The 57,671-nt window shown below is 46.6% G+C and carries 59 protein-coding genes and 1 tRNA gene (2 of these 60 running past the window's edge); 50 read left to right on the forward strand and 10 right to left on the reverse strand.

Annotated features, from left to right (window positions below; translation table 11 throughout):
• A protein-coding gene (locus tag GJB61_RS02050; RefSeq protein ID WP_154116620.1) for an XRE family transcriptional regulator crosses the window boundary here: on the reverse strand, positions 1 to 6 show its 5' end (the start). 192 nt of this gene lie to the left of the window's left edge; the window shows 6 of its 198 coding nt (coding positions 1-6); it begins with the start codon at positions 4 to 6; its stop codon lies beyond the left edge, outside the window.
• Positions 7 to 151: 145 nt separating this feature from the next.
• On the opposite strand from GJB61_RS02050, the gene GJB61_RS02055 reads away from it, so the two are divergent.
• From GJB61_RS02055 to GJB61_RS02065, 3 genes are all read left to right on the forward strand, one after another.
• On the forward strand, positions 152 to 517 hold the full coding sequence (locus GJB61_RS02055; RefSeq protein ID WP_154116622.1) for a helix-turn-helix domain-containing protein: 366 nt from the start codon (positions 152 to 154) through the stop codon (positions 515 to 517).
• Positions 518 to 599: 82 nt separating this feature from the next.
• Positions 600 to 682 (forward strand) — tRNA-Leu (locus GJB61_RS02060).
• 126 nt (positions 683 to 808) lie between these two features.
• Complete coding sequence (locus tag GJB61_RS02065) at positions 809 to 1,171, forward strand: DUF1304 domain-containing protein (RefSeq protein ID WP_154116624.1); 363 nt, start codon at positions 809 to 811, stop codon at positions 1,169 to 1,171.
• Positions 1,172 to 1,267: 96 nt separating this feature from the next.
• Here the strand turns inward: GJB61_RS02065 and GJB61_RS02070 are convergent, their stop codons facing one another.
• Positions 1,268 to 1,750: a glutathione peroxidase gene (locus GJB61_RS02070; RefSeq protein ID WP_154116626.1), complete on the reverse strand. Its 483-nt coding sequence runs from the start codon at positions 1,748 to 1,750 to the stop codon at positions 1,268 to 1,270.
• 175 nt (positions 1,751 to 1,925) lie between these two features.
• On the opposite strand from GJB61_RS02070, the gene GJB61_RS02075 reads away from it, so the two are divergent.
• The 14 genes from GJB61_RS02075 to GJB61_RS02140 all read left to right on the forward strand — a co-directional run bounded on the left by GJB61_RS02075 (position 1,926) and on the right by GJB61_RS02140 (position 14,506).
• Positions 1,926 to 2,348: an organic hydroperoxide resistance protein gene (locus GJB61_RS02075; protein ID WP_154116628.1), complete on the forward strand. Its 423-nt coding sequence runs from the start codon at positions 1,926 to 1,928 to the stop codon at positions 2,346 to 2,348.
• A 260-nt stretch (positions 2,349 to 2,608) separates the two neighbouring features.
• Positions 2,609 to 2,887 (forward strand): hypothetical protein, encoded by a 279-nt coding sequence (locus tag GJB61_RS02080; protein ID WP_154116630.1) that lies wholly within the window; start codon positions 2,609 to 2,611, stop codon positions 2,885 to 2,887.
• 93 nt (positions 2,888 to 2,980) lie between these two features.
• A complete protein-coding gene (locus tag GJB61_RS02085) occupies positions 2,981 to 3,394 on the forward strand; it encodes a thiol-disulfide oxidoreductase DCC family protein (RefSeq protein ID WP_154116632.1) in 414 nt (137 codons plus the stop codon).
• Between the two features lie 18 nt (positions 3,395 to 3,412).
• Positions 3,413 to 3,847 carry a DUF6526 family protein gene (locus GJB61_RS02090; RefSeq protein WP_154116634.1) on the forward strand — a complete coding sequence of 145 codons (435 nt, stop codon included), beginning with the start codon at positions 3,413 to 3,415 and terminating at the stop codon, positions 3,845 to 3,847.
• A 153-nt stretch (positions 3,848 to 4,000) separates the two neighbouring features.
• Positions 4,001 to 5,161 carry a CpaE/TadZ family protein gene (locus tag GJB61_RS02095; protein ID WP_154116636.1) on the forward strand — a complete coding sequence of 387 codons (1,161 nt, stop codon included), beginning with the start codon at positions 4,001 to 4,003 and terminating at the stop codon, positions 5,159 to 5,161.
• Entirely contained in the window at positions 5,154 to 6,422 is a 1,269-nt protein-coding gene (locus GJB61_RS02100; RefSeq protein WP_154116638.1) for a TadA family conjugal transfer-associated ATPase, read from the forward strand. Before GJB61_RS02095 ends, GJB61_RS02100 begins: the two co-directional genes overlap by 8 nt.
• 23 nt (positions 6,423 to 6,445) lie before the next feature.
• Positions 6,446 to 7,252, forward strand: coding sequence for a type II secretion system F family protein (locus GJB61_RS02105; RefSeq protein WP_154116640.1), 807 nt, complete (start codon positions 6,446 to 6,448; stop codon positions 7,250 to 7,252).
• An 11-nt stretch (positions 7,253 to 7,263) separates the two neighbouring features.
• Positions 7,264 to 8,139: a type II secretion system F family protein gene (locus tag GJB61_RS02110; RefSeq protein WP_338115668.1), complete on the forward strand. Its 876-nt coding sequence runs from the start codon at positions 7,264 to 7,266 to the stop codon at positions 8,137 to 8,139.
• A gap of 12 nt (positions 8,140 to 8,151) precedes the next feature.
• Entirely contained in the window at positions 8,152 to 8,340 is a 189-nt protein-coding gene (locus tag GJB61_RS02115; RefSeq protein ID WP_154116644.1) for a Flp1 family type IVb pilin, read from the forward strand.
• Positions 8,337 to 9,008 (forward strand): TadE family protein, encoded by a 672-nt coding sequence (locus GJB61_RS02120; protein ID WP_154116646.1) that lies wholly within the window; start codon positions 8,337 to 8,339, stop codon positions 9,006 to 9,008. Before GJB61_RS02115 ends, GJB61_RS02120 begins: the two co-directional genes overlap by 4 nt.
• Positions 8,998 to 11,283: a hypothetical protein gene (locus tag GJB61_RS02125; RefSeq protein WP_195724196.1), complete on the forward strand. Its 2,286-nt coding sequence runs from the start codon at positions 8,998 to 9,000 to the stop codon at positions 11,281 to 11,283. The genes GJB61_RS02120 and GJB61_RS02125 overlap by 11 nt, the downstream gene beginning before the upstream one ends.
• A gap of 18 nt (positions 11,284 to 11,301) precedes the next feature.
• Positions 11,302 to 12,312 carry a TadE/TadG family type IV pilus assembly protein gene (locus GJB61_RS02130; protein ID WP_229521413.1) on the forward strand — a complete coding sequence of 337 codons (1,011 nt, stop codon included), beginning with the start codon at positions 11,302 to 11,304 and terminating at the stop codon, positions 12,310 to 12,312.
• A 33-nt stretch (positions 12,313 to 12,345) separates the two neighbouring features.
• Positions 12,346 to 12,855, forward strand: a complete 510-nt coding sequence (locus tag GJB61_RS02135) for an A24 family peptidase (protein WP_154116650.1) — start codon at positions 12,346 to 12,348, stop codon at positions 12,853 to 12,855.
• A 19-nt stretch (positions 12,856 to 12,874) separates the two neighbouring features.
• Positions 12,875 to 14,506 carry a DUF6382 domain-containing protein gene (locus tag GJB61_RS02140; protein WP_229521414.1) on the forward strand — a complete coding sequence of 544 codons (1,632 nt, stop codon included), beginning with the start codon at positions 12,875 to 12,877 and terminating at the stop codon, positions 14,504 to 14,506.
• A 40-nt stretch (positions 14,507 to 14,546) separates the two neighbouring features.
• On the opposite strand, the gene GJB61_RS02145 is transcribed toward GJB61_RS02140, so the two are convergent.
• Both GJB61_RS02145 and GJB61_RS02150 read right to left on the reverse strand, forming a co-directional pair.
• Positions 14,547 to 15,449, reverse strand: a complete 903-nt coding sequence (locus GJB61_RS02145) for a TIGR01777 family oxidoreductase (protein WP_338115642.1) — start codon at positions 15,447 to 15,449, stop codon at positions 14,547 to 14,549.
• A gap of 20 nt (positions 15,450 to 15,469) precedes the next feature.
• A complete protein-coding gene (locus GJB61_RS02150) occupies positions 15,470 to 15,934 on the reverse strand; it encodes a DUF2621 domain-containing protein (RefSeq protein WP_195724197.1) in 465 nt (154 codons plus the stop codon).
• Between the two features lie 170 nt (positions 15,935 to 16,104).
• On the opposite strand from GJB61_RS02150, the gene GJB61_RS02155 reads away from it, so the two are divergent.
• The 20 genes from GJB61_RS02155 (at position 16,105) to GJB61_RS02250 (ending at position 38,625) form a co-directional block, all read left to right on the forward strand.
• On the forward strand, positions 16,105 to 17,232 hold the full coding sequence (locus tag GJB61_RS02155) for a deoxyribonuclease IV (RefSeq protein WP_154116654.1): 1,128 nt from the start codon (positions 16,105 to 16,107) through the stop codon (positions 17,230 to 17,232).
• Between the two features lie 48 nt (positions 17,233 to 17,280).
• The gene (gene purU / locus GJB61_RS02160) at positions 17,281 to 18,180 is read left to right on the forward strand and encodes a formyltetrahydrofolate deformylase (protein ID WP_154116656.1); all 900 of its coding nucleotides are present in this window, start codon (positions 17,281 to 17,283) and stop codon (positions 18,178 to 18,180) included.
• A gap of 236 nt (positions 18,181 to 18,416) precedes the next feature.
• The gene (locus tag GJB61_RS02165) at positions 18,417 to 19,112 is read left to right on the forward strand and encodes an SAF domain-containing protein (RefSeq protein ID WP_154116658.1); all 696 of its coding nucleotides are present in this window, start codon (positions 18,417 to 18,419) and stop codon (positions 19,110 to 19,112) included.
• Between the two features lie 13 nt (positions 19,113 to 19,125).
• A complete protein-coding gene (locus GJB61_RS02170) occupies positions 19,126 to 20,190 on the forward strand; it encodes a CpaE/TadZ family protein (protein WP_154116660.1) in 1,065 nt (354 codons plus the stop codon).
• Complete coding sequence (locus tag GJB61_RS02175; RefSeq protein WP_154116662.1) at positions 20,187 to 21,674, forward strand: P-loop NTPase family protein; 1,488 nt, start codon at positions 20,187 to 20,189, stop codon at positions 21,672 to 21,674. The genes GJB61_RS02170 and GJB61_RS02175 overlap by 4 nt, the downstream gene beginning before the upstream one ends.
• Positions 21,675 to 21,687: 13 nt before the next feature.
• On the forward strand, positions 21,688 to 22,737 hold the full coding sequence (locus GJB61_RS02180; RefSeq protein ID WP_154116664.1) for a hypothetical protein: 1,050 nt from the start codon (positions 21,688 to 21,690) through the stop codon (positions 22,735 to 22,737).
• Between the two features lie 12 nt (positions 22,738 to 22,749).
• A complete protein-coding gene (locus GJB61_RS02185) occupies positions 22,750 to 23,619 on the forward strand; it encodes a hypothetical protein (protein WP_154116666.1) in 870 nt (289 codons plus the stop codon).
• A 56-nt stretch (positions 23,620 to 23,675) separates the two neighbouring features.
• Positions 23,676 to 23,885, forward strand: a complete 210-nt coding sequence (locus GJB61_RS02190; RefSeq protein ID WP_154116668.1) for a hypothetical protein — start codon at positions 23,676 to 23,678, stop codon at positions 23,883 to 23,885.
• Positions 23,886 to 23,891: 6 nt separating this feature from the next.
• Positions 23,892 to 24,035, forward strand: coding sequence for a hypothetical protein (locus GJB61_RS02195; protein WP_154116669.1), 144 nt, complete (start codon positions 23,892 to 23,894; stop codon positions 24,033 to 24,035).
• Between the two features lie 15 nt (positions 24,036 to 24,050).
• Complete coding sequence (locus GJB61_RS02200) at positions 24,051 to 24,431, forward strand: hypothetical protein (protein WP_154116671.1); 381 nt, start codon at positions 24,051 to 24,053, stop codon at positions 24,429 to 24,431.
• A 19-nt stretch (positions 24,432 to 24,450) separates the two neighbouring features.
• On the forward strand, positions 24,451 to 24,948 hold the full coding sequence (locus GJB61_RS02205; protein WP_154116674.1) for a hypothetical protein: 498 nt from the start codon (positions 24,451 to 24,453) through the stop codon (positions 24,946 to 24,948).
• Positions 24,941 to 25,081, forward strand: coding sequence for a hypothetical protein (locus GJB61_RS02210; protein WP_154116676.1), 141 nt, complete (start codon positions 24,941 to 24,943; stop codon positions 25,079 to 25,081). Before GJB61_RS02205 ends, GJB61_RS02210 begins: the two co-directional genes overlap by 8 nt.
• Positions 25,082 to 25,200: 119 nt before the next feature.
• Positions 25,201 to 25,803, forward strand: coding sequence for a hypothetical protein (locus GJB61_RS02215; RefSeq protein WP_154116678.1), 603 nt, complete (start codon positions 25,201 to 25,203; stop codon positions 25,801 to 25,803).
• Positions 25,800 to 28,082 carry a hypothetical protein gene (locus GJB61_RS02220; protein ID WP_154116680.1) on the forward strand — a complete coding sequence of 761 codons (2,283 nt, stop codon included), beginning with the start codon at positions 25,800 to 25,802 and terminating at the stop codon, positions 28,080 to 28,082. Before GJB61_RS02215 ends, GJB61_RS02220 begins: the two co-directional genes overlap by 4 nt.
• A gap of 17 nt (positions 28,083 to 28,099) precedes the next feature.
• Positions 28,100 to 32,005, forward strand: coding sequence for a hypothetical protein (locus tag GJB61_RS02225; RefSeq protein WP_154116682.1), 3,906 nt, complete (start codon positions 28,100 to 28,102; stop codon positions 32,003 to 32,005).
• 277 nt (positions 32,006 to 32,282) lie between these two features.
• Positions 32,283 to 33,323, forward strand: a complete 1,041-nt coding sequence (locus GJB61_RS02230) for a zinc-dependent alcohol dehydrogenase (protein ID WP_154116683.1) — start codon at positions 32,283 to 32,285, stop codon at positions 33,321 to 33,323.
• Between the two features lie 35 nt (positions 33,324 to 33,358).
• A complete protein-coding gene (locus tag GJB61_RS02235) occupies positions 33,359 to 35,287 on the forward strand; it encodes an alpha-amylase family protein (RefSeq protein ID WP_154116685.1) in 1,929 nt (642 codons plus the stop codon).
• Between the two features lie 28 nt (positions 35,288 to 35,315).
• Positions 35,316 to 36,446: a sugar ABC transporter substrate-binding protein gene (locus GJB61_RS02240; RefSeq protein ID WP_154116687.1), complete on the forward strand. Its 1,131-nt coding sequence runs from the start codon at positions 35,316 to 35,318 to the stop codon at positions 36,444 to 36,446.
• A gap of 28 nt (positions 36,447 to 36,474) precedes the next feature.
• Positions 36,475 to 37,251 carry a dihydrofolate reductase family protein gene (locus GJB61_RS02245; protein ID WP_154116689.1) on the forward strand — a complete coding sequence of 259 codons (777 nt, stop codon included), beginning with the start codon at positions 36,475 to 36,477 and terminating at the stop codon, positions 37,249 to 37,251.
• An 18-nt stretch (positions 37,252 to 37,269) separates the two neighbouring features.
• On the forward strand, positions 37,270 to 38,625 hold the full coding sequence (locus tag GJB61_RS02250; protein ID WP_154116691.1) for an MATE family efflux transporter: 1,356 nt from the start codon (positions 37,270 to 37,272) through the stop codon (positions 38,623 to 38,625).
• A 115-nt stretch (positions 38,626 to 38,740) separates the two neighbouring features.
• Here GJB61_RS02250 and GJB61_RS02255 read toward each other — a convergent pair whose 3' ends face one another.
• A complete protein-coding gene (locus GJB61_RS02255; RefSeq protein ID WP_195724198.1) occupies positions 38,741 to 39,349 on the reverse strand; it encodes a hypothetical protein in 609 nt (202 codons plus the stop codon).
• 308 nt (positions 39,350 to 39,657) lie between these two features.
• On the opposite strand from GJB61_RS02255, the gene tkt reads away from it, so the two are divergent.
• From tkt to GJB61_RS02270, 3 genes are all read left to right on the forward strand, one after another.
• Positions 39,658 to 41,700, forward strand: coding sequence for a transketolase (gene tkt, locus GJB61_RS02260; protein WP_154116693.1), 2,043 nt, complete (start codon positions 39,658 to 39,660; stop codon positions 41,698 to 41,700).
• Positions 41,701 to 41,736: 36 nt separating this feature from the next.
• Positions 41,737 to 42,054: a pyrimidine/purine nucleoside phosphorylase gene (gene ppnP / locus GJB61_RS02265; protein WP_154116695.1), complete on the forward strand. Its 318-nt coding sequence runs from the start codon at positions 41,737 to 41,739 to the stop codon at positions 42,052 to 42,054.
• A gap of 155 nt (positions 42,055 to 42,209) precedes the next feature.
• Entirely contained in the window at positions 42,210 to 43,727 is a 1,518-nt protein-coding gene (locus GJB61_RS02270; RefSeq protein WP_195724199.1) for a methyl-accepting chemotaxis protein, read from the forward strand.
• Positions 43,728 to 43,801: 74 nt separating this feature from the next.
• Here GJB61_RS02270 and GJB61_RS02275 read toward each other — a convergent pair whose 3' ends face one another.
• A complete protein-coding gene (locus GJB61_RS02275; RefSeq protein WP_154116699.1) occupies positions 43,802 to 44,704 on the reverse strand; it encodes an NAD(P)-dependent oxidoreductase in 903 nt (300 codons plus the stop codon).
• A gap of 244 nt (positions 44,705 to 44,948) precedes the next feature.
• Here GJB61_RS02275 and GJB61_RS02280 point away from each other — a divergent pair, with 244 nt between their 5' ends.
• From GJB61_RS02280 to GJB61_RS02290, 3 genes are all read left to right on the forward strand, one after another.
• On the forward strand, positions 44,949 to 46,304 hold the full coding sequence (locus GJB61_RS02280; RefSeq protein WP_154116701.1) for a glucose-6-phosphate isomerase: 1,356 nt from the start codon (positions 44,949 to 44,951) through the stop codon (positions 46,302 to 46,304).
• A 130-nt stretch (positions 46,305 to 46,434) separates the two neighbouring features.
• The gene (locus GJB61_RS02285; RefSeq protein ID WP_154117283.1) at positions 46,435 to 47,067 is read left to right on the forward strand and encodes a YigZ family protein; all 633 of its coding nucleotides are present in this window, start codon (positions 46,435 to 46,437) and stop codon (positions 47,065 to 47,067) included.
• 4 nt (positions 47,068 to 47,071) lie between these two features.
• Positions 47,072 to 47,653: a TetR/AcrR family transcriptional regulator gene (locus GJB61_RS02290; protein WP_154116702.1), complete on the forward strand. Its 582-nt coding sequence runs from the start codon at positions 47,072 to 47,074 to the stop codon at positions 47,651 to 47,653.
• 137 nt (positions 47,654 to 47,790) lie between these two features.
• Here GJB61_RS02290 and GJB61_RS02295 read toward each other — a convergent pair whose 3' ends face one another.
• Positions 47,791 to 48,192, reverse strand: coding sequence for a secondary thiamine-phosphate synthase enzyme YjbQ (locus GJB61_RS02295; RefSeq protein WP_154116703.1), 402 nt, complete (start codon positions 48,190 to 48,192; stop codon positions 47,791 to 47,793).
• Between the two features lie 180 nt (positions 48,193 to 48,372).
• Here GJB61_RS02295 and cysT point away from each other — a divergent pair, with 180 nt between their 5' ends.
• The 4 genes from cysT to GJB61_RS02315 are packed head-to-tail and all read left to right on the forward strand — an operon-like array spanning position 48,373 to position 52,146.
• Complete coding sequence (gene cysT, locus GJB61_RS02300) at positions 48,373 to 49,188, forward strand: sulfate ABC transporter permease subunit CysT (protein ID WP_154116705.1); 816 nt, start codon at positions 48,373 to 48,375, stop codon at positions 49,186 to 49,188.
• Positions 49,185 to 49,982 carry a sulfate ABC transporter permease subunit gene (locus GJB61_RS02305; protein ID WP_154116707.1) on the forward strand — a complete coding sequence of 266 codons (798 nt, stop codon included), beginning with the start codon at positions 49,185 to 49,187 and terminating at the stop codon, positions 49,980 to 49,982. Before cysT ends, GJB61_RS02305 begins: the two co-directional genes overlap by 4 nt.
• Position 49,983: 1 nt before the next feature.
• Positions 49,984 to 51,048, forward strand: coding sequence for a sulfate/molybdate ABC transporter ATP-binding protein (locus tag GJB61_RS02310; RefSeq protein WP_154116709.1), 1,065 nt, complete (start codon positions 49,984 to 49,986; stop codon positions 51,046 to 51,048).
• Between the two features lie 30 nt (positions 51,049 to 51,078).
• Positions 51,079 to 52,146, forward strand: a complete 1,068-nt coding sequence (locus tag GJB61_RS02315; RefSeq protein WP_195724200.1) for a sulfate ABC transporter substrate-binding protein — start codon at positions 51,079 to 51,081, stop codon at positions 52,144 to 52,146.
• 57 nt (positions 52,147 to 52,203) lie between these two features.
• Here the strand turns inward: GJB61_RS02315 and GJB61_RS02320 are convergent, their stop codons facing one another.
• Positions 52,204 to 52,941, reverse strand: coding sequence for a class I SAM-dependent methyltransferase (locus GJB61_RS02320; RefSeq protein ID WP_154116710.1), 738 nt, complete (start codon positions 52,939 to 52,941; stop codon positions 52,204 to 52,206).
• A gap of 152 nt (positions 52,942 to 53,093) precedes the next feature.
• Here GJB61_RS02320 and GJB61_RS02325 point away from each other — a divergent pair, with 152 nt between their 5' ends.
• Entirely contained in the window at positions 53,094 to 53,873 is a 780-nt protein-coding gene (locus GJB61_RS02325) for an MBL fold metallo-hydrolase (protein ID WP_154116712.1), read from the forward strand.
• A 259-nt stretch (positions 53,874 to 54,132) separates the two neighbouring features.
• The gene (locus GJB61_RS02330; protein ID WP_154117285.1) at positions 54,133 to 54,690 is read left to right on the forward strand and encodes a GNAT family N-acetyltransferase; all 558 of its coding nucleotides are present in this window, start codon (positions 54,133 to 54,135) and stop codon (positions 54,688 to 54,690) included.
• Between the two features lie 313 nt (positions 54,691 to 55,003).
• Here GJB61_RS02330 and GJB61_RS02335 read toward each other — a convergent pair whose 3' ends face one another.
• Together GJB61_RS02335 and GJB61_RS02340 are read right to left on the reverse strand one after the other, a co-directional pair.
• The gene (locus GJB61_RS02335) at positions 55,004 to 55,816 is read right to left on the reverse strand and encodes a Cof-type HAD-IIB family hydrolase (protein ID WP_154116714.1); all 813 of its coding nucleotides are present in this window, start codon (positions 55,814 to 55,816) and stop codon (positions 55,004 to 55,006) included.
• Positions 55,817 to 55,851: 35 nt separating this feature from the next.
• Positions 55,852 to 56,793 (reverse strand): DMT family transporter, encoded by a 942-nt coding sequence (locus GJB61_RS02340; protein WP_338115669.1) that lies wholly within the window; start codon positions 56,791 to 56,793, stop codon positions 55,852 to 55,854.
• A 201-nt stretch (positions 56,794 to 56,994) separates the two neighbouring features.
• Here GJB61_RS02340 and GJB61_RS02345 point away from each other — a divergent pair, with 201 nt between their 5' ends.
• On the forward strand, positions 56,995 to 57,671 hold the 5' portion of the coding sequence (locus GJB61_RS02345) for a metal-dependent hydrolase (protein ID WP_154116718.1). The gene runs 34 nt beyond the window's last position; 677 of the gene's 711 nt are visible here — the first part of the coding sequence; it begins with the start codon at positions 56,995 to 56,997; its stop codon lies beyond the right edge, outside the window.

Below are 57,671 nucleotides of genomic sequence, written 5' to 3' on the forward strand. Positions count from 1 at the left end.
GTTCAACAGTTTCACCTCTTATCGACATTCCAGGCATATGATATAATGGAATAAGACCTAATATTAGTTAATTATATACTTTTTTAAGTCATATTTCAACAATAAATGGCTTAAATAAGATTTTTTTATTATGGTGAAAGGCGGTTTATGAATGCAATCCATATACGAGCGTATAGAGTACTTGATTAAACAAAAAGGGTTAACCAAGAAGTCATTTTGTGAGCAGTTAAATATTAGTACAGGTAACATGGGAGATTGGAAACGAGGAAAGTCTACTCCGGGTACACATAAGTTGATTGAGATTAGTGCCTTTTTCAATGCTAGCCTTGACTGGATTATTCTCGGTAAGAATACGACGGAAATTTTGCGTGAAGGCAGGGAGGATTATTTTTTTGAACACATAGGGCAATTGAATTGCCAAAATGCAGAACTACTTCCCAAGGAGAAGGAATTCATTAAGGAGTACCTAGCTTTTACCGAATACCGTAAGCGTAAACCAACTGATGAGAATTCCTGAATATGCGTCTTTACATTTAAGATGAAGGGATTTATAATGATAAATGTTGGCCTCAAACAAAGTATCAAGTTATACTCACCGCGCGGTAGTGGTGGAATGGCAGACACGCTATCTTGAGGGGGTAGTGGGTGTATACCCGTGGAGGTTCGAGTCCTCTCTACCGCATATTTTAAAGGAGGCCTTGCGCTGCAAGGCTTTTTTTGTTTTTTATTTTTTACAGCAAATGGTGTGACAAGCTCCCTGGATCAAATGATGTTATAATCACAATAAAAAGAGACCGGAGGTAAGCTAATGTTAATAAGCATTATCTTAGTTAGCATTGTTGCAGCTATACATATCTACATTCTATATTTGGAGATGTTTACATGGACTACACCCAAAGGGATGAAGGCTTTTGGGACTACTGCACAGGTAGCCAAAGATTCGAAGTCGCTTGCTTTTAACCAAGGGTTGTACAATGGATTTCTAGCAGCGGGATTAATCTGGGGTTTGTTGTATCCTGAAGCTGTTGCCGGAAGACACATTCAATTATTTTTCCTTGTTTGTGTACTGATTGCTGGTATTGTGGGCAGTCTGACTGCCAAGAAATCGATCATTTACGTGCAGGCATTACCTGCTTTAGTTGCGATAATTGCTGTCCTCTTTCAATGGTAAGTTTTGTAGTCGTGTAAAAGTGTTCGCCACAAAAAAAGGATACTCTCTCGTACAGTATAGTAACTGTACGGGCGGGGTATCCTTTTTTTAAAAAATTTACTTATTCAGTAGTTTGGCGATATCGGCTTCGATCTGATCGGGTGTTGTTTTGGGAGCAAAACGTTTCAGAACGTGACCTTCCTGATCAACCAAGAATTTAGTGAAGTTCCATTTGACACTCTTCGAACCCAGGATTCCAGGGGCTTCTGTAGATAAATATTGGAACAGGGGATGTGCCTCATCGCCCTTCACATCAATCTTCTCATACATAGGAAAGGTTACGCCGTAATTAATTTCGCAGAATTCCGCAATATCTTCACTTTCGCCCGGCTCCTGACCAGCAAATTGGTTGCTCGGAAAGCCAAGAACTTCGAACCCGCGGTCTTTGAATTTTTCGTACACTTCTTGGAGACCCTTGTATTGAGGGGTGAATCCACATTTACTGGCGGTGTTCACAACGAGCAATACTTTGCCTTTGTACTTGGACAACGATTCTTCTTCGCCACGCAGAGTGTTGGCTTCAAAATCATAAATACTCATGGATTATGCCTCCGATCAATAATTTATCACAATTTAATTGTACGCCACTTAATGTGTGGAGTCAATTATTAACATTGTGGCATTTTTCAAATGTAATCGTTTCAAAATCTCCCTATTGTTTAAGGTTATGGGGAGTGCTTACAAAAATACTGTTCAATGAAGGAGAGAATTATTTATGAAAGCCTTGTATACAGCAGTAGCAACCGTTCACGGTGGACGCGAAGGTTCAGTGGAATCTTCAGATGGCGCTTTGAAGCATGATCTAAAAATGCCTAAAGAACTGGGTGGTCCCGGTGGTTTGGGTACTAATCCAGAGCAGTTGTTCGCTGCAGGATATGGAGCTTGTTATGAAAGTGCCTTGGCGAATATCGCCCGCAAAGAGGGTGTAAAGCTGCAGGATGTAGAAGTGACTGCAAATGTGTCCATTGGTAAGGATGATAGTGATGGAGGTTTTATGCTATCTGTAAGATTGGACGTGAAGTTGCCTGGTATTGAACGAGCACAAGCTGAGGATCTGGCGAAAAAGGCGCATGATTTCTGCCCCTATTCTAAAGCCACAAGAGGTAATATTGAGGTTGAATTAAACATCGTGGAATAGTGTGATCGTTACAGGATGAATAGTATACTGCTCGATGAGATCAGGCAATAATTGTCTGGTCTTTTCAGGCGGGTATAGATGAACATTCTTGGCAATAATGACTAAAATAGAGACAACGACAGCAAGAAGAGTAATAATAAGACAACAACAGAGTGTACATTGGTTGACATCATCCCTAAAATTCTTTAATATGTCTAAGTATCTGTATATGTCGCGTGTGCTATAAACAAACAAAAAAATTTAAATAATGGGTGATGAAGATGTCCTACAAACCGAGTATTACGAATGTGACTAAAGCCAGCAGCAATGATAAGGAAGGATTGTTCGAATTCATTATCAAGCTTGCTGATGGAACGGAGTGCCGCGTGTTTTATAATCGGTTTCCGGAATGGAAAATGACGAACATCAGCCGCCTGCTAAAAACACCATGTCCTATTTGCCGCAAGGATTTCATCTGCAAATGTATGGAAGCATTCACTCCTGATCTCGAAGGACAAATGATTGGGAACCAATGGATTGAGAAGGCAATTGCCGAATAAATAAATGGACGGAACATGTTGGCGCGGGAGTTTATCCCGCGTTTTTTCTTTATTTTTTGAGAGGGATATTTGCTAGAGAAGGGGGCGAGTGGTTTGAATGAGGAACAGATCGAGGGTAAATCAATCGTATTGATAGACGGCGTATGCCATCTTTGCCAGGGGTTAGTTCGCTTCATCATTCCACGTGATCCCAAAGGCCAATTTATGTTTGCACCTTTACAAAGCGAGATATCTCAAAGGTTACTGGATGCTGGGGGGCTGAAGTCAGGCCAATTGAGCACAGTGGTGCTGCTAGAAAAAGGCGTGTATTACACGGAGTCCGCTGCAGTGCTACGGATAGCCCGCAGGCTGCGTTTTCCGTATCCTGCTGCTTATGTGTTCATCCTTGTACCTCGCCCGCTGCGCAACGCACTCTACAGGCTTGTAGCGAGGAACCGTTACCGCTGGTTCGGACGTGATGAGCAGTGTTTGCTTCCAACACCGGAGAACCGGCGAAGATTTCTATAACTTCTAGTGGAGGAACTTATGAACAAAAGAAAACGGAACGGATTTATGCGCTTTGATTGGTCCTATCATTTTGTAACCTTGCCACTCGCACTTATTCTATTGGTTTGGTCCGGGATTCATCTCTATTTCGTACTGCAGGATGGTGGAGAATTAACGGTATCGACGCTGCTGTTCATCTCCTCCTTATGCCTAGTCTTCGCTGCTGGTCGTATTCGGATGTATGCTACTAAGAGTCAGGACCGTATAGTGAGAATAGAGGAGCAATTCCGCTATTATCGACTGACTGGGGGTACGCTTAGCACTGAGCTTAGTCTTGCCCAGATTATTGCATTGCGCTATGCGGGTGATGATGAGTTTCCTGCGTTGAGTCAGCGAGCGGTGGAGGAACAGTTGAAACCGGAAGACATCCTCTCTGCTGTGCAGAACTGGCGGGAAGATTCGATGCGAGTGTGATATGCGAAAAAACTTATTGCTGCCTCATTATATATATGCTACTATAGCTGTAAATTAAAGGAACAGTAACGGAAGCACCGTTCAATAACCGTTTGTCGCGGTTATTGGCGGTGCTTTTTTGCTGTTCTTTTTTGAGGGGAGGAGGGTGATTTCATGGCGGCAAGGATCGTGCTCGCTGTGCGCGAGAGTCAATATATCGAACCGGTGCTGCAGTACGTGCATCATAGTGAATATGGGGATATGCTGCGTATTTCGGCATTTAGTAAGATGGCTGCCTTTGTGGAATTTATGAAAGGAGATGAGATTCCGGATGCAGTTGTAGGAGATGCATCTTTTATCGAAGCCTGGCTCGTAGAAGGAAGAACTACAGTACCATGGGCGGTATTAAGTGAGGATGTGGGCTACTCCGGTAAGAGTATTGGAGGACTGGCAGGGGGTGTAATGATCGCCAAGTATCAGGCACTGCCCTCACTGCTAGAATCCATGCTCCAGTTATGTGAAATCAGCCGTGTTAGGACTGCTTCCTCTGTGAAGGAAGAGACTTTGGTGTTGGGGGTTGTCTCCTGTAGTGGAAGCAACGGCAAAACAACAATAGCTCTGAATCTGGCCAAACAACTTGGCGGGATAGGGTTGTCTGTATTTTATCTAAATCTTGAAAGTGTGGACAGCAGTGGTTTATTCCTCCGACCGCCCACTGGAAATGCTCCAGGATTGGAAAGACTGCTCTATGAGATTCAGGCCTCCCGTGGGAAGGAAGCAGACGAAGTTGATTTAGGACGTTATGTCCTCAGGCATGAAGCTCTGCTTAGTGATGCCTTTAGGCCGGTAGGCAATGTTAAGGAAATGCTACAGATGACCAAGAGGGATACGCTCGATTTGTTGGAGCGGCTGGCAGCAGGGGGCTATGATGTTGTAATTGTTGATACTGGGAGTCTTGAAGAGGAGCGAGCCGAGGCTGTGTTGCAACGGTGCGGCATGCTGCTCTGGGTGCTGAAGCATGATGATATTAGCTTGCATAAGACAGTAAGGTGGTTATCACATTGCACAGCCCCCCATAGTGGTATGCCAGCAAATCTACTGGATAAGAGCAGATTCGTAGTGAATCTGGCTACGAATTCTATGGAGGGCAGGTTGCCGCCCGAAGGAATAACCTTTGACTGTATTTTACCCTTTATTCCGTCTTGGGCGCTGCAGCATCGGGAGGAACTCTGTCTGAACTCTCCACAATTCCAGCGAGAGATTCTCGAGTTCTGCAAGGCGTTTATCGAGCCCGCTCTTCCATTGGTATTTACCGGGAAAGGCCAATATGAATGATGAGATGTTCGGACTATTACGCAGTGATATTCGGGCAGGGCTTGATGTTACTTCGGCTGTAGGGAATAAAGAACTCACCGCTTACATTGAACGAACGATACTGGAACGGGAGAGTCTTGGTTATTTAACAGCACCGGAGAAGCATGAGCTTGTGAAGAGATTATTCGATTCTTTTCGGGGACTTGATGTGCTGCAGCCGCTGATAGATAATCCGGCGATTACAGAGATTATGATCAACAGCTATAAAGAAATCTTCATTGAAGAGGACGGCCAAATCCGCCGCCTGCCGCTGGCGTTCGAATCCAGCGGTAGGTTGGAGGATATTATCCAGACGGTGGTATCTGAGGTGAACAGAGTAGTGAATGACTCCTCACCTATTGTGGATGCCCGGCTAAAGGATGGTTCCCGGGTCAATATCGTGCTGCCACCGGTGGCATTAAAGGGTCCGGCGATGACGATCCGCAAATTCCCGGAGACGCCGATGACGATGAGTGAGCTGATCAAGCGGGAAGCCATAAGCCCGGAAGCTGCGGAGCTGCTGCAGACGCTTGTTACTGCCAAATATAATATTTTTATAAGCGGAGGTACCGGCTCAGGCAAAACAACGTTCCTGAACGCGCTGTCCCAGTTCATTCCAGCGCATGAGCGAGTCATCACGGTGGAAGACTCCGCCGAGTTGCAAATTGTGACCGTGCCAAATCTCGTCTCCCTGGAGACGAGAAATGCTAATACGGAAGGTAAAGGGGAGATTACGATCCGTGACCTGATACGTTCTTCGTTGCGGATGAGACCCAATCGGATTGTGGTTGGCGAGGTGCGTGGGGCGGAATGCCTGGATATGCTGCAGGCGATGAACACCGGACACGATGGTTCACTCTCAACTGGCCATAGTAATAGTGCCCGCGATATGGTCAGTCGTCTGGAGACGATGGTGCTGAGTGCTGCAGATCTGCCGGTAGTGGTTGTCCGCCAGCAAATTGCTTCGGCTATTGATATTTTCGTACATTTGTCCAGACTGCGGGACCGCTCCCGTCGAGTGATGGGAATTAGTGAAGTGATTGGTCTGAAGGATGGAGAGGTGGTACTGAATTCTTTATATGAATTTCAGGAAATGGGCGAACTGGCGGGACGGATACAAGGTAGTCTGAACCCAAGTGGCAATCTATTGTGCCATACGGACAAGCTGAAGATGGCTGGCATTACTCTCCTGTCTGCTGTTATTAGCCAAGCTGAATTCAAGAAGGGGGAGGTGATGATCTGATTATTTTTGGGAAAAAGCTCGTAATGTTCAAGGTTAGGTCTTCTGCAACGAAGCCTGCTGCAGTTCAGTCTGCCAGTTGGGCAGCCCAATTGCCTGACTACAAAGTGTATGTACTAACCTTTTCACAAAAAATCTTGGCGATTAGTGGAGGCAGTCTGCTTCTTTTTGGCATCGGATATCTGTTTTATCATCAATGGCTGCTGTCTTTATTGCTTGTCCCAGGCGGTGCCTATGCACCACGGTTATTGCGTGATTACCTTCTGAGACGGCGCCGTTCTGTACTCAATCTACAGTTTAAGCAGACGTTATTCTCACTTTCCTCGTCTTTATCGGCTGGACGTTCGGTAGAGAATGCCTTTCGGGAAGCTGTGTTGGATCTGCGTATGCTGGATCAGGAGGGCGGCGGTGATATGATCTCCGAGTTGAACATTATTTGTGCAAGGATGGAATATGGTCAGCCCGTAGAAGAAGCACTGCATGACTTCAGTGAACGCGCGGGAATGGAAGACATTGAACGTTTCGCAGATGTGTTCTCCGTCTGTAAGCGTACGGGTGGTGATCTCGTCGAAGTTGTGCGTCGGACATCAACGATCATTGGTGAGAAGCTGGATATAGAGCAGGATATCGCAGTAAGTATCGCCCAGAAGAAGTTTGAGGCTAAAGCGCTGCTAATCTCACCACTGGTCATGGTAATGTTCATGAGCTTGACGGCAGGTGACTATATGGAGCCTATGTACACAGGTGCGGGTATTGCAATATCTACACTGGCCCTAGCGGCATTGTTTCTTTGCTATCTCTGGACTTCCAAGATTATGGACATTCCGCTGTGAAGGATGGTGAGATCATGCGATGGATATGCGGTGTGCTTATTCTGGTTTTATCAGCAGGTTGGGTAATCTTGCTTTTGAAATGTGGAAGCCGATATGCAGGGCTACGGAGGATTCCAATGGATGGACTGCGTTTACGCAGGCTGGGAGAACCGATACTATTGCTCATTGAAAGAATGGGGCTGGGAAGCAGATTTCCATCGTTATTCTTCAAAATCCAACGTTCCCTGCAGCGAAATTACGGCATGCGTTATAGTGCTGAGCGAACCTTACTGTTTATGGGTGAGATGCTTTGCTATAGCTGGCTGTTGCTGCTGGGTGGCAGCCTGATCACCTTGATTAATGAGGAACGCACAGGAATATTATTGGGTTCAGTACTGGCGATAGCTCTACCGATTGCCCTGGCCAGTGACCTGCATAAAAAGGTCAGGCTGAGAGAACAGCATATTATGATGGAGCTGCCTGAGCTTCTCAACAGCATCGTATTGTTAGTGGGTGCCGGGGAGACGGTGCAGCGGGCTATTCTCCGCTGTGTTGAAAGCCGTAAGGGAGATATCAGTCATCCGCTGTATAAGGAGCTTATGACGATGACGGGTGAATGGGAGAGCGGCTATTCGTTTCAGCAGGCCTTTGAGAACTTCAGTAAGCGCTGTGCTGTGCAGGAAGTATCGCTGTTCACGACAACAGTCTTGCTTAATTATCGCCGGGGAGGCGGGGATTTTGTATTGTCGCTGCGTGATCTGTCGCGGATGCTCTGGGAGAAAAGGAAGGCACTTAGCCGGACACGCGGGGAGCAGGCGTCATCGAAGTTGGTCTTTCCGATGGTTGTTATCTTTTTAATTGTTATTGTGCTGGTGGGAACGCCTGCAATCATGATGTTAAATATGTAGGAGGATGAGCAAATGATGACGAGTATTGTAGGAAGTATGAAGGGTTTTTGGAAGGACGAGGAAGGGTTGGGCACGTTGGAGATGATTCTGATCATCGCTGTGCTGATTGCGGTGGTACTTCTGTTTAAAGAAAAAATTCAAGAGGTAGTTGAAGCTCTAATCGATACAGCTGGTGAAAAGAGCCAAAAAGTATTTGAATGAGTACGCTTAAGGATGACCGTGGCAGCTTCACGATCGAAGCCTCTCTGTTGCTGCCCATTATCATGTTTATTACGATGCTGCTCCTGTTCTTCTGCTTGTATAGTTATCAGCAATCAATGCTAATGCAGGTAGCCTCAGCTACTACTGAACGTGCAGCGTACGATTGGGACAACAGCCATAAAGAGGTGGAGGGCACTTTTGCTGCGGGTCAATATGATTCACTATATTGGCGAATAGGGGAAGATGGGCTGCTCTCTTCATTATTTGGCGGGAATACAGATAGCGGGGGACAAAAGCTCGAACTTCCTGCAGAGACTCACGGAACAAGCGTGTTGCCTTTACTCAAGCTTGAGCATGCCTCTGGTATGGTTCCTGATAATATGCCGGGAGAGATGAATTACACATACAGCCTAACTGGCCGTACAGTAAGCGCGGAACTGAAACGTATGCTGGATTTACCCTTGTTGGATGATGTGTTGGCAGATGAAGCTAAACCAGTGGTAAAGGCACAATCGGTTGTTACAGAGCCTGTAGAATTTATTCGTACAATCGATCTGATGCGGTATTATGGTGCCAAGTTCAAAGGGGGTTCACAGAGCGGTGGGTCTTCAACTGCAATGGAAAAGAAGGATGCCTCTGCAATAATGACCAAGCTTCATGGCAAATGATTTTTTGGAGGCTGAGATGAAGAGAACAGTTGCCCGTTCTTATAGTAATGGAAAGCGCTGGAATAGGCTGTGGAATCACAAAGTTGAGGGTTCTGTCTCGATATTCTTAATCATGGTGCTGGCTTTTGTGTTTCTGTTTGCCACAGTATTGATTGATTATGCGCGAATTGCCGCTATGAACGTACAGGGCGAACGGCTGGCAAGAGCGGGTAGCCGGTCAGTAATGTCAGCGTATGATAAAGAATTACAGGAGAAATATGGACTGTTCGCCTTTGGCGGTAGTGACGCTAATCTGCTATTGTCGCGAGTGTTAAATGATAATCTGCATAAAAGTGGCCGGGAAGATGGCTTCAATCTTTTGACGCTTGGGCTGGAATCCTCTTCCCTGAACTTTAGTCGTTCGCTTGGAAGTTATGATATTTTTCGCCGGCAGATTAATGAAGAGATGAAGTACAAAGCCCCGGTTGATTTCGCCTTGGAGCTGGCCGGGAAATTCAAGCCGCTATCGGCAGCAATGGGGGAGGCTTCGCAAGCAACGAAGGTGCTCAGCAAGCTGCAGCCACTCTATGATGCACGTGAAGAAGCGCTGGATCTTATGCTGGAGCGGCGCAGGCAAGCAGCAGAAAGTGGAGAATTCCTGCTTCAGTTGATCATGAATCCTCCTCAGGATAGCATTGTCCCGAGCGCTTTGGGCAATGTCACCTCTGCCGCTGACATAGCTGCGCAATACAATGATTATGTTGGAAAGTACTACGCAGACTTGAATCGTGACGTTAAAAAGATGCCTAAGTATACCAACCAGCTAGCTCTCTACTTAAGACAGACGGCGGAGGTTAGCTCACGGATACCAAATCTTCTACTTACATTCCGTACAGATCACGAACGATTAATAGAGGAAGCACAGAACGCGCTGAAGAGAGCTCAGGAACTGAATGAGGAGATGGAAGCAGTGCTTGAGCAGTCTCGAAGCAACAGTGTGGGTAGCGGACAGGGTCAGGCCGCGGACTTGGATATTCCGGGAAGCTCCGATAGCATGAGTACGGATATATTAATGAAACTGCGTGAGCAGGAGGATTCGCTGATTATCTCCCCTGCTGATTTTGGAAGTATGGAGAATAATCTGTCTGCCCAGGAACAGGCATATCTAGCTATAGTTCCAGTAGTTAACGGACTGCCTAACGTACTATCCCAAGCATTAGGAATTAACGGTGACAATTCTCAAATGATTGCTGCCGTTCTGGAAGTTTCCCGTATCATCCATACATATCTGCAGAACTACGGTGTGCATGGTATCATTCTTGCCAGCGAGACTGCTCAGATTGAGGAGCATCGCAGCTCGGATAAACAGCGTAAGCAAACAGAGCGAGAAGCCAAGTCCAAGCTGGGCGATGCAATGAAAATGCTGGACAACATCAAAGGACTGAAAGATCAGGCAGGTGAATCCTTAGCACGCTATGAAACGCTGAATCAATACTACGAGGACAGTGTCTCTTTTAATGAGGGACTAGGATCGGAATCCTCTCAAGCAGCACAGGGAACTACAGATCCCTATGCTGCTGGCAGTTCTGCCATGTCAAGCATGGACGGAATATATGCTGCAATGGGCAGTATCATGGAAGGGGCCAGGGACAGGCTTTTTCAGACAGAGTATTCGGCACTGTATTTTCAGCATTTTGATGTTACCAAGCTGGCTGCTTTAACCTTGGATACCGAAGGAACAGCGGCTCAGCAGCTAGTTGATCAGCTTGACCCGCAAGCACAAGAACTGGAATATATCCTGTACGGATTTCATAATCCGGTTGGCAATGTGGCGGCAGCTTATGGAGAAATATTCGGGATGCGGTTGGCCATTCGTACGATGGAAGGTTTTATTGAGAAGGCAGCACTTGGCAATCCACTGGCAATCCTAGCCGCAGCCTTACTATACGGTATTGAGCAGGCGGTTCAGGACATGCTGCTGCTCTGTGAAAAGGATGCTGTGCCATTATCCAAATATATGCCTGCACAGCTCAGCTACCGTGATCATCTGCGTCTGTTTATGCTGCTGCATGGTAGCGATGAGGCTCAACTCTCCCGGATGCTTGCTTTAATCCGTTTAAAAACAGGAATAAATCCAGCCGAAAAAAACACCTATGTCGCTGCGGATATTAAACTCGGAATGAAGCTTTGGTTCTTACCCGGTGTAATTAAACTGCTGAACTATAGTGGAGGGAGTTCCGGTGATGTGCAAGGTAAAGTCTATTACAGAGCTGTTAAGGCTGATTTCTCTTATTAACGGAAGGTTGTGAGGAAAATGCGGCAGCTCTGGCATCGGAGAAGGAGGGGGACGAGCGACGAGGGCAGCATGGTCGTGGAAGCGGCGATGGTGCTTCCTATATTTCTGCTGTTTGTTCTGTTTCTAATTTCTATTGTGCAGATGACCTTGTACTCAACCGCCTTACAGAGTACCGCCTCCGATACCGTCAAGGTCATCTCAACACATATGTATCCGGCAGCTTTGGCGGCACAGAAATGGGGGACGGAAAGCGGAGAAGGTGAAGAATCAGAGACAGCAGATACTGGTGGGTCGGCTGCCGACTCAGATTCATCTAACACCTGGAGTATTCCTCGCCTGTCACTGACCGATTGGGTCGGAGAATACGCTGCGGCGCTGCCGAAGCCTATGGATGAATGGGTCATGGCTGCTCTACAGAAGGGGGAGGGGCCCCTGCAGGAACTTCAGGCTGAAGCCTCACAGAGTGTACTGGATCTTGCGGTAAAGCCATTAATGAAGCCTTATTTATCCTCTGATTTATTAGATTACGACCGAATCCATGTATCCAATATTATTGTTCCAGATCTCAAGGCGGGAACGAATCCCTATTTCGGACTTGAGGTCAGCTATGAGCTGCCGATGAAGGTGCCATTTCTGAATCGGCGTATCGTACTGGAAGCTAGCGCGGTTGAGCGTTTATGGATTGGCGATACGGGAGAAACCGCAAAGGATAGTGGTGAGGATCCTGAGAATGCCGAGGAAGGCATTGTGGTCTTGGAACAGCCAAATCCAGGGGTGGCGGGCCAGAAGGGAAAGATCCGGGCCAAAATCCCAAGTGGTGCATCTGCGAACCTTTCGGTTTTTTATAAAACTGGGATAAGCACTGCCAAATATTTAGGCTGGAAACAAGCGGATAAAGACGGATATATCGAGTGGGAATGGACGATCGGTTCCAATACCACTCCAGGCTCATGGCCGTTTGTGATCCAATTGGAGGATGGCAGATCCATTGAAGTGAAATTTACGGTTGTAGGCAGGGGAAGTGGGTAGTGAAATGAAGTGGTGGGAAAAGGAGCATAATCAATGACGGAGTGGGCATTTTGGGGCTGTCTGCCCTTTCTGGCGGCGGCGTTTGTTACAGACATCCTCTCCATGAGAATCCCGAACCGGATCACTGTGTCTACGATGATCGCGGGTCTGCTTGTGCAGGGGATTATGAATGGCTGGCAGGGTCTGTTGTTTGCTGGTGGTGGGGCAGCCGCGGGTTTCATACTGCTCCTAATCATGTACATGATAGGGGCGGTTGGAGCTGGGGATGTTAAGCTTTTTGCGGGAATCGGAGCTTGGACGGGAATATTATTTACGTTACAAGTCCTCATGTATTCCGTATTCTTCGGAGCATTGATCGGTTGGATCATTGTTCTGAGGAGAAAGGAAACAGGAAGCCGTTTACGTAAAATCTTCAGTAGAGTTACAGGGTTCATGCTGCTACAGAGTCCGGGCATATTGAAAGGGAATAGAAGTGAGATGTTAAGGTTTCCCTTTATGCTGGCCGTAATCCCCGGTTCGGTATGTGCATATCTCTATTTTTAACTTTGGGAGGTGATGCTTGTTGTTTGGATTGACTCGTGATTTTATGCAGCAGGATGGTATTTATATGACACTCGGAGAGCAGCCTGGATTGCGTGCAGACAAGCTTAACATGGTGCAGGCCCGGATGCTGATGAACTCCAGTATTCCGCATCATCTGCGGCTGCTGCTTAAGGAGATAGACCTGAATATTACTTTGGAATATGCGGTGTCCCGAAAAAAAATGCTCAGTCATCTGCTCAAAGGTGAAAGGCTCAGCATGACCACATTCTTAGGATTGCTACTACAAATAGCCCGAGGAATGGAGGACGGCAGGTTGTATATGCTGCGGGCAGAACAGTATGCGCTACATGAGGATTATATCTTTATTGATGGATCATTGCAGAACGGTAAGGTGTACCTCACATACATTCCTTTAGAGAATGCTGAATCTGCTGTACGTCCGGGTGAGGGCTTTAAGTCACTGATTATGGTGCTGATGATGTCCATAACAGAGCTTACGGGTAACGGAGTGCAAAGAATATTGCAATATTGTGGTGAGGATGGTTTTACCCCTGCGGGATTCCGAGAGCTTTTGGCGGAACTGATGACGGAAGGAGATTCTGTTCTTCCTCTTACCGACCCAACTATAATTGTGGAGCAACCAGTAGCAGGGAAATTACCCCATGAGCAAGTGAGTGAGCTTCCAACGCGAGAAGCAGCTGCTCCAGTGAGGAAAAATACAGTTCAAGATGAGCGAGGTTCAGCTTCATTGAGGCATAATCCAACACCATGGATGAGCGGTTATCCGAGTCTTGGATTGAAAGAAGAGCAGAGGCCGGTTAGCAGCATGGGCGATGAAGTTGACTTTAAACAACAATCCTCAAGCTCTAGAACCTATATTGTTCTGGCTTGTCTTTTGGGAGACGCGCTGCTCTGGAAGTTCCTTTACCTGAACAGTCCGAAGCTGCTATGGCTGGTGGTTTGTGAAGTGGTGACCTTAACCCTGGCGGTCCTGAGCTGGCTGGTTTGGAGTGGAAGAATCAGGCTGGGAATTTCTGAAGATGAGGAAGATATGGAGGAAGAGGCAGCGGATATAGGAAGCAACATGATCCGAAAGGAGCTGGTACGGGATTTGAGTAGAAATCCTGTGACTTCTGTTCATCCAGCGGCCCCCATGAGGGACGTACGGGAAGCGCTCAAGCCATCGAACATCGTAGAATCCCCGCAGATTAGTAGTTTTGGAGGTAGCCAGAAGGATACTAATTCTTATGGAGTCAAGGCACCAATACCGATCGCGGCAACGGCTTTACTGCCACGGGAGCAAGTGCCGGATAAGGAGCAAGAGATTGAAAGAATGAAACGTAATATTCCATACCTCGAAAGGTGTGACGCCGAGAGTGGAGGGAATGCGGAGAAAATCGAGCTGAATCGCCCCAGCTTTATTATTGGCCGATCAGCCGAGGTAGCTCAGTATGTAGAAGTATCAGAAGGAGCGTCAAGAGTGCACGCTGAAATATCCAGAAGCCCAGAGGGATACATCATAAAGGATCTGGACTCTAGAAATGGAACCTTTTTTCAGGGTGAGGCCATGATCCCTTACAAGGAATACCCACTGACCGAAGGAGCTGCATTCATGATTGTTAAGGGGAAATATACATTCCGGACAGCCTAGGGACTGAGTTAAAAATCAGGTGTTTATGTAATGGCCAATGTTATTGGGATTTCAGTTGCTGTAGTGCAGGCTTAAGTGTTGGATAGGCAAAGGTGAATCCGTGTTCCAAGGCTTTGGCGGGAATGACATGTTGGCCTTCCAGCAATATTTCGGATAATTCACCCACTGCTGCTTTTAGCAAAAAGGCTGGAAGAGGAAACCAATGAGGGCGACGATACACCTTGCCAATTGTTCTGCCGAATTCTTCGTTTGTCACAGGAAGTGGAGCGGTAGCATTAACAGGTCCAGAAATACCGGAATTATGAATACAGAAATCAATCAGGGTTACAATATCCGCCAAGTGAATCCAGGACATCCACTGCTTTCCGCTGCCGATTTTTCCACCGAAGCCTAAGAGGTAGGGGAGTTTTATTTTGGGGAAAGCTCCGCTTTCATTCCCAAGTACTACTCCGGTGCGCAGTTTGATCAGGCGAATATCCTGATAGGCGTCGTCAGCGGCCGCTTCCCAAGTCTGAACAACCTCAGACGGGAAATCCATAACATGGACCTGAGAGGTTTCGTCAAAGGTATCTTTCAGCGAGGTGCCGTAGATGGCTACGGCAGAGGATTGGATCACAACCGAAGGCTTATTCTGCAAGGATTTCAATAGCTTGGCTGCTGCGGTAACGGTTTCAAGACGGGATTGCATAATTGCCTTCTTCCCGCTTGGACTCCAACGTTGACTAAGGGAAGATCCAGCAAGATTAATCAGAGCATCAGTGCCTTCTGCTGGTGTGGGGTTAGCAGCAAGGCTGTCCCAAGTATGATAACTGAGCTTAGGCTGGGACGTTTGGACTTCAGGCTGTTTCCGTCCGACGATCATAACCTCATGTCCTGCCTGCAGCCAGTATTTGGTAAGCTCTTTGCCAATAAAGCCGGTGCCGCCGCATATTATATATTTCACGATTGCCGCCTCCGCTCTTTTTATTTAATCATATGTCGGTAAGGGGAGTAATCAATTCCGTTCTTCTCCAGAAAATGAATGAGAAAGCGATTATCTCGCCGTGGTGTGGCGACAATGTAGCCTTTGATGCAGTGATCACGGGTTACCTCCGAAGCATCAGCTTCGATGGCGATTTTACCAATTTCGGCCGCAATGGAATGTTTGGCGATGTCGCGGAAGGGTGAAGGTACAGGCTGAACAAGCAGGTCCAGAAAAGCCTTTGCCTCGTCTCCCCACAGCGGACGGCTGCGTTCTACCCAGTAGTTCTGCCAGTCAAGCTTGGATTTCCCGTCAGCTTTAGGCAGCACTTTCAAAAATTTGCGGAACATAAAAAAACCGCCGATACACATGGTGCCTAGCAGCAAAAATGTCCAGAATGCGATGGTGTTCATAAACCAATTGCTGGGTGCTGCGGATAACAAGCTTAGTCCTAATTGTGTTGCCATGGGCATACCACCTTTGGGCAATGATTATTATCACAAATTCATCTTTCATCTAAAGTATAGCGTATTTCCATAGTTTTGCGTAGCATAAGCGGGCATATCAGCCTTGCCTAGATTTATTTTCCCGATCACGGTAGAATAAGTGTTAATTCGTGAAGGAAAGAGGTAAGAGCATGCTAAAAATAGGTTCTCACGTGTCCTGCGCGGACAAGGGTCTCTTGAGCGCGGCCAATGAAGCAAATGAGTATGGTTCCAGCTCGTTTATGATATATACGGGTGCGCCGCAGAATACACGCCGCAAACCGATTGATTCAATGTACCCTATTGAAGGGAAGCTGGCGATGCAGGCTAATGGTGTAGAGGAGATTGTTGTCCATGCACCATACATTATCAATCTCGGCTCCTATAAGGAAAGCATTTACCAACTGGCTGTTGATTTCCTGCAAGAAGAAATCCGTCGTACACATGCACTTGGGGTTAAGCATATTGTGTTGCATCCCGGCGCATTTACGGACAAGGATGCTCAATTCGGCATTCAGCGGATTGCCGACGGACTAAATGAGGTTCTTGGTGGCACGGATGAGACGGAAGTTCATATTGCACTTGAAACTATGGCTGGCAAAGGTACAGAGATTGGCCGTAGCTTTGAGGAGATTGCCTCCATCATTGACAAGGTTGAATTTAACCAGCGGCTTTCGGTATGTCTGGACACCTGTCACATTCATGATGCGGGATATGATATCGCTAATGACCTGGATGGTGTGCTGCAGCAGTTTGACCAGACTATCGGTCTAGACCGCCTGGGTGTCATTCACCTGAATGACAGCAAGAATCCACGCGGAGCACAGAAGGACCGCCATACTCCGATTGGCTCAGGCTGGATTGGCTTCGAGACGATCAATAAGGTCGTTCATCATGAAGCGCTGGCAGGCTTGCCGTTCATTCTGGAGACCCCCTGGATTGGCAAGGATGCCAAAAAATTGAGTCCCATGTATGAGGTGGAAATCGCGCTCTTGCGTGGCGATGTAGCTGAACGGTTTGGACCAGAATTTATGCAGGAGGTTGAAATGCTGCATGCCTTCTTCGCCAAGCAGGAGCTTGATTCTCGTCAATATGTACTGGATGTCTGGGAGCTGTTGAAGAACGATGCCAAGGCTAAGAAGGCAGATCCGCGCGAGCCGCTTGAGCGGCTATATGATAATGTTGCTAATGCTGGATTGTTTCCGCAGCTATCTGAGCAAGCTATTAATCACCGTCTGATCGCTTGGCTCGCGGGGAAACAATTGCTCGTTAACGCCTAAGCTAAACTTATAGATTGCGCAAGTAGATGAGAGGATGGCCAGAGAATTATGGAGTTACATGTAAAGAGAGATCATTCGTCAGGTGAAGAAAAATATCCGAACCGGGCTCGCATGCTCATTTCCTGTCCCGACGGCCCAGGGATCGTGGCGGCTGTATCACACTTTCTGTACCAGCACGGCGCTAATATTGTTCAATCAGATCAATATACGATGGACCCGGATGGCGGCATGTTCTTTATGCGAGTGGAATTTGATCTGCCTAAACTGGACGAGCGTCTGGAAGAGGTGCGATCCATATTCGGCGGAGTGGCGGAGCGCTTCAAGATGAGTTGGCAAATCTTCAATGTGAGTCAGAAGAAGAGGCTGGCGATCTTCGTCTCCAAAGAAGATCACTGTCTCGTCGAGCTGCTCTGGCAGTGGCAAGCTGGCGATCTGGATGCCGAAATTGCGCTCGTGGTAAGCAATCACGTGGATATGAAGGCTTATGTCGAATCCTTCGGCATTCCTTTTCATCATATCCCGGTTAGTGCCACTACTAAGGATGAAGCCGAGAAACGTCAGTTGGAGGTTATCAGAGACGATATCGATGTCATTATTCTGGCTCGCTATATGCAGATTATTTCTCCATCGTTCATTGAACATTACCGGCACCGGATCATCAATATTCATCATTCCTTCTTGCCTGCCTTTGTGGGCGGTAAGCCGTATGCCCAAGCTTATCAGCGTGGAGTGAAGATTATCGGTGCGACAGCTCACTATGTGACTGAAGAGCTTGACGGGGGTCCCATTATCGAGCAAGACGTGCAACGAGTGAGTCACAGCGATGATGTAACCGAACTGAAGCGTATCGGGCGAACCATTGAGCGGGTTGTTCTGGCCCGTGCTGTCAAATGGCATATTGAAGACCGCATTTTGGTTCATCATAACAAGACAGTAGTTTTTAATTAAATCTATAATTTCCAGTGGAAGACAATGTGGATTAGCGGCTTGTTTTTCACTGGAATCCTTCTATAGTTGGAATGCCAATCCCACAGCAAATCATCCTCAGCATGTGACCTCAAACGGATAATCTATTACTCTTCATAACCCCTCAGGTAAAAAAGCATTTTACCAGCATTTTGGATACTTAGGCCAAAGTGCATTTTGTCATGTGCAAAAAACGTATTTTGAAGGAGGCAGAGGGTTTGTCTGTACTATTAAAACGCAATTACTTGTTCGCAGCACTTATCTTAATTACCGGATTCGGCGGGCTTCTGGGCTATGACCTTTATTTCAAACCTTATGTGTTATCTCAAACTGTGGTCAAGATCAAGGTAGCGGACGGTCAGTTCTTACCCAAGAACTATGAGCTGAAGCCCGGTGATCTGTATCTGGATTCTGTCCAGACCAAGGACATCCCTTCGGGAGTCATCACGGAGATCCAGCAGGTAGAGCATAAGATTACGAACGTTAATCTGACCGACGGCAGTATTTTGACAGCCTCATTAGTGGATATCAGTAATCTGGAGCCGCTGCAGGATGAAGGGATATTTCCGATTCCGAAGGAAGCTATTTATGCCATAAACGGTTCGCTGCGCAGCCGGGATAAGGTGGATATTTATCTGGTGGAGGGTGAGCGCCCAAGCTCAACTGTGAAAGATCAAGCGAATCTGCCCAGTGCGCCCTCTCAGCAAGTGTTTTTGACCGGTGTAACCGTTAATTATGTGCGCACGGAAGATAATAATGATGTGCTCGATTCGGAGCAGGGGAATGATAACAATCGCTTTACTTCCACCGGAAAGGTGGCTTCACCCGAATTGAAGCTCAAGAAAAGTGACGGCCAGCTGTTAGGGCAATATTTGGAGCAGGGCAAGAAGCTGTGGATCGTAAGGGTCGAGTAGGAGGGAGAAAGACTTGAAAATATTCAGTCTGGGTATGGAACAATTGACGGTTAATGATCTCAAAAGTGCCGGTTTTACTGTAATTACGCAAAATGTTCTGCCTGAGCCGCCCCATATGGACGGTCAAATGTTGATGGTCACCAGTGACCACGTGTCAATTCCAGAATTAAGCGAGCTACAACGCAAATATACGAATACAACTATCCTCTATATTTATCTACAAAAGGGAGTGCGCGGCTATCACGCCGTACATATGCTTTGTGAAAGTTTGGGGATGTATTTCATACCTCCGCGCTGCACATCGTCAGCGATAGTGGAGAAAATCCGCTTTATTCTGGAGGAGGATTCAGACGAGCGCTGTAATCTGGTCGGTTTTTTTGGCTCTGGTCCCGGCATTGGCTGTACGAGTGTGGCTAAGCTGTTTGCACGGCGGATTGCCGCAGCAGGCCAACGAGTGATTTTACTAGGAATGGACTTATATGATCCCGGCTATGATCGCAAAGCAGCAATAAGCCTAGATAGGTTGCGGCCTAAGATCACAGGCAAGCTGATTCATGCTGAGGACTTCGAACAATTCATCAAACAAGAAGGTTATCTGTATCTCCCTGGTAATTATGACTATCTAAGTGCTCAGGATTATCAAGAGGAAGAGATTGAATATTTTCTGAGTACAGCCGGAGAGAACGCTGATGTGGTTATTGCCGACTTCGGGTCTATCCCGGAGAGTGCTGCCTGGTACGTAGGAATGCAAAAATCTGCGCTGCGCATGCTCGTCACTCATCCGAAGCACGAGTACAGATTGGAGCCGCTGCTGGAGCTGGCTGGACATATGGATCTGCATCCACAGGATTTCCAGTTCATCATTAATCGCAGCAATGTGGAAGAAGTGACTTCATCCAAGAATCTGGCGCACCGCTTTGGCAGTGAAATTGCTTTGGAACTTCCGTATTACCAACCCTTTCAGGAGAGTCTGCCCCTGGGCAAAAAGGAGCTTCAGCACGTAGATGATAAGGTGAACGCCCTATTGGTGTCACTTGGTTTGGCAACTGAAGTCCGTAAGAAGGGGATATTTTTATGATCGAGTACCAAGAACTGGAACAGCAAGATGAACCGTGGATGCCCCAATTGCCAACGGTTCAGCAGCCCTTCTCCCTCAAACAAAGCGTGCTCCGTACCAGCAAGCCAGGGAAAGAAGATTTTTACGCATTCCTGCAAAAAATGAAAAGCGAGATGAACGTGGGTTTGGAACGGGAAGACGATTCTTATTTCGAGCTGAATGCCAAGGCGTTGATTGGCGATCCGCAGGCGGTCAGCTTTTTCATGAATGAGATTGAAAAATACTTGCGGAGAACGCCGTTTACAGGAAGGGTTCCGGAAGCCTACCGCACGGCAGCAGAAGCTCTCTTTCATGAGTGGAAGGGCTTCGGACCTGCCTACCGCTGGTTCACCGACCGGGCATACAGCGAGTCAACCGGCCTACAGATGATCGGGCGGCAAATCTTTTATAACCATAGAGGTAAATTTGTCGCTTATCCGTACGACATGCCTTCACTAGACCGGGTCGAGCAACTGAAGCGCTCTTTGCTGAAGAGTGATCCTAACAAAAAGCTGAATAAGGACAACCCTTCGGTAGAGTTCAAAATGGATGATCCCCTCTGGCCCGGCCGCTTTATTCGACTGGCGATCTGGGTATCGCCCCGGGTGTGGGAGGGATTCACTACAATTTCATTGCGACGTCAGGTGGTTGAATTTCTCGATTTGGAGGATCAAGCCGGCACCGAATGTATTCCCTCGGAAGCGATCGAGTTGATCCGGACCCTGTCAGCCACGTTCCGCAATACGATTATCGCGGGCGCAGTGGGTTCGGGGAAAACGACGTTTGCCAATACTATTGTTGGTGAACAGCTACTTGGCTCTACATCCTGCATGGGTGTAGTCATGATTGAGAAGCATCCCGAATCCATTCTGCCGTACCAAATTAAAGGGCATCGGATTATTCCCATCCAGGCCACAAACGAAGAGCTGATGGAGGTCGGCGTAGAGTCGCTGCGGCATGATCCGAATATTTTGTATATGACCGAAATGCGCTATAACGAATGGGAATTTTATCTGTGGAGCGGCGAAAAAGGTTATGACGGCATAACCGGAACTTTCCATACCGTGGATTCGGAGGACATTCCGTATCAGGGTGCTTTTGCCGTATCTACAAGGGTTGGGGGAAGTCTGAAGGGACACTTGATCTCAGCGCTGAAATCCTGCGAGCTGGTCTTTATTCTGGAAAGTGTTCCGAACGGGAAAAAGCGGCTGACGCGAATATCGGAGGTTTTTTATGAAGAAAGCAAAAATTCGGTGTTCGCGAACGATCTCATGCGCTGGGAGCCAGAGCAGGCGGGATGGACCTATAATGACAAACTGACCGCTGGTTTAGTTCGGAAAATGAAGAAGAAAGATTCGGCGGCTGCGCAGAAGCTGTTGAAGGAGCTTGAGCGACTGGCGACCGCCAAACCCATGGCTGAACCCTTGAAGGAAAGCCTGAAGTCAAAGATCGTGCTGAACGAGTGAGGAGGTGAGAGGTTTGGTTCTGTTATTTTACATCTTGCGTTTTGTCTTTCATTTACTGGTCGCGTGGGGATTATGGCTCATGGTTAAGCCGCTTGTCGAGCGGCATTTACGACAGTTAGGGCAGAAGATGGAACATCGGCTTCAACGTGGAAGGAGTATTTTTGGCAAAAAGGTTAACAAATTCAAGAGAAGGTTATGGATTTACCGTCACCTGGATAATCTGCTGTATTTCGTGCACCGGAAGTATGAGCCGGGAATCAGTGTCTTGCGGTTTGTGATGCGTATGGGATTTCTGTTCGTTGCGGTCTTCCTGTCAGGACTGCTGACTCTGAGTGAACTTCCTGGACATCTAAACTTTAATAATCCCTTTATGGAGGGGATTTCCTTCGATAACAGTCGGCCGATGCAAGGCACCTGGCGTTTTCCACTTTTCGTAGCAGTGATCTCAGCGTCTATCCCTTATTTTAAAATGAGATACACCTATGCCCAGAGAAAGGTACGGGGAAGTTATGATCTGCTCGATGTGGTCAAGATTTCCACCAAATTCACGCACTTATCGGTAGATGCCGTTCTAAACAAAACAGCTGATTTTTTGACGGACGGTAATGTACTGAAGACTCCACTGAAACTTCTGGGAGCTGCCTTTGGCAATTATTGTCATGAAAAAGAGCTGAATGAGGAGGCCGGGCGTTTCTCCAGAGCGATTGGAACCACCTTTGCCGTAGAGTTCGTCTCAGATCTGCTCTATGCCGAGAAGGAGGGAACCCGTTACCTAAAAAGCTCGCTGATGATGCTGAATCGCTCTATGGAGCAGCAAAGGGAGACCATTTTAACGGTAAAAGCCAATAGCAGAGATGCGATTAGTCTGGGGCTGTACGGGAATCTTGTGGTGCTGTTCGCTTCGGTAGGCACTTTCATTTATATGCTAAAGCCGGATGTGTATATCCAACTGCAGTTTCAGACTTCTGTGGGGCTCATTTTTTTGATGATTATTATTACAGGCCTCTTTATATCTTTTGTCATCAGTACTATTCTCGCCAGGCCTAAACTGGACTACCACTGAGGGTGATGAATTATGGATAGATTATTATTATTGGTTGCCGTATTCGGCATTGTATATGTCGCCTTGCTTGTTTTTGTGAGCAGCAGTAGTAAACAGGAACGGTATATTCTCCGGCTGGGGTTAAGCTGGAACGCACTGGGGGAGCGTGTACAGAACAGCAGGCTGCAGCAATTATTGAATAACAGCGGAATATCCGTGAGTGCCCGCAAAATCACAATATTCCGCTATGCTGCGGCGCTAATCTATTTAACCCTGCAGGTTGTTGGAGACTTCATCCGTACTATTCCTTTCTCCATCTATGATCTGTTAATTGCGGTTTTGATCCTAGTGGTCACCAGTCCTTTGCGTTATCTTCCGCTGGGGTGGCTGCTGACCTGGTTGCATCAGAAGACGATTATTCAAAAAGATGGCGAGCTGATCTCCTTCATCCGTCTCTATGAGAACAATCGGCTGCGTAAGCGCGGTTATGTGCAGTTTGGTGCTTTTTGCGCGAGCACGGCCGGACACTTTCAGTACATCCGTCAAGATTTGTACGAGCTATCGGAGCGGGCGGTTGATGATGGTGCCGAGCGGGCGATCGAATGGTTTTGCAGCAAATTTCCGGAGAACCATGGTTTTATTAACGATATTCGTTCCATATTGCTGGCTACGGAAAGTATGGATGATGACACAGAGGCCGCGAATTACTTACGGGAGCAGGGGAAGATTATCTCCAAAATATCCAGTGATCAGTATTTGAAAAAATGGTCTTTTATCGGGGATGTATCGACAATTATTAATGTTATCCCTTCAATTGCTACCTTTCTGATGATTGTTTCGCTGGCAATGCAGTACATTATGCTCATCAAAGGCAATTTTAACGGAGTGGGCATGTTCCAGTGAAAAATTATATATTCAAGAATACTATAAAATTATAAAATTAAAGGGAGATATTAACAATGAAAAAGGACGCTATTTCAACAGGCTTGTTTATCGCTATCGGATTTCTCTGTGTCGCTATCGTCATCGCTATTTTAATTCCAGTAGTTCGTGATGTGGTGAATGATGCGGATGACAACCGTCCGGATATACCCGGAGTAACTTTCGTCCAGCCGTTAGATTTCGGCCAAATTGCTGTAGTCCCTAATACCTCCAATGATGTGGCGTAACCAGCTATGAAAAAGGACTCGATTTCCGTCGCTATGTTTCTGGCTATTGGCTTCGTCATCGCCGGGATTTTTATCTCAGCCGCAACAAATATCATCGGCAGCAGCCAGGACGATATCATCACCCATACCAAGCAAGTAGAGCAATATTAGAAGGAGGCGTTACCCTTGAAAGCGACCGTCCTCCGGGCATTGTTCATGTGGCTTGTCCTGTTTATTATCCTGCAGCCTATCTTCACTTATATTGATTATTTGCTAGATTTGCAGGTGAAGGCCAACACGTCCTACATCACGCAAAAAGCAGCAACGGAGGGGATGGTAACGGCTTCGATGCGAAGTGAGGTAGTCTCTAACCTGAAGGCTATCGGGTTCCCCGAGGCTTCCATTGAAATCACAAGCAGCACTGAAACAGTGCAAGAGCGCAAGCAGCGAATTGACGTCTATATAACAGCGCCACGGGTTAACATGTTTCCCTACAATTTCTCCGCCGTGACTCAACCGACACATTATTATGGACACGGGTCAATTATGAGCGAATATCTTGACTGATTGAGAGATGAATCTATCTATGGATTACATTATTAAACTGGCTTTTGTGCTGTTGATCTTTGTCTACTCCTGGTTCTTTCAGATCCAGAATCAGGAGTGGGACACGCTGCGCAGCATGCTTAAAGATGCGAATAATATCGCCGTCCATGACGCCGCACAGGAATTAAATGAAGTCGCACGGGCGCAGGGTCGACTAATTATTGATCCTGAATTAGCTTATGCTACCTTCCAGCGCTCATTGCAGAACAATCTAGGACTGGATGATAACCTATCCCCCAAAGCGGGTAGCCGCTTTCGGACTCAACTAAAGATCATTAAGTTTGCTATTGTCGATGAATCGTCCGGCGTTACCTTTCCACTTCTCTATGAGGATAGTAATTATGGCATCACCAAATACATACAAGGCCCTTCGGTTATTGCCGTCATCCAGACGGAACATCCGGTGCTGATATCCAGAGCTAAGACACAGGAGGCAATTATGGTACCGGCCATTCAGGAGTATAGGTTTAATGAGTAGACACGAAGTAGGTGCAGTCTTTATGGTACTGATAGCATTTAATTACGCTGCGGCATACCCTTCCGACTGCGTCAATCGCCACTGCATTGCCATTCATGTTTTGCGCCCTTTTCCAAGCTGCACTCGGGCGTGATCCCTACCGCTGAACTACCTGGTGCAGATATAAATCGATGAGGTTTATTCGGCACTGGTCTCTAACAAAACTTAGCAGGCTGCATTTCAATTCAATAGAAATAAGGGAGAGATTAGAAGATGAAAAAGAGAATGATGAAATCTTTTTTAGCAACTGCACTATTAGCTGGATCAATTTTAGGTCAAGTGGGATTTGCCAATGCAGCAACCGCAAAGCCAACGGTAGCTCCTGTCATGACGGATAATTTGGCTAAATATGGTCTCAAAAAGGCTATGAATCTGCCCGTGACGCTTACTTCGGAGGGTTTAAGCTATACACTGCATAAGATCATGATTTATGATTTTCAATCGGCCGAGGTCAAAAATTTGCAAAAATTGTATGGTTTTCAAAGTGCAACAGGTAGTATTGGTCGTCCGAAATATTTAATATGGACAAAATTCACACTTCAGAATAATACAAAGAAAATAATGACAGGTGGAGGAAATGACATTAAAAGATTGATGCCATTTACTTTTCAAACTGGTAAAATAACTGACCCGATATGGCCGAGAAAACTCGCCTCTAAAACAAATAGTACAGAAGCATTATGGACTTTCACACTAAAACCGGGTGAGAAAATCACATCCTATCTTGCCTATGCTTATGCAGATGATTTTGATTATTTTGTAATGCGTTTGTACTATGGAAAGAATTTTGTTGAAAAGTATGTGGTTCCCGAATGAAAAGAGTTCTAAACTTTCTTATCATTTTGATTCTGCTGACTACTACCTTGGTCCAAGCCAAGGTAGTAGATGCAGCTGAAACCAAAAGTGCAATTGTAGCGATTCCTGCAAATACGGGCCTCATAGGAGATGATTATGCGGCAAAGTCGTTTTTGCTGGATCTGCCTGGTGGGGTGTCAACTGCCTCCATTAATGTCAGCACCTTAAAATATACTGGCAACAATGCTTTAAATGGAGGAATCACAATAGAAAATGGGAAAATCAAATTAAAACTCAATGGAGTTGCTAATACAAAAACGCTAAATAATCTTGTTGGGTACCGTGGATCTTATGAATCCTATTATTATACCAACCCAAGTAACTCCATATGGCGTTATTCAGACGGAAGACGTTGGCAAATTAATGAGTACGATGAAGCAAAGGATGCGTTGAAAACGAAAGACCTTCCGGCAGAGGACAGTGATACACCCTCAGCCCGGCCACCTAGAGTTGTCGTTTCGGCTGCTCCAGCGAAAGATATGGAGTATCTCAAATGGTACGATAAGGCGCAAACCAATATCATTGATTCAAAATATATTCTGTCTGCTACGATTACTCCAGTTTTCTATGGTTTACTTTCTTCTTCATATATTAAAGAGCCACCCAAATTTAAAAATGGGAAAGTTATTGTTAATTATGCCATTCCTTTTTTTGTGGATGCTGATGGTAAAACCGTAGAACAGCAATATACCAATCAAAATGCCGATGCAAGTCATCCCCTCGTTGGGCATGCCCAAGGCAGGAAATACGAAGTAGATACTTACTACTACTACACCGCTGATGCCAAAGTTCCCAGCTACAGCTACAGCGGTAGCATATCTTTCAACTACACACCGATATCTACACCTACACTGGATGGTAACGTGAGTGTGGTTAATCCGAGTCCAAACCCTACCCAGAACAAAGGGAAAGATATTCCGGTATCGCTAAAGATCAAAGGCGACTTGTTGGCCTATACAAGTTCGTCAAACATAGAGGAATGGATATTTTATGCGAAGGAAACCGGATCAAATGATGTGAAACAAAAGAAGGATTACAACAAAGTTTTGAACAGTACTCAAACGTTTGATAATTTTGTAATTCCCTTAGCTAAGTTCAAGAACGGTGATTTTGAACAAGAGTACACGTTGATCGTCACGGTGCGTTTCTCCAAGCCGATTGTGACCGACAACGGAACCGTTACGTCCTTATCTAAAACCATGAAGGCGACTGTGGGGGTGGGGAATACTCCAATCGATCCCCCGCCAACGAATAACAATAAGCCACCCGTTGCTGTTTTGGATGTGCCGGATGAAGTGATGGCCGGAGAAGACTTTTTGGTGTACGGGAAGAATTCTTACGATACGGACGGAAAGATTGTTAATTATGATTACGTTGCGCCAGGCACGATAGACAAGGTGACCGGGGAATTTGGATTCACATGGTATCCCCTCAGTGCGCTTGGCAGACATACGGTAAGGCTAACCGTAACGGACAACGGCGATCTGACCGGATATACCTCTGCAAAAGTCAATGTGGTTCAGCCAGAGCCGGTGGCTGTTATTAAGGTACGAGGCACGAAGAAACAAAACCGGAAGGTGACACTGGTCAGTACCAGCCGAAGTCCAGAGCATTACCCGATAGACGAAACTAAAACCCAGTGGACCATTACCCCCGTATCGGGCGGAACCGCAGCAGATATTAAATACAGTGGCACCCTTACCGGAATGGATAGTAAAGATGTGCTGTTCAAAAAGCCGGGTACATACGAAGCTACAATCACCGTAACGAATACAGCTGGTTTTTCCGATACGGCATCCATGACCTTTGATATTGTGCCAGACGAGGCCCCTGTTGTTTATATTTCCGTGCCTAACAAAGTGTTCCGGGACCCTGCAAATGGAAGCCAAGCGGCTGTCGGCCTTAGTGACATGTCATTTTCTCCGGACTTTGACTTTATTGATCACCGAACCTGGGAGTACCGTAGGGATTCGGACAATGACGGAAGCTTTGACGATGAATCCTGGACGATTTTCAACAATGGCAATGAAACCAACTTTAATTTAAATCTTTCTCAAGTGGGAAGGTACGAAGTCAAAATGACGGCCACTGAGAAATTTGACCAGCCGACCATAGATGAATTTGTGAACGCTGCGGATCGGAGAAGTACAGATTCCTACAGTAGTAAACCGGCGCAGCCGTTGACCGAACGATTGGTCGAAGTCTATAACCGTGCTCCTGTAGTTGACTGGTCATGGTAGACGAAGGAGAACCTAAAATGAAAATGTGGATCAAGCGGATTACGATATTCATCCTAGTCATTACACTCTTACCCTGGATGGGCATGAAGACGGAACGTGCAGCTGCGGCAGGCGAGGTTGTTGAATACAACGATTACACTAGTCCAGCCAGGAGTTATGTTCAATCTCGCCCACCAGCTAGTTATGAGGGAGATTCAAATTGGTATCCAAGTACTATGTATGCGGATTTCCCAGCAAACACGTTCTCTGTTAAATGGGATCAAGTCCGAAAATTACTATATGTTGATATGAGCAATTCGTTTATGCCCACGAGATGGGAACTGTATCGAGAGACACTGGGCGGACAACCCAAAAATCCTGGTAGGGATAAAGCCTATCATGGATATTATACTTTGTGGACCCAGAGTATTGAGTTAGTATACAAAGACGGTACGGCTGAAACTTTAGCTAGTTTGGCTAGTGGTTGGGGTGGACCAATGTACCAAAATGGGAACTTGGCGGGGTATGAAAATGCACTTGCAGGGCAGTGGAGCAACATCACAGCTTCGCCATTGTCGTATCATCCTATTATTTTTGATGATCACTGGCCTGATGGGTTTTATCCGGATTATAATTCTAAATCTATCATCCCACACTCTGAATATATTCAGTATGATAGGGATAAAATCCCTGCATATTTAAGAATAAGAATAGAGTTATCTGAACTATATGGATTCTATGATGCAATGAATTTCAATGGTACAGCACGTTACCCTTACACGATTTCTGATGTGCAGACCATTCCCCTTACGACCAATAAGAAACCCAATATCACACTTACCTCCCAGCCGAACCAGACCGTCATGAACGATTCTGGTTTCAGCACCTATAACCTGGAAGGGTATGTGCAGGATGTAGATAATGACACGGTGGATGTGATCGCAGAGATTCCCAATGTGTTTTACAAGAAAATTACGCTGGCGAATACAGGGTCACCCAAAAATTTTAGCATACCCATTGATATATTGAGTGAAGGAATTCCGCCGGGGCAATACACAGTAAACGTGAAAGTCGTTGATCCCTTTAATATGAAAGCAGAAGCGTCAACGAGCTTTAACGTCACGAATCGGCTGAGGAATAAGGCCTTTTTCCTGATCAATTCGCCCATCGATATCGGTACATCGTATACAGACTTTGAAAATGATCCGAAGTATGCGGATCGCTTCCGCTACGATCAGGACCCGAGCATCTTTGATAACGCAATGGGCATGATTTCCGACTCCGGACTTTGGCGCAGCAGCAAGTATACATCCTTTCCGTATACCGGGGCGTACATAGCCATACATCAAGCAAGAGATAATCCAAATAGTGATGATCGGTTTGATGGGTACCGCCTTTGGAGTAGGGATAATTTGTCTAGTATGACTTTTATGATCCATCGGAAACCAGTAGCTCTATTTTCTGCGAAGTTGGTGAATGGTAGCCTACAGCTCACTGACAGCTCATATGACTTAGACCATATTACATCGCCCAGCAAGGGCTTAGTGACTTGGCAATGGCAATATCGAAAGGCTGGCGCAGAGGTATGGACCGAAGGTCAACCCCCGGCACAATTACCAAGTAACGATGCTTATGAAATCCGGTTGAGAGTGAGAGACGTTGACGGCTCCAACGGGTTAGGAGTGTGGTCTGATTGGCTTCAACAAACCGTGGGCAGTGCTGCTAATCTCCCTCCGGTTGCCCTCTTTACGGTTAGCGCCAACTCCATTTCCTATCGGAAAGCAACAGCGATTACAGACAAATCCTTTGATCCGGATAATGACCCTCTTGACATTTACAGCTGGTCTGTAGTCAAAGACGGATGGAATACCGTGTGGTCCAGCTGGAGTGGGGCAACCGTACCACCTAATATTGCGGCTTACGGAGTGGGCAACTACCAAGTCAATTTACAGGTACATGATAACCGGGGATTGTGGTCCAATACCTACAGTCAAAATGTACAGGTGCTTAATAGCCCTCCGATTGCTAGTTTTACAATGGCGAACGAAGTATACCGGGATACTGTGGTGCCGATGAATAATTTGACTCCTGACCCGGACGCTGATGGAGATTCTTTAAATTATAATTGGTACAGCCGATTGAATAACGGAAATTATTACTGGACCGGAAACAACCGAAATCAATCCGTCCGGATCAAGGATCTGCTCTCTAGTAGTGGCATTTCGGATAAAGCAGCCATTTCAGATGGATGGGAAATACGGCTGAATGTGTCGGACGGCAGCCTGACATCGTATGCTACGCAGCTGTTTTCGGTCAAAAATCATATTCCAACGGCAGAAATTGCGGGGGGATCCACTGCGTATCAATATGATACATTGACCTTTGGTAACAAGGATAATGACCAGGATACATCGGATCAATCCAGCCTGATATATTACTGGAGAGTCACGGACAGCAACCATCAAATTTCGCTGTTTCAGACACCGAGTATCAATGTTATCTTTGATGATTTTGGTGTGTACACTCTAGAACACTGGGTAGTGGACCAGATTGGTGACAAGTCTAATATAGCTTCGTTAAAGGTAAATGTGGTTCAGAATTTGGCTCCTTCCGTCACTCTCACTTCACCAGCCGGAACACCGGGAAACCCTACTGTACTTGATGCAGAGTTACAGGGAGATCCACTGATTGGTTGGACCTATGCCGATCCGGAGAACGATCCACAGGAAAAATACAGATTGGAGTTTTTTACGAAAGATGGCATTTTGGCCAAAACAATAGAGAATGCAGATCCTACAGGCAACCTGCGGCAGTATCAGGTACCTAATCCAACCTTTGAGCGGTTCGTTAATTTTAGTTTATATGCCCGAGCTTACTCTAAGGGTTCGTGGTCGGAAGTGTCCAACGAAAAGGCATTTATTATTGATAACCCACCGCATGCTGGCTTTAGCCTGGTGACGGATACAGGAATGGATGCTACAAAGGTACCGATCTATCGGACGGATATTCTTAACATCAAGAGCACAGCTACGGATCTGGACGAGCCGAAGGGAGATACTATTAACTATAAGTATATTCTTAAGCCCCAAACCGGAATTGAAGGATTAGCGAGCACTCAGGGGGATTTCACGAAGCAATTTGCCTCAAATGGGGTTTTTACGTATCGTCAAATCGTTACGGATTCGCTTGGCCTCTTTCGTGAGATTACGCATAGCCTCACGGTTGTAAACCGTATACCTATGGTAAATATCACCTATCCGACCAGTACCACTCAAGCTAACCCGACCATTGCTAGTACACTTACTCCCATCATAAAATGGGATTACCAAGATGAGGACGAGGATCTACAGCAGAGCTATAAGGTTCGGATTATAAATCTAGCCACAGGAGCTATCAAAGTTCAGTCCGTTGAACAGGTATCCAGTGCTAATCAATGGCAGATACCCGCCGGTGCACTAATCGAAAATGAAAAGTATGCGGTAGAGGTTGAGGTTTTTGATGGTTATGACTGGAGCAGCGTGTCGCCGCGCAAATATTTCATGGTCAATCTCCTGAGTATTAAAGGCGGGGTACAGCATACGGAAGAATGGAATAACAATCGTAAAGGGTACAATCTCAAACAGAGTGGTAATGAGGAAAGTCCAAGAGGATACAATGTCTATTGGGCTGGAGAGTGCTTTGTCCTGCAGGGAATAGCAACAGGTCTTCCAGATACTGTAGAGGTCACTATGACCGGGGGATACACCACACAGCTCAGTCCAACCAGCAGTGCTAAATCGCTTTGGACCGGTGAAATGTTTGATTCTTCCTTTGAGAAGCTGCCGAACGGTCCTGTCACGTTTACCTTTACAGCCCAAAATGAGTACAATACAAAAATTGATATAGTCACTGTTGTGATCTCCGATAACTGGTCAGAGTATTTTCGGAGTCATCGAATTAAATAGATCATAGGGTACTACTGAGATAACCGCCTACTTAAATAGGCGGTTTTTTTAATAGCTGTAGCTATAGTAGATAGGATGCGCGAAGGGCCCGCTTTTTGTTTCGACTAAATTTCCGACTAATTGTACACGTTTTCATTAAAAATTATTAACGTTTTGTGTTTTAGAATCATATATCGACAATATTCCTCTTACTTTGCAAATATAGTGGAGTATATTATGGATTATTAAGAATAATTTGTATTCTTATTCTTTATCAAAAGTATATAAGGAGGTACAAATGAAAGCACTGGTATGGACATCCAATCACAAGCTGGACCTAGGCGAAAGGGAAGCACCACAGATTGCAGCGCCGGATGAGGTGAAAATCCGGATCGAAATGACCGGCATATGCGGCACGGATTTAGCGGTCTTTAGCGGTAAAGAGGAGGGCGTTCCCGGGGTTATTCGTGGTCATGAGGCGGTAGGAACCGTTGTTGAAATTGGTGGCAATGTCGACCGCGTGAAGGTGGGAGATCGCGTAGTTATTGATCCGAATCAAAGCTGCGGTCAATGTTATTTTTGTCTGAAGAAACAGCCTCACCTTTGTACGGGCACCGATGGCAACGGGATGCCTATTGCAGGCTTAAATAAAGATGGAACATTTACTTTTTTTTATTTATGTGCGCAAACGTTTGCGCATCGTCTTCCAGATCATATGAGCTGGGAGGCGGGGGTTTTGATCGAGCCGCTTGCATGTGTGCTGCACAATTTTAATGAGGCTCACATTTCAGCTGACGATAAGGTACTCATTCTTGGATCAGGTCCGATGGGGATTTTGTGTCAAATGGTCAGCAAATCAAAAGCAGCGATTACGGTTGCGACGGAAATTAATCCTTATAGGTACGCCTTTGCAAGAGAGATTTCAGATTTCGTTCTGACGCCTTCCCAACTGAATGAAGCTACCGTAAACGAGATCTGTGCAGGCCACAAGTTTGATCTGATTATAGACACTGTTGGCACTCAGCTCGAAATTGCTGAGCAGTGGATTGAGCGTGGAGGACGCATCGTTCCTTTCGGTATTAATGCGAAGTACCAGTACACGTTTTCTCCTACGAAGTTCGTACAGCGGGCAATCAAAATTATCGCTGCAGGAGAATATCGCTTCATGTTCGAGGAGGCTTTGCGATTTGCCGCCGAGATGCCGGATTTGAAACGTCTCGTGACCAGAAAAGTAAAGCTGGAGCAGCACGAAGCGGCGATTAACGAACTGCTCGGCTATGATTTGAACTCTTTGAAGGAGGTGAAGTGTGAAACCTTAAAGACGGTTTTTGTTCCGTAACGCGAATCCACAACAAGGCGAGGAGAAACCTGCTGATGAACAAAAAGAGCAAATTAAGACTCGTTCAGGATTACTTGTCTATCCACAAAGATAAAGAGATGGAGCCGATCTGGATACCGGCGGTTTGGAACGAATGTCGATATGAATGCATTCTCGCAGAGGAAGAAGGAGAGATTTACGTTCACCCATATAATTTTTTAACGGAGCATTTGCAGTATTTGTCCAAGCTTTCGTGGAAGTATTCGCTCAAGGAACACACGGATCTGGACGTCAGTGCAATCTATTCCTCACTCGTTCGCTACTCGACAGCTTGGGACTACAAACATGACGGAACAATCGAATCCGGTACTTTTTTGCGTTTCATTATTCTTCTGCCGCTACTGAAAAAAATGGGCATCAATATCTTGTACATGCTTCCGATTAACCGGTACAGCAAGCTGAATCTGAAAGGAGACATTGGATCGCCTTACGCCGTGCAATCGCTGTTCCATATAGACCAGAACCTGCATGACAGCCTGCTGGACGGCATGGGGAATTTCACGATTCACGATGAACTTGGCGCTCTGGTAGAAGCTTGCCATTTGCTTGATATTAAGGTCGTTATCGATTTCATACCTCGCGTAACGGCGAGAAATAGTGAGTTCATCGCCGAGCACCCGGATTGGGTCTACTGGATTAACAACGAAGAGCTGGAGGGCTTTGCGCCCCCTTTAATTCCGGAGCTTGGTTTTTTTGAGGAGTGCACACCTGGAAAGTTGGAGACAATCTATCACAGCCAGAAGACGGCGGCGTTCCTTTCGAAGTTTTCGCTGCCACCAAACGAGCTGAATCCGGTTCTCTGGGAGCAACTGAAGCAGAGAGTGGCGAAGACCGGAGAAGAAATATTGACTTTGGTGGAGCAAGAGATGGGAATAACGACTTCGCCTGCGCATTCCGATTGGATCAATGACGTTCAACCGATCTGGACCGATATTACATTTCTGCGTCTCTACAAGGATTTCTCACCGCAGGTCAGGAATTTTATAAGCTCCAATCAGGCACCCTATGTCCTTTTCGATACGATCAAATGCAACGATTACCCAGGAGAAGAGCCTAACCTCGAACTGTGGGACGTTCTAGAGAGGGCGGTACGATTTAGTCTTGAAACGTATAACATTGACGGTTTCCGCATCGATATCGGACATGTGCTTCCGACTCCGCTGCTGACCTGCATTTTCGACACGATTAAAGAGATTAATCCAAATGCGATATTGATCAGTGAAGACTTGTTTAATCGCAACCACCTGAAAGCGGCCAATACTGGCTACAACATTATGCTTGGCAGCGGATGGAATGTCATGACGCAAATTACCAAGGACAATCTCGTTTCATTCCTAGAGGAGCTGACTAATTTAAAGATTCATGTGTTTGCCTGTGCAGAAACGGCCGATACTCCTCGTATCACAAGCCGCGGCGGCGTCGAGTTAGCCCGTATGATCGCGGTATTTAATCAATTTCTTCCAAACGCGATTCCGTATATAACGACCGGCTTTGAGATGAATGAGGAGCAGCCCTTGAACTGCGGACTGGGAGATAATACGAATGGAGCCGACATCCCGCGCGCTTTTTTTAACGTCATGCGAATTAATTGGACGAATCCTGCGTCGATGCTGCCGCTGCTGGCTCAGCTAAGAGACCTCAAGAAGGACTGGCTCGGGCTAGTCAAGCCGGAAAACTTCTTCGTAGCTCTTTCACCCGATAACGTTGTGCTTTATGGGTATATGTATGGAGATCAAACACTGATTTGCTGCTTTAACCTGAGCGCAGATGCTTCCGCCCACGTTGATTTGAAGGCAGCCGTACCTGGCCGCAGCCCAATGACCGTTAAGCTGGACAGCTCCTTAACAGCCAGCATTGCAGGTCAAACACTCAATAGTTTGCTGCTTGCGCCTAATCAAGCTTTAGTGCTCGTAAACCAAAAATAGATGCCTCATCCAAAGGAGAGAGCCTGCGATGAAAGAGAATAAAAAAGAGATATTGATATGGCATGAGTTTGATGGTCCAGGAGATACCTCAATTGAAGTGCTAGAGGAGATTTGTAAGCTGTATACGGAGCGCTTCGGCGTACGGGTTACTCCGCAAGTGATGAACATTACGGAACTGATTGTTGGTCTGAACCGAATTAAGGAAACCCATCAAGGTCCGCATCTGGCGCTGGTTCCTGCCGACATGACCGCTTACGTGGAGAACGGTCTTTACTCCGAAGTGCCAGGCGAGCTGTTTGCCAATGTGCTGACTGAAGGTGTCCTTTCAACGATGCAAATAAATGGGGTTCAGTATGGTGTACCGGTATTGCGAGGTAACCATCTAGTTGTGTATTACAATAAAGAAATTTATGCTAGTGCACCGATGACATGGGACGTATTCGAAGAAGCAGCCCCTAAGCTGTTCGCTCAAGACATCGTACCCATCGGGGCGGATTTGAAGCAAAGCTACTGGTTTATTCCGTTTCTCTCAGCTTTTGGAGGTTGGCCCGTGGAGGCTGGGAAGCCGAATATCGCCACCCCTGAAATGAAGCAGGCGCTGAAATTCATTCGCGACAAGATGGATCAAGGCGTGCTCGTCAGTCTCGATGGCTCAACAGAACTGCTAGAGCAGTTCATTGAGGGTAAGGTTGGTGCCATTATTTGCGGCGAGTGGATTTATAACCATTTGGACAAGCATATGAAAGATAAACTTGCGGTTTGCCAGCTTCCGGTCATTGAAGGCCGGCAATCGTTATCCATGTCTTCTTCCATCGGCCTGATTTACCCGAATCATTCGTTATTGTCTGAGGAGCGGGAAGATCTCTTATCGTTCACGCGCTTTATGTTGAGCGATGAATGCCAGTCGATGTGGGCGGTTAATGTGCAGCGTATTCCGGCTCATGAAGGGGTGCTGAAACGTGTAGCGGCCTCTACTACTCCGAATAAAAAAGCGATTTTGTCGCTTTTGGATAACACTCGTCCGATGCCGACCCATCCTTTCATGATCCAGGTATGGGACTCGATGAATGCCGGTCTGGTCGAGCTATCTTCGAGCAATGCGGAACAAGCGTTGAAAAAAATAGATGAAACTATACAAGGGGCTCTAAGCAGCTTATAAAAATAGATAGGAGAAGGAGTGATACGAAATGAAAACAACTATATTCAGCCAAATTTCTATCGATGGTAAGCTAACCTTTGGGGCTGGTAAATCGAGCAAAGAGCTTTTTTCGCTATTTTCCGCTCAAGATATGAAATTTATCCATCGATTCCGGGGTAATGTGCAGGGCATCATGGTCGGTAAAAATACGATCCTCACCGACAATCCGTTTCTCACCAATCGTTATGAGAAAAACAAAAATCCAATCCGTATTATTCCGACTACCACTTTGGACATTTCACTGGACAGCAATGTGCTCTCCGATCAGGGGAAGACGATTATCGTCACAACCGAGCAAGGGAGAGATGATTACAAAATCCAGCAGATCCGGGAAAGAGGGAAGGATTGCCTTATCTGCGGCGAAGATAAAGTCGACTTCGTAGAGCTTGAACGTCAGTTGGAAGATAAATACGGCATTATCGACTTGATGGTTGAAGGCGGCGGAATTTTGAACTGGCATGTTTTTAATCAGGGTCTTGTGGATGAAATTATTCTGATGCAGCTCCCGATCATTATAGGAGGCTCATCAAATATTACTTTAGTGGATGGAGAAGGGTATCAGGAGATGTCTTTTACGAAAAAGTTTAAGGTTGTAGAAATTCAACCAAAACATAATTACACGCTCATTCGCTACAAAAAAAGCGATTCAACTGATGCAGGAGGGCATCATCGTGATATCACCTTCAAGTCAGAACCTACCATTTCAAGCCGGTATATTCACGATGGACGGGGTACTAGTAGACCGCGGGCCTATTTTAAAAGTTAAGAGGATAGAGGGGATATCATGTCGAACAAGGAACATTTTTACAAAAATGTATACAAAATCGCCATACCCGTTACGCTTCAAAGCTTGCTGATGGCATTGCTCAACTTGACCGATCAATTGATGGTTGGACAACTTGGAGATGTGGCCATTGCTTCGGTCGGGATGTCGACGAAAATTTACGGGATCATCGCGGTTGTATTGGCTGGTTTATCGACCGGTGTATCCATTTATACTGCCCAGTTCTGGGGGAAAAAAGACACCAAAAGCGTATCCCAGGTGCTTGGTCTCGGGCTGATCGTCGGTTTTGCGTTCTCGTTCCTATTCTCGGCAGCCGTCTTCCTGGATTCACCGCTCTTTCTGAGCATGTTCACGACTGACGTGAATGTGACGGAAAACGGGTACATTTTCCTAAAAATTATGTCTATCGGCTTTGTACCTGTCATGCTGACGATGATGTATTCCGCGATTTTGCGTAGTACCGGGTATGCCAAGTGGCCGATGTATGCGAGCTTAATTACGGTCGTGTTGAACATTGTGCTGAATTACCTGCTTATTTTTGGTCATTTCGGCGCACCTGAGTTCGGCTTGAAGGGCGCGGCCATTGCCACGCTCATTTCCAGGTTTTTTGAATGCTTGCTAATCATTGGTGCCGTATATCGGTATCGCTTGCCGGGAGCTGTCGGGTTGAAGAACTTGTTTATCATTCCAAAACCGCTCATCCACAAATTTTTTAGAACGGTTTTTCCGCTTCTGTTGAATGAATTAATCTGGGTATTGGGCGAAACGGCATATGCGGTCATCTATAGCCGTATGGGGACGATGGAGATGACCGCGATGACAATTACATTTCCGCTGCAAGGGCTTTGTATTGGTTTGTTGTCCGGGCTGGCTAGCGCAGCCGGGGTCATGGTCGGCAACCGCTTAGGAGCGAATGAAACCGACCTCGCACTCGATCACGCCAAACGATTCATTCGCCTTGGCATCGTCATCTCTCTGATCGTCGGGGGTGTCATTGCGGCAGGCTCGAAGCTGTATGTCTCTGCCTTTAACATCTCCGAAGATGCCAAACAAATGGGCATATATGTAATTATCGTGTTTGCGGGTTTTTTGTGGGTCAAAGTATCTAATATGATTATGGCTGGTGGCATTCTGAATAGCGGTGGGGATAGCAAGTACGTGTTCGCAATGGAATCAACCGCAACATGGATTATAGGTGTTCCCTCCGGATTGTTGCTGTCGTACGTCTGGAAGCAGCCTGTTTATCTCGTGTATCTTGTGTTATCTCTCGAGGAGGTTGTCCGCTTCGGCTTGGGATTCTCGCGTATTTACTCCCGTAAGTGGATGAAAAATTTAGTTGAAGATTTGACTGTGTAAGTGGTAAGCAGTGTTCGGAATAGAGGATAACTAAACAAGGCTAAGCGGAGGGGGAGCTGCTTAGCCTTGTTTAGTTGCATCCGTTGCATAACATGCGTAGTCCTCTATCTGGTAATCATATGATCCGCGCCGCAACGGAGGCTGTCGAAGTTCCAGTAGTATGCAACGCTGATGAACGATCAGAGATTACGTCGGTCTTCCCCAAATAATAAGACAGCTTGCCACTGAATATTTTATGAGCACACAGCGACAAGGCGAAATCCTCGGGGGTAACGAAGCAGGAGGGCTTGTGTACTGGTTGAACCTTGGTTTCTTCAAAGACTGAAGCTACAAAGTGGGAACAGAAATAGGCATCTTCCCTGTCGATTTTAATGTGCAACAGCACTCCCACCAAGCCTAACAGGTGGTACTTGTAGCGTTCCTGATTTTGCATCATACCCTGCACGTGATCGTACATCGTATCATATTCCTTAGCACTTACTCGCAGCAGGTAGACGGCGCAATCGGCATCACTATAGAAAGAGTCGATAAAGTTCTCTTGAATTAAGCCAGCAACAAAAGGATTATGTCTTCTTTTTCTTCCAAAGCTGTACACTTCCCGCAGTTCACTGTCAAAGGCAATCGAAGCATGATTTAGATCCGCCCTTGTGAACCATCTTATAACACCGCTGAAGGCAGTGCCTGTCCCAGTAAGCACAACATAGATATCCTTTTGTAAGGTCATGTTCGAATTCCTCTCTGCTGAAAATATTGGATAATCCGTATCAGTTCTCTTGAGTACCTCCATCTTACTGTATATTCCAGTTTTATTAAACAAACTTTAGTCGGAGCTTGAAACTAGACTTAAGCCCAAGAAAGAACTGGCCCTAGGTTGATTGCATTATAAATCTCATATGTATGAAATTTGCTAATATAGTGGAAATTAAGCTGTTGAAATCTAGAGTTTACAAAAACAATTGGAAATGCTTCCACACTAGTGATACAATAAGAGTCAAAATGACATTCTTGAGATTTTAGAGGAGGATTATATTAATGACTGAACAACAACAAGCGATTCAAAAGGAAGAAAACTCTACAGTTGACAACCTGGCGATCACAACCATTCGGACCCTGGCGATCGATGCGATCGAGAAAGCAAACTCCGGCCACCCAGGTATGCCAATGGGTTCAGCCCCAATGGGCTATCAATTATTTGCCAAGACAATGAAACATAACCCTGATCATCCAACATGGGTTAACCGTGACCGTTTTGTGTTATCTGCAGGACATGGCTCCATGCTGCTATACAGCTTGCTGCACCTCAGCGGATATGATCTGCCAATGGAAGAATTGAAGAAATTCCGTCAATGGGGCAGCTTAACTCCGGGTCACCCAGAGGTTGGTCATACAGCTGGTGTTGATGCGACTACAGGTCCTTTGGGACAAGGTATCGGTATGGCAGTGGGCATGGCGATGGCTGAAACTCAATTGGCTGCTACCTATAACAAAGATGAACATAAAGTAGTTGACCATTATACCTTTGCAATTTGTGGCGATGGCGACCTGATGGAAGGCATCTCCTCCGAGTCTGCATCACTTGCCGGTCATTTGAAGCTGGGCAAATTGATTGTAATGTACGATTCCAATGATATTTCTCTTGACGGTAAACTGAATCTGTCATTCTCCGAGAACGTAGCCAAACGTTTTGAAGCCTATGGCTGGCAGGTTCTGCGTGTAGAGGATGGCAACGATCTTCCGGCACTTGAACAAGCTTTGGCAGAAGCGCAAGCGGACAGCAGCAAACCGACGCTGATCGAAGTGAAGACAATTATCGGCTACGGCAGTCCGAACAAACAAGGTAAAGGTGGACATGGCGGTACGCATGGTTCCCCACTTGGTGCGGACGAAGCAAAGTTGACGAAGGATTTCTACAAATGGGTCTACGAAGAAAACTTCCATGTGCCTGACGAAGTTCGCGCCCGTTTTGCCATAGTTAAGGAAAGCGGAATTGCGGCCAATAAATTATGGGACGAGCAATTTGCAGCTTACAAAAATGCATATCCAGAGCTGGCTACACAATTCGAAACAGCAATCAATGGTGACCTGCCTGAGGGCTGGGATGCGAAGCTTCCAACCTATACTACTGAAGATAAAGCTGTATCGACACGTATTGCTTCCGGTAATGCACTGAACGGACTGACGGCTGGAATTCCCCAATTAGTGGGCGGATCGGCTGACCTTGAAAGCTCTACAATGACGCATCTAAATGGTTTGTCTACGTATACATCCGAATCTTATGATGGCCGTAATATCTATTTCGGCGTACGTGAGTTTGGTATGGCGGCTGCTATGAACGGTATCGCTCTGCATAGTGGATTAAAAGTGTTCGGCGGCACATTCTTCGTGTTCACGGATTATCTGCGTCCGGCAGTTCGTTTGGCTTCAATCATGAAGCTGCCTGTAACTTATGTTCTGACACATGACAGTATCGCTGTGGGTGAAGATGGACCTACCCATGAGCCTATCGAACAGCTGGCATCCCTGCGTATCATCCCGGGTCTTACTGTTATTCGTCCGGCTGATGGCAATGAAACGTCGGCAGCATGGGCTTATGCTATGGAAAATAAATCGAATCCTGTAGCATTGGTGCTTACCCGCCAGAACCTGCCGATTCTGCCAGGTACAGTTGTAGGTGTGCGTGACAATATCAAACGTGGTGGATATGTCGTTTCTGAAGCTAAAAACGCTACACCACAAGCACAGATTATTGCTACAGGTTCTGAAGTGCAGCTAGCTGTGAAGGCACAGGCTGCTTTGGCTGAAGAAGGCATTGATGTACGTGTAATCAGCTTGCCGAGCTGGGATCTGTTCGAGAAGCAAGATAAGGAATACCGTGATTCCGTTATCCTGCCAGGAGTTAAAGCCCGTCTTGCCATTGAAATGGCGCAAACCTTTGGCTGGGAACGTTACACAGGCGATCAAGGCGATATTCTCGGCATTACTACCTTTGGAGCTTCCGCACCTGGTGATACTGTAATCAAAGAGTATGGTTTTACGGTAGAGAATGTTGTTAGCCGTGTGAAAGCACTGCTATAATAGGTGGATGTAAGTACAGAAGGAGAGAACAAATCTATGAGTGAGTTCAAAAATGTAACCGTTCAAAAAGCAGCCAATATCTATCATGATGGACAAGTAACTAGCCGCACGCTCTTTTTGGAAGACGGAACCAAGGTAACATTAGGGATCATGCTTCCGGGTGTTTACGAATTCAATACTGAAGGTCCTGAGACCATGGAAATTCTGTCCGGTGATCTTAAAGTATTGCTACCTGGTTCAGAGATATGGCAGGAAATCAAAGGAGCAGAGACGTTCCATGTTCCCGGCAATTCCAAATTTGCACTTGAGGTATTTGAGCTAACTGATTATTGCTGTTCTTACCCGATTATGTAATCCATTAATAACTATCTTTGGAAAGCCCTTAGTCATAGGGGCTTTTCTTTTTTTTGCTTGACGAAACATAAGAATGGAAAAATTAAAGGTTATTGTTATAAAATGTCGAATTTCAATCATGTAGACTAGGTTACATGATGAAGGCGGCGGTTAAATTGAAAAAACAACCAGATGTTGAGGCATTAACTTCCAAAAAGAAAGACCAGCAGTTTTCTGATTTTGATATTGACATGATTAAGCGGAATTTTGTTGTCTTTCTGGCGATGACCTTCACGGCATGCGTTACCGTTCTAAGTATTCTTGGTTTAAGTAAAGGACAAATTGAATTTGGTACAATACTGATGGTGATCATACAAGTGGCAGGTTTGGCTATCTATGGTTTGCTGCACTTTAAACGAGTTTGGATTCAACATATTTGTTATTTTGCCGTGGTGTCGAGTATTGTGAGCTCGGCTATCTCCTTGGAAATGTCTCCCAATATTGCGAATACATTTTCTATTTACTATCTGATCATATTGACAATGATTTTCATGAAATTATGGCCAACGATTATTAGTCTAATTGCTGGTTTTGTAATGCTGTATTATATGGTTGTAATGCAAAAGGATATCCTTCATATCGATTCGACTTCTGCGCCTACTTTTTTCATTATTTATATATTAATTGCTGTTTTGCTATTTGCTCTATTAAGAGTATCCACCCAACTGATCAAGAATATGGAACTCTCCAGAAAATTAGCAGAGCAGCTATCTGCACAACAGCAAAGTCAAAAACAAACGGTACTTAATAACGTCACTTCGGTCACAGAACACTTGACTACAGTTACGAGGGCAGGAGAGGAGAATAACAACTCCTTTGAAGAGATGAATATTGCTTTTCAAGAAATTGCTACGGGTGCCAATGATCAAGTCAATTCAACTTTGTCTATCAATGAGTCCATACAGGATATGAATTCAATGATTAAAGAAATGTCCGATTCGATCCATAGCTTATTGGAAAGAACTAACGAAGCGGCTCAATTATCGGATCAGGGTAAGGAGAGTATGGAGCTGCTGTCTACGACCAATTCTGATTTCAGGCTGGATATTGAGTCTGTCGCCGTGGTAACCACGGAACTGCTTGATAGTATAGCCGAGACAAGCCAATTCAGTGTAACGATTCAGAATATTGCCAGTCAGACCAATTTACTCTCGCTCAATGCCAGTATTGAAGCAGCTAGAGCAGGTGAGCATGGACGGGGATTTGCTGTTGTAGCGATGGAGATCCGCAAGCTGGCTGATCTGACTTCACAAGCTGCTATTCGTATCACTGAACAATTGCAGCGTTTTACGGATCAGTCTGAATTGTCCAGAACCAAAATGAATCAAGCTAGCCTTCGCGTGCAGCAAAGTACAGAAATTATGGAGCAAACCAAACAATCCTTTGAGTCCATCACGGATGCGATCACACAATTAAATCTATTGTCTAAAGGCTACGGAGGACTGATGAATCGAATTACAGAGTCTTCAGGTACGATTGCCGATTCTACAACAGACCTGGCTTCTATTAGTGAAGAGGCATCGGCAACGTTGGAACAGCTTTCGGCAACCCTGCAATCTTTGCTTCAGACTAACCGCTTCAGTCTGGTAGGAATTAAAGAGGCTGAGACCAGTTTGCGTCAGGTTTTGAATTAGGTGATTTAAGTGAATCGTAAAAAAAGCAACCTCCTTCAAACTCGGGAGGTTGCTTTTTTCGGCTTGGGATATCTTTATTTGCTTGTTTGCTGCCCGCCTATTTTTTGTCCGATCCATTCCTCGTAGCATTTGACGACTGCAGAAAGATCCTCATCGCCGTGGCCTTGTGTATAACCAGCCTGGAACATACTCTTAGCCAGACCCAGCATCGGCGAAGGTACGCCTGTGGAGTCGCTGAGAGAGGAAGCAAGCTTAAGATCCTTTAACATTAACGCCAGCGAGAACTGATTGCTGAAATCATTCTCGATGATCTTGCGGCCCTTGAGTTCAGCCTGTCTGCTGCCTGCTGAGCCTGCCTGAACCAGCTCCAGGAACTTGTCCGCAGGTACGCCGGATTTCACAGCGATCGCGAAACCTTCGGCAAGCGCAACGTTATGAATACCTACCATGGCGTTATGAGCAAGCTTAGCTACGGCACCGCTACCGTTATCGCCCATGTGTAGTAATAATTTACCCAGTGTGTCGAATATATCACGGTTCGCTTCAATGACCTCCGCGCTGCCACCGACCATGAACACCAATGTACCTTCAATAGCCGCCGGTTTGCTGCCGGTTACCGGTGCATCCAGAAACTTCCCGCCGCGTTCTTCCACGGCTGCTGTAATTTCCCGCACCAAATCCGGGGAGATGGTACTGGAATCGATAATTACAGCTCCAGGCTTCAGCACGTCAAGTATTCCGTCTTTCCCGTAAAATACTTCACGAATGGAATCATCATTGCTGACCATGGTAATAATAACATCCTTGCCTTCTGCAGCGGCCCGTGGAGTAGGAGCAGTCTGTGCACCTTCTTCTGCAAGTGGTATACATCTGGATGCGGTGCGATTGTATACGGTAACCTTAAATCCGCCGCGCAGCAAGTTGGAAGCCATTGGCGCTCCCATTGTTCCGAGCCCGATAAAGCCTATCTGTTTCATTGCATGTCCACCTTCACATTAGGATCACTTTTCTTCATTCTAACACGGCTCTCGGACAGGTTCCACACTACAGAATTCAGGTTTCACTCGGCAAACGCTTCCACAAAACTCGCAAAAAACATGGTTCTGCAGCCCGAGATGTGCCCTTAGACCTTGCCAGTCACGGCAAATTAAAGTATCCTATTATAAAGTTGTAACAAACGGTGTCAAATTAAAAGAGATATACAGGAGGCTACCATTACCGATGTCTAAAAAGATTAATTTTGACTACAGCAAAGCTCTTTCCTTCTTCAGCCAGCATGAAATTGATTACTTTGCCGCTCCAATTAAACTAGCCCATGAACAGCTGCATGAGAAGACCGGAACCGGTTCGGATTATCTTGGCTGGATTGATCTACCTACCGCTTATGACAAGGAAGAGTTCGCCCGCATTCAACAAGCTGCCAAGAAGATCCAGAGCGATTCCGAAGTGCTGATCGTTATTGGCATTGGGGGTTCTTACCTGGGAGCACGCGCAGCTATTGAGGCGTTATCGCATTCTTTCTACAATAATCTCTCCAAAGACAAACGCAAGACACCGGAAGTATATTTTGCCGGTAACAACATCAGCTCCACATACATCACGCATTTGCTTGATCTTGTAGAAGGTAAAGACTTCTCCGTGAACGTAATCTCCAAGTCCGGTACAACGACTGAACCGGCTATTGCTTTCCGTATTTTCCGTGCAGAGCTGGAGAAGAAATACGGTAAAGAAGAAGCACGCAAACGCATCTACGCTACTACTGACAAGGAAAAAGGCGCACTCAAGAAGCTTGCTACTGAAGAAGGTTACGAGTCGTTCATCATTCCTGATGATGTAGGCGGACGTTATTCTGTACTTACTCCTGTTGGTTTACTGCCGATTGCTGTCGCAGGAATTAACATTGAAGAAATGATGCAAGGTGCAGCCGCAGCAGCCGATGAGTTCAACAATCCGGATGTGGCAACCAACCAGAGTTATCAATACGCCGCTGTCCGTAATGCTTTGTACCGCAAAGGCAAGACAACAGAAATCCTTGTGAACTACGAACCTTCCCTGCATTTTGTATCCGAATGGTGGAAACAGCTGTTTGGCGAAAGCGAAGGCAAGGACTACAAGGGGATTTATCCTTCCTCTGTTGATTTCTCCACAGACCTGCACTCCATGGGCCAATTTATCCAAGAGGGCAACCGCAACATTTTTGAAACAGTTATCCAAGTGGAGAACGTTGAACATCATGTAACGATTGAGAGCGATCCTGACGACTTGGACGGTCTGAACTTCCTGACTGGCAAGACAATGGATTTCGTTAACAAAAAGGCTTTCCAGGGCACAATGCTGGCGCATACGGACGGTCAAGTACCGAACCTGATCGTTACCATTCCTGATCAAACACCATATACCTTTGGTTATCTGGTGTATTTCTTTGAAAAAGCCTGCGGAATCAGCGGATATCTGCTGGGTGTTAATCCATTTGACCAACCTGGCGTAGAAGCTTACAAGAAGAACATGTTCGCGCTTCTTGGCAAACCGGGCTACGAGAAAGAAAAAGCAGAGCTGGAAGCCAGACTTACCGAGTAGTATTGCAGTACTTCACAGACCCTTCATACTAGAGCAATTTACACGGGAGCAGTCCATAGGTAATCCAATACCGCGGGCTGCTCTTATCATTTATTAAGCCATTATATGCATAATAAGGACTGGAATAATGATGCTGGAACAATACCGGACGGTGCGTTCTCCCGGCTCCCGGGAAGTCGTAATTCGTAAATCACGTTTTATCGGTCATGTCATGCCGATTGAGAATGAAGCAGAAGCGGTTGTATTTATTGAAGACATCAAGAAGAAGCATTGGAATGCTACACATAATTGCTCCGCTTATTCGCTTGGTGAGAGAGACGAAATTCAGAGGCAATCAGACGACGGTGAACCGAGTGGAACAGCCGGCAAACCGATTTTGGAAGTAATTCGTAACCAGGGCGTTAAAAATGTTGCAATTGTTGTCACCCGTTATTTCGGAGGCATTATGCTAGGTGCAGGAGGACTGATCCGGGCTTATACGGACGGCGCTGTACTTGCGCTAGAGGCAGGAGAGGTCATTACCCGTGTATTACGGCGTGAGGTCTTTGTCGAAATAGATTATACATGGCTGGGCAAGGTCGAGAATGAGCTTCGAGGACGTGGCATTCAGACTGGCGATACAGTGTTCACCGACAAAGTGACGCTTAATTGTCTACCCCGCAATGATGAGGGCGACGCATTTATGGCATGGATAACAGATTTAACCCAAGGTCAAGCCTTAGTATCAGAAGGGCGGCGGATTTACTACAGCGAAGGGGAATAAAGACATGGCAAGAAGAGCAGTGGAGCAGGAGTTGTCGAGGGAAAGAATATTGGAAGCAGCGAGGCATCTGTTTATTACCAAAGGGTACCGGGCCATTTCAATGCGCAGCATCGGACAGCATTTGGGATACAGCCACGGCTCACTCTATTATCATTTCAAGGAAAAGGCGGAGTTATTCTACGCCATTGTTGTCGAAGATTTTGATTATGTGGCTGCACTGCTGAGCCAGGCAATGAGTAAGGCCCCAGAAGAGGGTATGACTCGGGTTGAACAGCTGATTATGGAATTTATCAAGTTTGGATTGGATCATCCGTATCAATATGAGATTATGTTTATGATTCGTGATGAGGAACTGCTGGCTTATTGTCGAGCAGAACAAGGACGATGTTTTGATCTATTCGCAAGTATCATTCGCAGTCATATGAAGGAAGAGGGTTATGTTACAGAGGATTGGCAGAACGTGCCGCTGACTTTGTTCTTATCCGCTCACGGCTTTGTTTCTTATTACATTCAGGACAAAATTTCTTTTGATGATGTTAAAGCTCTAGCAGTCTCTCATATTAAGGTATTATGCCGCAATTTATAAATTGCAGTTTTTTTATGGCTCGACGCTTTACAGCTGCGCATTGGTATAACATTAGTTCGGCGCTTGGTGAAAGCATTATGAAATTAATAGTATAGAGGGCCGCTCCGTGAAATTGCTGGTGCGGCCCTATTTGTGTTCTAGCCTGCTACAATTTTCAGATAACACTGCCGGCGTCTAGGTCCATCGAATTCGCAAAAATAGATACCCTGCCAGCGACCGAGCAGCAGCTCCCCCTCATGGATGATGATACTCTGCGATGGACCAGCCGTTATAGATTTGAGATGCGAGGCGGTGTTCCCTTCTGCATGCTGATATTTGGGGTGCTCCCAGGGATAGACCTCATTAAGACGCATGAGTACATCGTGCCGCACATCGGGATCGGCATTCTCATTGATAGCAATTCCTGCCGTAGTGTGCGGACAATAAACAACAATAATTCCGTTTTGCACTCCGCTTTTTTTGACATAGGAAATCACTTCACGGGTAATATCCCGCAGTTCATCCCGTTTGCTGGTAGAAATCTCCATCGTATGCAACATAGTTAATTCCCCTCCCTTAACAAGTATTAATATATTTTACCCCGAAATGGCTGGAAAGTAATTGACTGTAGCCAGACGTTTTTGGTAAAGTAGTGATTATATAAAACCAAGTATATTAATAGGAATAATTGTATGAGCTAGTATACCGACCGGTTAGCCGGAGGTGGGGGGACATAATCGTTGAATTCGCTGCTAAGACATAAGGGATGGACCTGGGGTTTCCGGAGTACGATCCTGCTCTATTTTGTAGTGCTGATCGTGTTGCCGATTCTAGGGGTGTATTACAACTCATTTTCGCTTGGCTTTGGCAACTTTATCGAAAGCATAAGTGACCCGATTGCTTGGAAGTCGGTGCTGCTAACGCTGAAGCTGGCCATTATCGCTACTGTCATTAATGTCTTCTTAGGAACAATGATTGCCTGGGTCCTCATTCGTTATAAATTCCCCGGTAAGGCTCTGCTGAACAGTCTCGTGGATTTACCCTTTGCCCTGCCTACGGCAGTTGGCGGATTAATGATTTTGCTGCTGCTAGGTCCGGGCAGTCTCATTGGCGGGATAGTGGAAGCGCTGGGCTTCGAGATTGTTTTTCACCAGCCGGCTATCGTTATCGCCATGATCTTCGTAACCTTTCCCTTTGTAATCAGAGCGGTACAGCCGCTACTAGAGGAACTAGACCCCTCTGAAGAAGAGGCGGCTTACACTATGGGGGCTAAGGGAGGTCGGGTATTCCTACGGGTTATCCTGCCTTCGATGGCTCCTGGTATGATAGGCGGTGGGATGCTCGCATTCTCGCGGGCGCTGGCTGAATTCGGTGCCGTAGTACTCGTGGCAGGCAATATCCCGGGCCGTACGCTCGTGTCTTCCGTTTTTATTTTTGGTGAAGTAGAGAGTGATAATCCGGTGGGAGCCGCTGCGGTGTCTATCATTCTGTTAACCTTATCCTTTGCGATCCTCTGGCTGATTAACATGCTGCAGATGCGGGGGAGAAGATCATGAGACGATTGTGGATTGGAATAACGTATCTGGTATTCTTTCTACTCATTATCGCGCCGTTAGGCAAGATGACAACCGGTGCCTTCAGTCAGGGCTTTGATGGTTTCTGGGCTGCCCTTACAAGGCCAGAGGCGCAACATGCACTGCTGATGACCGGGTTGGTCGTTGTTGTGGTTACGCTGCTGAATACCTTGTTCGGAGTAATGATGGCCCTTTATCTTGTGCGTGCGAATTGGATCAATCGGCGGCTTAAAGGATTACTTAATAGTATTGTCGATTTGCCTTATGCGGTATCGCCTGTAATTGGCGGGCTGATGATTGTGCTGCTGCTTGGTCCTGATAGTGCCCTGGGTGCAATCTTTGAAGGAATTGGACTGAAGATCGTGTATGCTTTTCCCGGAATGGTCATTGCTACCCTGTTCGTGACGTTCCCGTTAATGGTGCGTGAGGTCATGCCTGTTCTTCAGGAAATTGGCTCCCAGCAGGAGGAGGCCGCTTCGACACTGGGCGCTCGCGCCTGGACCACTTTTTGGAGAGTGACTTGGCCTTCAATCCGCTGGGCAGTCATGTATGGTGTTATCCTGACCGTAGCTCGTTCACTTGGAGAGTTCGGCGCAGTGCTCGTCGTATCGGGCAACATTATGAACAAAACCCAGACGGCGACCACACTGGTCTATCAGGATGTTGAGAACTTTAATGTAACGGCTGCGGGTGGGGTAGCGCTGGTATTGGCTGCATTTTCCATAGGTCTGCTGTTATTGATGGAATGGACCAAGAGAAGAAAGGGAGTGCATTGATATGCATGTAGAAGTCCGGGGATTAAATAAGCATTTTGGAGATTTTCATGCGGTCAAGGACGTCAATTTCGAGATTACCAAAGGTCACCTGATTGGACTGCTCGGTCCGAGTGGAGGCGGTAAGACTTCGATTCTGCGCATGCTGGCAGGGCTGGAGACACCGGATAGCGGGGAGATTATTTTTCACGGACAGACGGTTAACAATCTTCCGCCTCAGGAGCGCGGGATCGGCTTCGTCTTTCAGAACTATGCGCTATTCAAACATATGACCGCCTATGAGAATATTGCGTTTGGACTTAAGGTTAAGAAAGCAAGCAAAGCGGCGATTCGAGATCGTGTTACGGAGCTGGTCGAGCTGACGGGGTTAAAAGGTTTTGAGAGCCGCTATCCGCATCAACTGTCTGGTGGACAACGCCAGCGTGTGGCTTTTGCCCGGGCACTGGCGCCTGAGCCGCAGCTACTGCTGCTGGACGAACCTTTTGCAGCTATTGATGCCAAAATCCGTCAGGAGCTGCGGTCATGGCTGCGCGAACTGATTGAGCGTGTGGGCATAACCTCCATCTTCGTCACCCATGACCAGGATGAAGCTATTGAAGTAGCAGATGAGATCATGATCATTAACCAAGGGCGTGTGGAGCAAAAAGGTACGCCTTGGGATATCTATAAAGAACCGCAGACACCGTTCGTGGCAACATTTATTGGAGAATCGACGCTGATTGAGAATGCTTCCGAGGTGAAGGGTTTTAAAGGGGCAGGCGGCGGTAAGCCGACTAAAGCATTGATCCGACCTGAGTACATCGAGGTGGGCAGTCTGCATGAATTCAAGATGGCTTCGGCTACGGAGCAGGGCATCGTGAAGCATTTGCATTTCCGCGGCAGCGAATGGCTGGTAGAGGTAGAAGTAAACGGCCACAAGCTGACCACCTACCGTTCCTTGGAGAAGGAAACGCTGCAGCCGGGACAGGATATCTCTGTGCTTGTGCATCGTGCTTATCTTTTTAACGATGAGCGGAGCTGGATTCAAGAGAATAATCTCAAAGAAGATCCAATGCCGGTATTTATCTAAAATCATCAACCTTAAGGGATGTGGGCTGCAATGAAGCTTTTCAAAAGGAGTAGACAACTGCATGGATGGCCTGCTGCCCTAATGTTGGCCATACTTGCGCTGACTGCTGTCGGCTGCGGGAATGAGAAGACCGACACCGCGGCGGGAGCTAAGCCGCAAGGCGATCTTACGCTCGTAGTCGGCGCATACAGCGTGGCAAAGGATGCAATGGGCGATATTTTGCCGCTATTTGCCGCAAAGTGGAAGGCAGATACAGGCCAGACTATCGTATTCCAGCAATCCTACGAGGCTTCGGGAACTCAGGCCCGGTCCATTGTTGGCGGGTTTGAAGCAGATGTTACGCTGCTGGCCATGCAGGGCGATGTCGAGAAGCTGGTCAAAGCAGGACTCGTCGAGCCGACCTGGAAAGACCGTGGTGAGAATGGGATGGTAACACGGTCAGTAGTGGCTCTTGGAACCCGCGAGGGTAACCCGAAGGGGATCAAGGATTTCAGCGATCTGGCAAAACCGGGAGTTAAGGTGTTGTATCCTAATCCGAAGACCTCAGGCGGAGCACAATGGGATATCAACGCCATCTATGGGGCGGGCCTGAAGCATTCTGAGGAGCAGGAGGGAGTAAAGGACCCTGCTGCTGCTAAAGCTTTTTTGGAGAGCATACACGCGAACGTAGAGTCTCTGGATAAAAGCGGCCGAGCCTCAATGGCAGCGTTCGAGTATGGGGTCGGCGATGTGATTGTCACTTATGAGAATGAGCTGTTGGCGCGTATTGCCCAAGGCATCAAATATGAGGTTATTATTCCGAAGGATACCATTCTTATTGAGAATCCGGCTGCGGTTGTTGCTAAATATGCAGATGAGCACGGAACCCGTAAAGCCTCGGAGGCTTTACTTGATTATCTGCTGACGCCAGAAGCACAAGAAATTTTTGCGAAATACGGTTTTCGTCCGGTTAATAAGGAAGTTTATGCTGCGAACGAGAGCCACTATCCTATTCCTGCAGGGCTCTTTGATATCAATTATCTGGGAGGATGGGATGAGGTGCGCAGTACGCTGTATTCCAAGCGGGGCATCTGGTATCAAGTGCTTGCTGGAATATAATACTGAAGTCTGTATGGAAGGCCGTTCTCTGGAGGATAAGTGAAGAAGAGGCGGCCCTCACATTTTGAATGCTTTAATAATCATAAAGCTGGGTTTTCGTACTTCATGTATCAATTTAGGCATGATCTCCAATCCGGCGGGAGTAGATTGCGGTTCAATAATCTTTTCCAGTACAAGCCCATAGTTTATAAGTGTATTTATTAAGGTTGAAACCGTTCTATGGTATTTAATCACACCGTCAACATACCAATGTTCCTCCCGTTTCCCCTCTTCTTGATAATGATCCACTGCGTAATATAATCGGTTCCCCTCTGTATCCTTAATCCAGTTATTCTTCTCTCTTCGTGCGGTAACCATGGGATGTTCGGTTGAAAATATAAATTCGCCGCCCTTAATTAATAATCCGCTGATCTTTTCAACCAGAGCTGGGTAATCTTCTATGTAATGAACAGCCAATGAGCTTATGATGATATCGAATTTATACTCTGGAAATTCCAGATCCTCTATGGGCAAGCAAATATAATCTATTTTCTCGTGCTTGTTTTCTTTATTAGCCTGTTCAATCATGTTTTTTGAGATATCTACCCCTAACACCTTCGAAGCGCCATTCTCTATACAATATCTTGCCAAGTGACCGGCCCCGCAGCCTAAATCTAATACTGATTTTCCATGAAGTGCTGGAATTAGAGACTTCATTGCCGGTTGTTCGACAAAATCATTATAGGTTACTCCACTGTTGCGTAAAGAATTATATTGTTCGAAAAAAATTGGATTGTCATAAATATTTTGCTTCATTTGGTTAACCTCCTGATTTGGGCTTAGTCTGACCATAGTAATTCTTCTCTCAAAAAGCAAGCCCTTTTTCTTCTTTGAAATACGACCTAGGTCTGCTTTATAATGGACGTTACATGAACTTCCGCATAAGGGACGTAAAGGAGAGAGTTACTATGGATTCATTGTTTTTTCTGGGTACAGGCGATGCTATGGGAGTACCCCGAGTATATTGCAGCTGTGAGACCTGCACGGAAGCGCGAGCGACTGGGGAGAATATCCGACTGCGCTCATCTGTGCTTATAGATAACGGCACTGAGGCACTGGTTATTGATTGTGGTCCAGATTGGCGGCGGCAAATGGAAGCGCAGGGGATTCGGGAGATGCGCAGGCTGCTGGTGACCCATGCTCATTTTGACCATATTGGCGGGCTGCCGGAATGGGCAGATGCCTGCCGCTGGATGGGCTTCAAGGGAGAGCTCTATGCTCCTGCAGAGGTCATTCCCATTATTGAGCGGCAATATCCGTGGTTGAGCAGCCACATTCAGATGATGGCTTGCGATGACGGTATTACGTTGGACGGCTGGCAAATAGCCACCTGGAAGGTGAACCATGGCAAGAACGGATACTCTTATGCCTATCGGTTGGAGAAGGAAGGGTATACTTGGGTCTATTGCCCAGATTCCATCTCATTGGGGGCTGAGGAAACCAGACTCATGCATGGAGCAGATCTGCTTGTGCTGGGGACAAGCTTTTATTATGAGTCTGCCGAGCTCTCTACCCGCTCCGTGTATGATATGACAGAAGCTGCGGAGCTGCTGCAGATGGTAAAACCCCATCAGGCAGTATATACACATATGTCACATGATGTTGATCTAGGCAAGTCGTATATTTTACCGGAGAATGTAACGCTGGCACGTACGGGATTAAGACTGCAGCTTGGGCAAGCAGAATAGCGAATCTATAAAGACATCCCCCCTAGGAAGATAAGTGGGAATGTTTGATTCAATAGTAAATGAAGTTTCATGAACCGAGCCAGGGATAGGATCTGTGGCCCGGTTTTTTGTGTTTGTACTTTTACATTCACTAGTGTTCAAACTAATAAAATCAATCTATAATCAAAATAGTAAATTGGTGTAAGAATTACATATTTAGAATTATTATCAATTAAGCATTGGAGGTAGTAACCAAGTGGCCAAACCTATTGATCCGATCATGATTTCTTTTCCGGAAAGCTTTGAAACCGAGCGATTGTGTATTCGTGCACCGCTGTGGGGGGATGGTGCAGTCATGAATGAAGCTATTGGTGAGAGCCTTGCAGAGTTGAAACCGTGGATGCCTTTTGCCCAAGACATGCCCTCGGTAGAGGAATCCGAGAGATTCACACGTGAGGCCCGACTGGATTACTTAAAGCGCACTCTGTTGCATATGCGCATCTATGACAAAATTAGCGGAAGTTTTATCGGTTGTAGCGGTCTGCATAATATCGACTGGGATATCCGTAACTTTGAAATCGGCTACTGGATTAGAAGTACCTGTGCAGGTAAGGGATATATAACAGAGGCGGTTAATGGAATTACTGAGTTTGCTATACATACGCTGAACGCCAACCGTATCGAAATCCGCTGCAGTGCACGGAATGCCAAAAGTGCAGCCGTTGCCGAGCGAGCGGGCTATACGCTTGACGGAATCCTGCGCAGCAACCGCCGTGGGCAGGACGGGGAACTGCATGACAGCAAGGTGTATGCCAAGGTGCGCGGGACGGAATTCTAAGGAGAGTTCTCAAGATTAAGTAACTACATGCTTGCAGCAAGCAATCCACAAGCTAATGGGCGACAAAACGACACTTGTCATTGCCCACCGCCTCTCGACAGTATTGCGGCTGAAGGCAGGTACCATAAGCTGTATTATTCCCAGTAGAGCAGGAAGAGGAGTCCTGTTCGGTCTGGGGGTTTCAAGGGAAAAGAAGGGGTGCTTCAAGGCCATGAGAGATCATGGTCTTGAAGCACCCCTTTCTGGACTTCTGCTAAATAGAAACAGTGTAGTAAATCACCGGAGTAGCTAGGTAATGACTATACTTCGTTGCTTAAGCTTCCTGCTCGGCACTTTGCAGGATGAATTTATCAATGGCAAATTTAACGCCGTCTTCATTGTTGCTGAGCGTGATGAAATCGGCGACTTTCTTCAGTGCTGGGATAGCATTCTCCATGGCGATGCCCAGACCGGCGGCTTCCAGCATTTCGTGATCATTCCAGGAATCGCCAACAGCGATGGTCTCGGACATCTCACAGCCGAAATGGGCAGCAAGGAACTCAAGCGCCAGCCCTTTAGTACCCTCATGATGCATGATTTCAAGGAAATAAGGCTTGGATTTCGTAATGTGCACAGAATCTCCTAGCAGCTCACGCAATTTGGGCGCCAGCTCATCGAGGAAGTCCGGCTCATCGATAATGAGCATTTTGGGAGTCTTCTGAGGCACAAGTTTCTCCCAATCGGGCTCAATAAAATATTGAGTTTTGTTTAAGGTAGCATAGTCCTTCAGTTTCTGGTTCTCTTCGCGGGCATACAGCTTGTCATCAATATAGGTTTGCAGGTGCAAATTGTGCTCTACACAGTAGTTAAACAGCTTGCGTACAGCATCCTGCGGCACATAACGTTCATAGAGAACTTTTTCATCCAGCAGGTTCTTCACGAGTGCACCTTGGTAAGTAATGATTGGCACGTTGAGTCCAGTCTGGCGGGCAATCGCTTGAGCAGAAGCATAAGCGCGGCCTGTAGCAAGTGTCACAACAACACCAGCAGCAACAGCCTGTTCGAGTGCAGCCTGGGTGGCGGGTGTGACTTCCTTGTCATCATTAATCAGGGTGTCGTCAATATCGATAGCGATCAATTTGTACATGTTTGGTTTCTCTCCTTATTTCTCCTTATTTCTCTTTATTTCTTTCTAAACACACGGGAAATGAAAAAGTACGTGTTTTTGTATCCGCCAGAATCAGCACTAAGCTCCGCCATAAGCATAGCGGCCAGAATACAGAGACAACCCAGCAGCGCGGATATGCCTAGAGTCTCCCCACCGAAGACAAGCCCTGTTCCGGCGGCAAACACCGGCTCCATGGCATAAATGATGGCTACCCGTGAAGGCGTAGTGTATTTCTGGCAGGCGGTTTGAATCCAGAAGGCAAAAGCACTGGTTGGACCAATGGAGACCACCAAGGCCCATAATACATCCGGCTTCCCGATAAGCTCACCACTATGGGCTAACGTGCTGCTTCCTTCAAAGATCACGGAAGCGGCGATGCTAAGCAGCCCCACAACAGCTAATTGAAGCGTAGCCAGCGGCAGCGCCGGATAACGGGGAGCATATACGCCGGTATAGGCGATCTGGAGTGCAAAAGCAACGGCGCAGAGCAGGATAAGTCCGTCGCCCTTATTCAAGGACAGCGCAGAGCCCGTGAAGGTGAGCAGGTAAAGTCCTATTGCGGCCAAACATGCGCTGAACCAAGTATACCGTGAGATAGCGTGACGTAGTAATGCCAGGGACAGGAACGGCACGAGTACTACCGACAACCCGGTAATGAATCCGGTATTGGAAGTAGTGGTGTACAGCAGTCCCATCGTCTGGAAGCCGTAGCCCATAAACAGAAACAGGCCTAGCAGCAGGGAATGGCATACCATCTTCCAGCTTAGCTGATTCCACTCCTTGCGGTAAAACACAGCGGTAATCAAGGCTAGCAGCAGCGCTGCACCCGTAAACCGAATGCTGTTAAAAGCGAACGGCGGCAATACCTGCACGGCAATCTGTACAATTAAAAATGTACAACCCCACATCATCGCTACCAGTAAAAGACTCAAATCAGCCATACGGGAGCGAATCACATCGGCCATCCTTTCCTAAGATCAGAAGTTGTTCAAATTGTATCCTATTATAAAGTGGACGACAAGAAGAAACTCATTGCAGAGTCCTTTGTGAATAGTGGATTTCATGCGTAGTCTGGACAAAAAGAAACAGCCTTGGTATACTTCGATAACCGCACATCTGTTCTTATTTTGACACCTTAGAAAGGAGCGGTATCCACTATGATGGGCAAATCCCATTTGTTAATTAGCACCGGGGTTACCCTATCGGTTATGAGTCTGCTGGGCTATGAGAACACGATCCCGGCCCTCGCTGTAGCGGCACTTAGTTCATTGCTGCCCGATATTGACGAGCCAAATTCGCTGTTAGTACGCAAGGCCATTCCTGAATTTCTGCTCCGAGGGCTGCAGATTGCCTTGATAGGCGCGGCTATATACCTTTATTTTGCGGGTATCGCCCCTTATCCCTGGAATATTGTCCTGGCGCTGCTCGTAGGCAGTGTCTCTTTCCTGCCAGGCAGAAGGCTGCGACATTTAGTCATGCTGCTGATTGCCTTGTGGTTGTTCGCGTTCGCTGATGCTTACGATCCCTGGAACTACATTGCTGCCTGCGCACTCGCCATCGCTGCGGTCGTTCCCCATCGCGGGCTGACACATACGCTCTATGGCGTTGCCGGCTGGAGTGGGCTGCTGTATTACGTTTCACTTAGCATGAATGACGGAGGGAGTCTGTGGATTGCCGGGGGCATGTCCTATGCGCTCCATTTGCTGGCCGATTCGCTTACCCAGCGCGGTATTACACCATTGCCGCCCTTGCCCTTCAAGCTGCGCCTGAAGCTAATGAGCACGGGCACTAAGCAGGGGAGTGCCTTCGAGAATATATGCATCTTGCTCACGCT

The organism is Paenibacillus monticola (assembly GCF_009664975.1).
Taxonomy (GTDB): Bacteria; Bacillota; Bacilli; order Paenibacillales; family Paenibacillaceae; genus Paenibacillus_AQ; species Paenibacillus_AQ monticola.

Bases quoted from the DNA above. Each gene is read 5' to 3' on its own strand.
- GJB61_RS02125 (WP_195724196.1), top strand. From the start codon at position 8,998: ATGGCAAATGATTTTTTGGAGGCTGAGATGAAGAGAACAGTTGCCCGT.
- GJB61_RS02130 (WP_229521413.1), top strand. From the start codon at position 11,302: ATGCGGCAGCTCTGGCATCGGAGAAGGAGGGGGACGAGCGACGAGGGC.
- GJB61_RS02150 (WP_195724197.1), bottom strand. From the start codon at position 15,934: ATGGCAACACAATTAGGACTAAGCTTGTTATCCGCAGCACCCAGCAAT.
- tkt (WP_154116693.1), top strand. From the start codon at position 39,658: ATGACTGAACAACAACAAGCGATTCAAAAGGAAGAAAACTCTACAGTT.
- GJB61_RS02095 (WP_154116636.1), top strand. From the start codon at position 4,001: ATGGCGGCAAGGATCGTGCTCGCTGTGCGCGAGAGTCAATATATCGAA.
- GJB61_RS02090 (WP_154116634.1), top strand. From the start codon at position 3,413: ATGAACAAAAGAAAACGGAACGGATTTATGCGCTTTGATTGGTCCTAT.
- GJB61_RS02155 (WP_154116654.1), top strand. From the start codon at position 16,105: ATGCTAAAAATAGGTTCTCACGTGTCCTGCGCGGACAAGGGTCTCTTG.
- GJB61_RS02065 (WP_154116624.1), top strand. From the start codon at position 809: ATGTTAATAAGCATTATCTTAGTTAGCATTGTTGCAGCTATACATATC.
- GJB61_RS02195 (WP_154116669.1), top strand. From the start codon at position 23,892: ATGAAAAAGGACTCGATTTCCGTCGCTATGTTTCTGGCTATTGGCTTC.
- GJB61_RS02075 (WP_154116628.1), top strand. From the start codon at position 1,926: ATGAAAGCCTTGTATACAGCAGTAGCAACCGTTCACGGTGGACGCGAA.
- GJB61_RS02175 (WP_154116662.1), top strand. From the start codon at position 20,187: ATGATCGAGTACCAAGAACTGGAACAGCAAGATGAACCGTGGATGCCC.
- GJB61_RS02240 (WP_154116687.1), top strand. From the start codon at position 35,316: ATGAAAGAGAATAAAAAAGAGATATTGATATGGCATGAGTTTGATGGT.
- GJB61_RS02320 (WP_154116710.1), bottom strand. From the start codon at position 52,941: ATGAAGCAAAATATTTATGACAATCCAATTTTTTTCGAACAATATAAT.
- GJB61_RS02290 (WP_154116702.1), top strand. From the start codon at position 47,072: ATGGCAAGAAGAGCAGTGGAGCAGGAGTTGTCGAGGGAAAGAATATTG.
- GJB61_RS02215 (WP_154116678.1), top strand. From the start codon at position 25,201: ATGAAAAAGAGAATGATGAAATCTTTTTTAGCAACTGCACTATTAGCT.
- GJB61_RS02055 (WP_154116622.1), top strand. From the start codon at position 152: ATGCAATCCATATACGAGCGTATAGAGTACTTGATTAAACAAAAAGGG.
- GJB61_RS02220 (WP_154116680.1), top strand. From the start codon at position 25,800: ATGAAAAGAGTTCTAAACTTTCTTATCATTTTGATTCTGCTGACTACT.
- GJB61_RS02210 (WP_154116676.1), top strand. From the start codon at position 24,941: ATGAGTAGACACGAAGTAGGTGCAGTCTTTATGGTACTGATAGCATTT.
- GJB61_RS02305 (WP_154116707.1), top strand. From the start codon at position 49,185: ATGAGACGATTGTGGATTGGAATAACGTATCTGGTATTCTTTCTACTC.
- GJB61_RS02115 (WP_154116644.1), top strand. From the start codon at position 8,152: ATGATGACGAGTATTGTAGGAAGTATGAAGGGTTTTTGGAAGGACGAG.
- GJB61_RS02275 (WP_154116699.1), bottom strand. From the start codon at position 44,704: ATGAAACAGATAGGCTTTATCGGGCTCGGAACAATGGGAGCGCCAATG.
- GJB61_RS02285 (WP_154117283.1), top strand. From the start codon at position 46,435: ATGCTGGAACAATACCGGACGGTGCGTTCTCCCGGCTCCCGGGAAGTC.
- GJB61_RS02250 (WP_154116691.1), top strand. From the start codon at position 37,270: ATGTCGAACAAGGAACATTTTTACAAAAATGTATACAAAATCGCCATA.
- GJB61_RS02295 (WP_154116703.1), bottom strand. From the start codon at position 48,192: ATGTTGCATACGATGGAGATTTCTACCAGCAAACGGGATGAACTGCGG.
- GJB61_RS02100 (WP_154116638.1), top strand. From the start codon at position 5,154: ATGAATGATGAGATGTTCGGACTATTACGCAGTGATATTCGGGCAGGG.
- purU (WP_154116656.1), top strand. From the start codon at position 17,281: ATGGAGTTACATGTAAAGAGAGATCATTCGTCAGGTGAAGAAAAATAT.
- GJB61_RS02315 (WP_195724200.1), top strand. From the start codon at position 51,079: ATGAAGCTTTTCAAAAGGAGTAGACAACTGCATGGATGGCCTGCTGCC.
- GJB61_RS02245 (WP_154116689.1), top strand. From the start codon at position 36,475: ATGAAAACAACTATATTCAGCCAAATTTCTATCGATGGTAAGCTAACC.
- GJB61_RS02135 (WP_154116650.1), top strand. From the start codon at position 12,346: ATGACGGAGTGGGCATTTTGGGGCTGTCTGCCCTTTCTGGCGGCGGCG.
- GJB61_RS02080 (WP_154116630.1), top strand. From the start codon at position 2,609: ATGTCCTACAAACCGAGTATTACGAATGTGACTAAAGCCAGCAGCAAT.
- GJB61_RS02225 (WP_154116682.1), top strand. From the start codon at position 28,100: ATGAAAATGTGGATCAAGCGGATTACGATATTCATCCTAGTCATTACA.
- GJB61_RS02070 (WP_154116626.1), bottom strand. From the start codon at position 1,750: ATGAGTATTTATGATTTTGAAGCCAACACTCTGCGTGGCGAAGAAGAA.
- GJB61_RS02310 (WP_154116709.1), top strand. From the start codon at position 49,984: ATGCATGTAGAAGTCCGGGGATTAAATAAGCATTTTGGAGATTTTCAT.
- GJB61_RS02120 (WP_154116646.1), top strand. From the start codon at position 8,337: ATGAGTACGCTTAAGGATGACCGTGGCAGCTTCACGATCGAAGCCTCT.
- GJB61_RS02335 (WP_154116714.1), bottom strand. From the start codon at position 55,816: ATGTACAAATTGATCGCTATCGATATTGACGACACCCTGATTAATGAT.
- GJB61_RS02185 (WP_154116666.1), top strand. From the start codon at position 22,750: ATGGATAGATTATTATTATTGGTTGCCGTATTCGGCATTGTATATGTC.
- GJB61_RS02205 (WP_154116674.1), top strand. From the start codon at position 24,451: ATGGATTACATTATTAAACTGGCTTTTGTGCTGTTGATCTTTGTCTAC.
- GJB61_RS02280 (WP_154116701.1), top strand. From the start codon at position 44,949: ATGTCTAAAAAGATTAATTTTGACTACAGCAAAGCTCTTTCCTTCTTC.
- GJB61_RS02330 (WP_154117285.1), top strand. From the start codon at position 54,133: ATGATTTCTTTTCCGGAAAGCTTTGAAACCGAGCGATTGTGTATTCGT.
- GJB61_RS02235 (WP_154116685.1), top strand. From the start codon at position 33,359: ATGAACAAAAAGAGCAAATTAAGACTCGTTCAGGATTACTTGTCTATC.
- GJB61_RS02230 (WP_154116683.1), top strand. From the start codon at position 32,283: ATGAAAGCACTGGTATGGACATCCAATCACAAGCTGGACCTAGGCGAA.
- GJB61_RS02190 (WP_154116668.1), top strand. From the start codon at position 23,676: ATGAAAAAGGACGCTATTTCAACAGGCTTGTTTATCGCTATCGGATTT.
- GJB61_RS02325 (WP_154116712.1), top strand. From the start codon at position 53,094: ATGGATTCATTGTTTTTTCTGGGTACAGGCGATGCTATGGGAGTACCC.
- GJB61_RS02105 (WP_154116640.1), top strand. From the start codon at position 6,446: ATGTTCAAGGTTAGGTCTTCTGCAACGAAGCCTGCTGCAGTTCAGTCT.
- ppnP (WP_154116695.1), top strand. From the start codon at position 41,737: ATGAGTGAGTTCAAAAATGTAACCGTTCAAAAAGCAGCCAATATCTAT.
- GJB61_RS02255 (WP_195724198.1), bottom strand. From the start codon at position 39,349: ATGACCTTACAAAAGGATATCTATGTTGTGCTTACTGGGACAGGCACT.